The sequence below is a fragment of the Bacteroidota bacterium genome, from assembly GCA_016706255.1.
In the GTDB taxonomy this organism is placed as follows: domain Bacteria; phylum Bacteroidota; class Bacteroidia; order Chitinophagales; family BACL12; genus UBA7236.
In genome coordinates this window covers 57672-115342 of sequence record JADJJZ010000030.1, presented here as the reverse complement: position 1 = coordinate 115342, position 57671 = coordinate 57672, and the positions used below count along the sequence as shown (strand labels likewise).

Annotated in this window: 45 protein-coding genes and 2 pseudogenes (2 of these 47 cut by a window edge); 23 read left to right on the top strand and 24 right to left on the bottom strand. The window is 36.3% G+C overall.

Translation table 11 applies throughout. The annotated features are described in order from the left end of the window. A protein-coding gene (locus IPI65_23060) for a family 16 glycosylhydrolase (protein MBK7444312.1) crosses the window boundary here: on the top strand, positions 1–1026 show its 3' portion. 711 nt of this gene lie to the left of the window's left edge; 1026 of the gene's 1737 nt are visible here — the last part of the coding sequence; the start codon falls outside the window, past its left edge; its stop codon occupies positions 1024–1026. A 30-nt stretch (positions 1027–1056) separates the two neighbouring features. On the opposite strand, the gene guaB is transcribed toward IPI65_23060, so the two are convergent. The 3 genes from guaB to IPI65_23045 all read right to left on the bottom strand — a co-directional run bounded on the left by guaB (position 1057) and on the right by IPI65_23045 (position 4946). Further along, positions 1057–2526: an IMP dehydrogenase gene (guaB, locus tag IPI65_23055; GenBank protein ID MBK7444311.1), complete on the bottom strand. Its 1470-nt coding sequence runs from the start codon at positions 2524–2526 to the stop codon at positions 1057–1059. A gap of 603 nt (positions 2527–3129) precedes the next feature. After that, the gene (locus tag IPI65_23050) at positions 3130–4134 is read right to left on the bottom strand and encodes an NADP-dependent oxidoreductase (protein ID MBK7444310.1); all 1005 of its coding nucleotides are present in this window, start codon (positions 4132–4134) and stop codon (positions 3130–3132) included. Between the two features lie 11 nt (positions 4135–4145). After that, positions 4146–4946, bottom strand: a complete 801-nt coding sequence (locus IPI65_23045) for an SDR family NAD(P)-dependent oxidoreductase (GenBank protein MBK7444309.1) — start codon at positions 4944–4946, stop codon at positions 4146–4148. 111 nt (positions 4947–5057) lie between these two features. Between IPI65_23045 and IPI65_23040 the strand changes: the two genes are divergently transcribed. After that, positions 5058–5468, top strand: coding sequence for a helix-turn-helix transcriptional regulator (locus IPI65_23040; GenBank protein ID MBK7444308.1), 411 nt, complete (start codon positions 5058–5060; stop codon positions 5466–5468). Between the two features lie 142 nt (positions 5469–5610). On the opposite strand, the gene IPI65_23035 is transcribed toward IPI65_23040, so the two are convergent. Continuing rightward, the gene (locus IPI65_23035) at positions 5611–7023 is read right to left on the bottom strand and encodes an IS1182 family transposase (protein MBK7444307.1); all 1413 of its coding nucleotides are present in this window, start codon (positions 7021–7023) and stop codon (positions 5611–5613) included. A 528-nt stretch (positions 7024–7551) separates the two neighbouring features. Here IPI65_23035 and IPI65_23030 point away from each other — a divergent pair. From IPI65_23030 to IPI65_23020, 3 genes are read left to right on the top strand one after another with little or no spacing between them, the layout of a single operon-like run. Then, complete coding sequence (locus tag IPI65_23030) at positions 7552–7896, top strand: winged helix-turn-helix transcriptional regulator (protein ID MBK7444306.1); 345 nt, start codon at positions 7552–7554, stop codon at positions 7894–7896. Continuing rightward, on the top strand, positions 7893–8360 hold the full coding sequence (locus IPI65_23025) for an SRPBCC domain-containing protein (protein MBK7444305.1): 468 nt from the start codon (positions 7893–7895) through the stop codon (positions 8358–8360). Before IPI65_23030 ends, IPI65_23025 begins: the two co-directional genes overlap by 4 nt. A gap of 4 nt (positions 8361–8364) precedes the next feature. Further along, positions 8365–8685, top strand: coding sequence for a DUF1761 domain-containing protein (locus IPI65_23020; GenBank protein MBK7444304.1), 321 nt, complete (start codon positions 8365–8367; stop codon positions 8683–8685). Between the two features lie 256 nt (positions 8686–8941). Here the strand turns inward: IPI65_23020 and IPI65_23015 are convergent, their stop codons facing one another. From IPI65_23015 to IPI65_23005, 3 genes are all read right to left on the bottom strand, one after another. Further along, positions 8942–9178, bottom strand: a complete 237-nt coding sequence (locus tag IPI65_23015; GenBank protein ID MBK7444303.1) for a hypothetical protein — start codon at positions 9176–9178, stop codon at positions 8942–8944. A 5-nt stretch (positions 9179–9183) separates the two neighbouring features. After that, positions 9184–9720, bottom strand: a complete 537-nt coding sequence (locus IPI65_23010) for a hypothetical protein (protein ID MBK7444302.1) — start codon at positions 9718–9720, stop codon at positions 9184–9186. Positions 9721–9935: 215 nt separating this feature from the next. Continuing rightward, positions 9936–10544, bottom strand: coding sequence for a transposase (locus tag IPI65_23005; protein MBK7444301.1), 609 nt, complete (start codon positions 10542–10544; stop codon positions 9936–9938). A 758-nt stretch (positions 10545–11302) separates the two neighbouring features. On the opposite strand from IPI65_23005, the pseudogene IPI65_23000 reads away from it, so the two are divergent. The 6 genes and pseudogenes from IPI65_23000 to ilvA all read left to right on the top strand — a co-directional run bounded on the left by IPI65_23000 (position 11303) and on the right by ilvA (position 18419). After that, a pseudogene (locus IPI65_23000) lies at positions 11303–12188 on the top strand (branched-chain amino acid transaminase). Beyond that, a pseudogene (gene ilvD, locus IPI65_22995) lies at positions 12188–13858 on the top strand (dihydroxy-acid dehydratase). Before IPI65_23000 ends, ilvD begins: the two co-directional pseudogenes overlap by 1 nt. Before the next feature lie 7 nt (positions 13859–13865). Continuing rightward, positions 13866–15566, top strand: a complete 1701-nt coding sequence (gene ilvB, locus IPI65_22990) for a biosynthetic-type acetolactate synthase large subunit (protein MBK7444300.1) — start codon at positions 13866–13868, stop codon at positions 15564–15566. A gap of 13 nt (positions 15567–15579) precedes the next feature. Next, positions 15580–16128 carry an acetolactate synthase small subunit gene (gene ilvN / locus IPI65_22985; protein MBK7444299.1) on the top strand — a complete coding sequence of 183 codons (549 nt, stop codon included), beginning with the start codon at positions 15580–15582 and terminating at the stop codon, positions 16126–16128. Positions 16129–16131: 3 nt separating this feature from the next. Continuing rightward, positions 16132–17178: a ketol-acid reductoisomerase gene (ilvC, locus tag IPI65_22980; protein MBK7444298.1), complete on the top strand. Its 1047-nt coding sequence runs from the start codon at positions 16132–16134 to the stop codon at positions 17176–17178. Continuing rightward, on the top strand, positions 17175–18419 hold the full coding sequence (gene ilvA, locus IPI65_22975; GenBank protein MBK7444297.1) for a threonine ammonia-lyase IlvA: 1245 nt from the start codon (positions 17175–17177) through the stop codon (positions 18417–18419). Before ilvC ends, ilvA begins: the two co-directional genes overlap by 4 nt. Positions 18420–18909: 490 nt before the next feature. Here ilvA and IPI65_22970 read toward each other — a convergent pair whose 3' ends face one another. Next, positions 18910–19833 carry a T9SS type A sorting domain-containing protein gene (locus IPI65_22970; protein MBK7444296.1) on the bottom strand — a complete coding sequence of 308 codons (924 nt, stop codon included), beginning with the start codon at positions 19831–19833 and terminating at the stop codon, positions 18910–18912. A 587-nt stretch (positions 19834–20420) separates the two neighbouring features. Between IPI65_22970 and IPI65_22965 the strand changes: the two genes are divergently transcribed. Beyond that, positions 20421–20993, top strand: coding sequence for a hypothetical protein (locus IPI65_22965; GenBank protein MBK7444295.1), 573 nt, complete (start codon positions 20421–20423; stop codon positions 20991–20993). A gap of 306 nt (positions 20994–21299) precedes the next feature. After that, positions 21300–21812 (top strand): hypothetical protein, encoded by a 513-nt coding sequence (locus IPI65_22960; protein MBK7444294.1) that lies wholly within the window; start codon positions 21300–21302, stop codon positions 21810–21812. Between the two features lie 25 nt (positions 21813–21837). Here the strand turns inward: IPI65_22960 and IPI65_22955 are convergent, their stop codons facing one another. Both IPI65_22955 and IPI65_22950 read right to left on the bottom strand, forming a co-directional pair. Continuing rightward, a complete protein-coding gene (locus tag IPI65_22955; protein ID MBK7444293.1) occupies positions 21838–22341 on the bottom strand; it encodes a hypothetical protein in 504 nt (167 codons plus the stop codon). A 220-nt stretch (positions 22342–22561) separates the two neighbouring features. Continuing rightward, positions 22562–23959, bottom strand: a complete 1398-nt coding sequence (locus tag IPI65_22950; GenBank protein ID MBK7444292.1) for an RtcB family protein — start codon at positions 23957–23959, stop codon at positions 22562–22564. A 355-nt stretch (positions 23960–24314) separates the two neighbouring features. On the opposite strand from IPI65_22950, the gene IPI65_22945 reads away from it, so the two are divergent. Together IPI65_22945 and IPI65_22940 are read left to right on the top strand one after the other, a co-directional pair. Continuing rightward, positions 24315–25787, top strand: coding sequence for a T9SS type A sorting domain-containing protein (locus IPI65_22945; protein ID MBK7444291.1), 1473 nt, complete (start codon positions 24315–24317; stop codon positions 25785–25787). Positions 25788–25836: 49 nt separating this feature from the next. Next, positions 25837–26751: a DUF1295 domain-containing protein gene (locus IPI65_22940; protein ID MBK7444290.1), complete on the top strand. Its 915-nt coding sequence runs from the start codon at positions 25837–25839 to the stop codon at positions 26749–26751. Here IPI65_22940 and IPI65_22935 read toward each other — a convergent pair. From IPI65_22935 to IPI65_22925, 3 genes are all read right to left on the bottom strand, one after another. Then, entirely contained in the window at positions 26743–27282 is a 540-nt protein-coding gene (locus IPI65_22935; protein ID MBK7444289.1) for a hypothetical protein, read from the bottom strand. The genes IPI65_22940 and IPI65_22935 overlap by 9 nt on opposite strands. 6 nt (positions 27283–27288) lie before the next feature. After that, positions 27289–27858: a hypothetical protein gene (locus IPI65_22930; GenBank protein MBK7444288.1), complete on the bottom strand. Its 570-nt coding sequence runs from the start codon at positions 27856–27858 to the stop codon at positions 27289–27291. A 925-nt stretch (positions 27859–28783) separates the two neighbouring features. Then, positions 28784–30559, bottom strand: coding sequence for a gliding motility-associated C-terminal domain-containing protein (locus IPI65_22925; GenBank protein ID MBK7444287.1), 1776 nt, complete (start codon positions 30557–30559; stop codon positions 28784–28786). A gap of 162 nt (positions 30560–30721) precedes the next feature. Here IPI65_22925 and IPI65_22920 point away from each other — a divergent pair, with 162 nt between their 5' ends. Together IPI65_22920 and IPI65_22915 are read left to right on the top strand one after the other, a co-directional pair. Beyond that, on the top strand, positions 30722–31957 hold the full coding sequence (locus IPI65_22920; GenBank protein ID MBK7444286.1) for an insulinase family protein: 1236 nt from the start codon (positions 30722–30724) through the stop codon (positions 31955–31957). Positions 31958–31963: 6 nt separating this feature from the next. Next, positions 31964–33241, top strand: coding sequence for an insulinase family protein (locus tag IPI65_22915; GenBank protein ID MBK7444285.1), 1278 nt, complete (start codon positions 31964–31966; stop codon positions 33239–33241). 9 nt (positions 33242–33250) lie between these two features. On the opposite strand, the gene IPI65_22910 is transcribed toward IPI65_22915, so the two are convergent. Beyond that, entirely contained in the window at positions 33251–33850 is a 600-nt protein-coding gene (locus tag IPI65_22910) for a ribonuclease HII (protein MBK7444284.1), read from the bottom strand. A 172-nt stretch (positions 33851–34022) separates the two neighbouring features. Between IPI65_22910 and IPI65_22905 the strand changes: the two genes are divergently transcribed. Together IPI65_22905 and IPI65_22900 are read left to right on the top strand one after the other, a co-directional pair. Next, positions 34023–34913, top strand: a complete 891-nt coding sequence (locus IPI65_22905; GenBank protein ID MBK7444283.1) for an ABC transporter ATP-binding protein — start codon at positions 34023–34025, stop codon at positions 34911–34913. Between the two features lie 7 nt (positions 34914–34920). Next, a complete protein-coding gene (locus IPI65_22900; GenBank protein ID MBK7444282.1) occupies positions 34921–35706 on the top strand; it encodes a hypothetical protein in 786 nt (261 codons plus the stop codon). A gap of 4 nt (positions 35707–35710) precedes the next feature. Here IPI65_22900 and IPI65_22895 read toward each other — a convergent pair whose 3' ends face one another. After that, the gene (locus IPI65_22895; protein MBK7444281.1) at positions 35711–37153 is read right to left on the bottom strand and encodes a hypothetical protein; all 1443 of its coding nucleotides are present in this window, start codon (positions 37151–37153) and stop codon (positions 35711–35713) included. A 170-nt stretch (positions 37154–37323) separates the two neighbouring features. On the opposite strand from IPI65_22895, the gene IPI65_22890 reads away from it, so the two are divergent. The 3 genes from IPI65_22890 to IPI65_22880 all read left to right on the top strand — a co-directional run bounded on the left by IPI65_22890 (position 37324) and on the right by IPI65_22880 (position 42734). After that, entirely contained in the window at positions 37324–39510 is a 2187-nt protein-coding gene (locus IPI65_22890; GenBank protein MBK7444280.1) for a T9SS type A sorting domain-containing protein, read from the top strand. A 182-nt stretch (positions 39511–39692) separates the two neighbouring features. After that, positions 39693–41876: a T9SS type A sorting domain-containing protein gene (locus IPI65_22885; GenBank protein MBK7444279.1), complete on the top strand. Its 2184-nt coding sequence runs from the start codon at positions 39693–39695 to the stop codon at positions 41874–41876. Positions 41877–42359: 483 nt separating this feature from the next. Beyond that, positions 42360–42734 carry a hypothetical protein gene (locus tag IPI65_22880; protein ID MBK7444278.1) on the top strand — a complete coding sequence of 125 codons (375 nt, stop codon included), beginning with the start codon at positions 42360–42362 and terminating at the stop codon, positions 42732–42734. Positions 42735–43102: 368 nt separating this feature from the next. On the opposite strand, the gene IPI65_22875 is transcribed toward IPI65_22880, so the two are convergent. The 9 genes from IPI65_22875 to IPI65_22835 form a co-directional block, all read right to left on the bottom strand. Beyond that, positions 43103–44350, bottom strand: a complete 1248-nt coding sequence (locus tag IPI65_22875) for a cystathionine gamma-synthase family protein (GenBank protein MBK7444277.1) — start codon at positions 44348–44350, stop codon at positions 43103–43105. A 153-nt stretch (positions 44351–44503) separates the two neighbouring features. After that, positions 44504–45145: a response regulator transcription factor gene (locus tag IPI65_22870; GenBank protein MBK7444276.1), complete on the bottom strand. Its 642-nt coding sequence runs from the start codon at positions 45143–45145 to the stop codon at positions 44504–44506. Between the two features lie 53 nt (positions 45146–45198). Further along, positions 45199–47022, bottom strand: a complete 1824-nt coding sequence (locus IPI65_22865; protein ID MBK7444275.1) for a tetratricopeptide repeat protein — start codon at positions 47020–47022, stop codon at positions 45199–45201. 35 nt (positions 47023–47057) lie between these two features. Next, positions 47058–47729, bottom strand: coding sequence for a hypothetical protein (locus IPI65_22860; protein MBK7444274.1), 672 nt, complete (start codon positions 47727–47729; stop codon positions 47058–47060). A gap of 9 nt (positions 47730–47738) precedes the next feature. Further along, on the bottom strand, positions 47739–48836 hold the full coding sequence (locus IPI65_22855) for a S8 family serine peptidase (protein MBK7444273.1): 1098 nt from the start codon (positions 48834–48836) through the stop codon (positions 47739–47741). 69 nt (positions 48837–48905) lie between these two features. Continuing rightward, positions 48906–49778, bottom strand: a complete 873-nt coding sequence (locus tag IPI65_22850; GenBank protein MBK7444272.1) for a hypothetical protein — start codon at positions 49776–49778, stop codon at positions 48906–48908. 5 nt (positions 49779–49783) lie between these two features. Then, the gene (locus IPI65_22845; GenBank protein MBK7444271.1) at positions 49784–50482 is read right to left on the bottom strand and encodes a DUF3108 domain-containing protein; all 699 of its coding nucleotides are present in this window, start codon (positions 50480–50482) and stop codon (positions 49784–49786) included. 21 nt (positions 50483–50503) lie between these two features. After that, positions 50504–53926, bottom strand: a complete 3423-nt coding sequence (mfd, locus tag IPI65_22840; GenBank protein MBK7444270.1) for a transcription-repair coupling factor — start codon at positions 53924–53926, stop codon at positions 50504–50506. Between the two features lie 36 nt (positions 53927–53962). Further along, the gene (locus IPI65_22835) at positions 53963–55411 is read right to left on the bottom strand and encodes a hypothetical protein (GenBank protein ID MBK7444269.1); all 1449 of its coding nucleotides are present in this window, start codon (positions 55409–55411) and stop codon (positions 53963–53965) included. Positions 55412–55518: 107 nt separating this feature from the next. On the opposite strand from IPI65_22835, the gene IPI65_22830 reads away from it, so the two are divergent. Continuing rightward, positions 55519–57671 carry the 5' portion of a tail fiber domain-containing protein gene (locus tag IPI65_22830; protein ID MBK7444268.1) on the top strand. Its footprint extends 517 nt past the window's final position, so the window shows 2153 of its 2670 coding nt (coding positions 1–2153); its start codon is at positions 55519–55521; its stop codon lies beyond the right edge, outside the window.

The window sequence follows — 57671 nt, the reverse complement described above, 5'->3', positions numbered from 1 at the left end:
TTAATTAGAACAATTGAGGTTTCAGGCTTAAATAGTGAAGATATGCCATTTGATCCGGTTGACAAACCTATGCATATTCGATTAAGTATGCAATCGCCATTAACATGCGATATTAATGAGGATTATGTAGATGATTCGGCATTACCCAAAAATATGTATGTTGATTATATTCGGGTATATAAACAATCGGGTACTGAAGCGGTTCCATTTATTCAAACACCTTCTGAGTTTTGTATTAATTCAACAGGTGAAAATATTTCATGCGCATATTATCCGGATGTTAATTATACTTGGACATCCACAGCATTTGATTTTGGGCCTAATGATGATAATCTGCCTTCTGCAAGATGGATTACATTAAAACCGTTTGTTACCCCCAATAATTATTATGATATAACGGTTGCTGCTAATTTTGAAAATGGATACGTTGAGACACATACTTACTCAATTTACATCGCAGGTAATCCAATATTACCAACAGGTGTTATATCAACTGTTCAAAGTGCGCCTTCCTCATGTTATTTTTTTGCCAGAATTCCACAAACAACAAGATCGGAATCTATTTATTGGAGTGAAAACGCTGGCTTAACGTGGACAACAGGTGATACATATTTGTCAGATGGTATTTATTATAGCAAGTATGGAGATTTTTTAAAAAATCACACCTTCGGCGTAAAGTTGAAAACTATAAATGCTTGCGGGAGTTCAATAATATCATCAACAAAATATTTTACGACACCCAATGTTATTACGTGCTGGCTTAAAACAGATAGCACTAGTGAAAATTTAAATTTGCACGATCCGTATTTATCAAATAATATTTTAATTTATAATAACGAAGTTGAACTATATTACGGCAAAATATTTATTGATGTACTTGATTTAACCGGTAGAGTTCTGTCGCATGAATTATTAAGCAACAACTATTCTATAAATTTGAATCACCTTGCTGCTGGTTTATACATATCAATAGCAACGAACGAATATGGTCAAATTTTAAATACTTATAAATTTTATAAAAATTAATAAGCGTAGGACAAAATAATTATTTCAATCCTACCTACTATAATTCGGCGCTTCCTTCGTAATCACAACATCATGTGGATGCGATTCGCGGATACCACTTGCTGTTATTTTTACAAATTGAGCGTTATGTAATGATGCAACATCTTTCGCGCCCGCATATCCCATTCCGGCTCTTAAACCACCAATGTATTGAACCATCACTTCCTCTAATGTGCCTTTAAACGGCACGCGACCAACAATACCTTCAGGAACCAGTTTTTTAATATCATCTTCCACATCCTGAAAATACCTGTCTTTTGAACCCATTTCCATGGCTTCCACACTGCCCATTCCGCGATATGATTTAAATTTTCGGCCTTCGTAAATTATGGTTTCACCCGGACTTTCTTCCGTTCCCGCTAATAAACTACCGGCCATAATGGTATCGGCACCGGCAACAATTGCTTTCACTATATCACCTGTATATCGAATTCCACCATCGCCAATTACAGGAACTCCTGTGCCTTTTAATGCATTGGCCGCATCGTTAATTGCGCTGATTTGTGCAACACCAACACCCGCAACAACGCGCGTGGTGCAAATACTTCCGGGACCAACTCCAACCTTAACACCGTCAACACCGGCATCAGCAAGCGCTTTTGCACCGGCTCCTGTAGCAACGTTGCCCGCAACCACCTCCAAATCCGGAAATTTCGATTTTACGGTTTTCACCATATCAATCACCCCTTTCGAGTGACCATGAGCAGTATCAATAATAACCAGGTCGGTGCCCACAGCTCTTAATGCCTCAATGCGCTGAATAGTATCATGTGTAACACCAACTGCAGCGCCAACCAGCAAGCGACCATATTTATCTTTACATGCGCGTGGGTGACTCGCCAGTTTCAATATGTCTTTATACGTAATTAATCCCTTCAAAATGCCATCTCCATCAACAACCGGCAGCTTTTCGATACGATAGTTTTTGAGGATATTTTCAGCCTGCTGCAGCGTAGTGCCTTCAGGCGCTGTAATCAAATTTGTGGTCGTCATCACCTCAGCAATCGGGCGTTGCATATTCGTTTCAAAACGCAAATCGCGATTGGTTAAAATCCCAACCAGCTTCTTATTTTCATCAATCACCGGAATGCCTCCAATTTTGAACTCTTTCATCATAGCAAGCGCATCACGAATTATCGCATTTTGTGACAGGGTAACAGGGTCGATAATCAGTCCGCTATCACTCCTTTTCACCCGTCTTACCTGGTCTGCTTGCTTCTCAATGCTCATGTTTTTGTGAATGATTCCAATACCACCCTCTCTGGCCATGGCAACTGCCATCTTATACTCAGTCACAGTATCCATTGCAGCGGAAATAATAGGCACATTAATACGCAAATTGCGTGTGAGCCGCGTCGATATGTCAACTTCGCGTGGTAATACTTCAGAATAAGCTGGAACTACAAGGAGATCATCGAAGGTGAGACTTTCACCTAAAAACTTGGTTGAGAGATTTTCCATGTGCAAAGATAGAACGGGAAATGGAATTTGCAAAAAGCGCTTTTTTGGGCGTTGGCCGGGCTATCCGTTCCAAGTCCTCGTCATTCGTGCCTCATTCCTGCGGGCTTTCCACTGCTATCCCTAACGCGATTCTGAGCATGAAATGTGATTTTTCTTCTAATTGAAAATATGAAAAATAAATATGAATCTTGGCTCGTCCGCCGCAGTGCAGCTCCGAATTCGAAAATGTTGAATGTAGGGGCGGATGCAATTCGCCCCTACACATTCAACATTTTCTTACGTTATAGGTCGATTAAAAATTAACCATCCGAGCGCGATGAACGAAAGAATTAAAATGTAGGGGCGAATTGTATCCGCCCATCCATGAATATCCGGAATATCATTAAAATCGTTAGCACCTTGCTCAACAAATTAAAAAGCAACTCAACGCAACCAAAAAAAAGGCTTAGCGCAACTTGCAAATTGAAGTATATCCAAAAATGCGCAAGTTTTGGTATTGATAAGCAATGCGTTAGAAGTTTTTAGTTAATTGATGGAAGTTGGTTATATTCGTAAATATATTGTTATCGGCTATTTTACCGAAACCCTACACAGACAGACAAACTACTTGAGTTTGATAACGACTTTCCCTTTTGACCGACCTGTTTCTACGTAGGACAAAGCATCATTAGTTTGTTCAAACGGAAAGACTTTATCTATCACAGGTTTTATAACACCAGCCTCAATAAGTTTTGTAATTTGACTTAGTTGTTTGCCTTCTGCTCTCATAAACAGAAAAGTAAATTTTGCATTTAATTTTTTTGCTTTCTTTTTTATACCTAAACTTAAAAGCTTTGTCACAAATTTCAAATGCCAAGCTAAACCAATTTGTTCTGCAAATTCAGGTGTTGGTGGACCCGTTAGCGAAATAACTTGACCACCTGATTTCAGAATTCGTAATGACTTTTCCAAAACTTTTGTATCCTTATTGCTATGCAAAACCAAATCATAATCTTTCAATATAGTTTCAAAGTCTTGTGTCTTGTAATCAATTACAATATCTGCACCTAAACTTTTTACCAAATCAAAATTGCGTGAACTTGTTGTAGTAGCAACAGTTGCTCCTAAATGTTTTGCTAATTGAATGGCAAATGTACCAACACCACCAGAACCAGCTTGAACGAAAACTTTTTGCCCTTTTTGAACATTTGCAATTTCTACCAATGCTTGCCAAGAAGTTAATCCAACTAATGGAATTGAGCTTGCTTCTTCCATTGTGAGATTTTTGGGTTTTAATGCAACTTCATTTTCATCAATGGAAATATATTGAGCATACGTTCCTAGTTTGTGATTTCCTGAACTAGAGTATACTTCATCGCCCACTTTGAACTTACTAACTTTTGAACCCACTTTTGTCACAACACCTGCCACATCACGACCTAATTGAAAAGGTGGTTTCATTGGTAAGAAAAGTTTAAAATCACCATTTCGTATAAGTAAATCAATTACATTGACACCTGCAGAATTTACTTCAACTAATACATCATTTGAGTTTATTGCAGGTTCTGCAATTTCAGTTAGATGCAATTTTTCTTTTTTGCCGTAGCTTTTTGCTATGAATGCTTTCATTTTATTTATTTTTAAGCGTTGTTTAATTGTTTAAGTACTGTTTTTTCTAAAAAGCCATAGGCAAAATGTTGTAACGTGATTAAAACGGATAACCCTTTACCTACCAAATTTCTAAATTTAGGTTTATCTGTTTCAACTACTTTCAGCACTTTTGATGCAACCATTACAGGATTTTCACCTTGTTCAACTATTAAATCAGCATATTTTTCGCTTTTAGCCCTTAGTCTATTGTAATCTTCTATTCGATTTAATGTTGTGGATGAATTTTCCATAATATTTGTCTTGAAAGAGCCAGGTTCAATCATTGCCACACGAATATTAAATTCAGCTAATTCATAGCGCAATGCTTTAAAGTATCCTTCCAAGGCGTGTTTGGAGGAGGCATAGTAAGATGTATTCGGAAATGCAACAAGCCCAGTAATTGAACCAACTGTTATTATTTTACCAAATTTTTGCTTTCTAAAAGAGGGCAAAATTGCATTTGTAACTTTGATAGTTCCCCAAAAATTAGTTTCAAATTGTTTTCTACCTAATTCTATAGGAATTTCTTCTGCTATACCTGTAACTAAGAAGCCTGCATTGTTGATTAGAACATCCAACTTATCGATTTCTTTAAAAAGTCTATCAGGCAAAGTGGTTATTGAGTTGTCTGAATCTAGGTCTAATGAAATCATTTTGAAAGGGACTGTTGACTTTATTTTTTCAGGATTTCGACTTGTACCGATTACATTGAAACCCTTTGTGTGAAGCTCGTTTGCGATAAGTAATCCAAAGCCCGAACTTGCACCTGTAACTAAAATATTCTTGCTCATTTTTATTTGTTTTAAATTTAAAATTGTATTTTTGCTTGCAAATTGCAAGTGCAAATATACAAACAACTTTCAAAATGCAAGTTATTTTTAAAAATATTTTAGAATTATTTTATGGAAACAGGTAAAAAAAGGTCAGACTGTCCTTTGAGTCAATCGCTTGACGTATTTGGCGACAAGTGGTCGTTACTCATTATTAGAGACCTAATGTTCGGTAATAAGTGTACCTATAACGACTTTTTAAAATCAGCTGAAGGAATTGCAACAAATATTTTAGCAACAAGACTGAAAGGACTTGAAGAAAATGGTATAATTGAAAAATCTGCACACCCCGACAGTAAAGCAAAAATTTTATACAAACTGACAACAAAAGGAATTGACTTATTACCTATCATTATGGAAGTTTACATTTGGTCTGACAAATATTTACCTATGCCAGCAGACATCAAAGCCACAATTAAAGAAGCCAAAAAGGACAAAGACAAATTTATAAAACAGGTAACGAAAGAACTCAAAGCAAAATAACGAGAAAAAAACAGCCGATAACAGCGGTTACTGTTGCACAACTTCTTAATTCTAGCATTTTTTGATTAAATTCTTTCTAACCTATTGATTCTAGGGCATTTTAACGAACTTTGATTATTTCAATCCTATTAATTTGCAAAATTTATATGCCGCTAACAGGCTTTAAATAGATGTAAAAACCACGATTTAAATAATTTGGTAGTTGTTCCCCTAATACTAATTTGTAATTTTTATTTACAACCGGATTTAAACGAATAAACTTTAAATATTTTTTCAGATTGTAACATAGGGATGCCATTAACACATGCTTATTTGCTTTATTTATGCCTCGCGTGTTCACTCTACGCATACCCATAAAATTGAGTAATGTTCCTAGCACAGGTTCTACTGTTTTGCTCCTTATACGCACCATCGTTTTTGCATACTCGGTTTGCATACGTTCATGCATCCGGTCGTAATATGGTTTATCGACTGTGTCATCAAGTTTTTTAAACTTTGTTTTTTCTCCGGCACAACTTTTTCTTAGCGGACAATTTTTGCAATCCGTTTCACTACTGCGATACGTTTTTTTATCATAACCTTTGCTGTCGGTTCTTATTCCTTTAAATGGTAATATCGCTTTATTTCCACGTTGACATTCATATTGATCCTGTTCCTTATTGTAAATAAATCCTTCTCTAGTGTTTCGGTATTGTCCAAAATTCGGAATGTATGCCGTAATATTATTTTGTTCCACATGAGCAAGAGCCGGGCCACTGCTATAAGCGGAGTCTGCACCTATTTCTGCTATGGTAATATCATTTTGTGCTAAATTATTTATTGCTTGATCTAATATTGCTGGTAAACATTGGCTGTCGCGTTTATCTGCAAAATTGGCCATGGCGCCGGTTATAACATGGTGTGCATCATCCACTGCCAACTGTCCAAAATAGTTAAGCTGACGTGCCTTTCCGGGCTTTACCGATATACGTGCATCAGGGTCTGTTGGACTGTAATGGGTATGATTAGATAAAAACTTCGAGCGGATGATATTACCGTGTTCATCGCGATTATCAATTTTATTTGTTTGTCCGGTCGTGTTTATATTACCCGGTTGGTCTTTATATTCCTTTTCTTTCCAGGCATGATGTTTATCTACCCATTTTTTTGTTGATGCTTTTACCTTTTGATTTTTATTATCCGATTTTTCGTCAGTTTCATTTTTTTGTTTGTAATCAAATTCAGTCTCTAATGATTCAATGTAATCTGCTGCATCATCAACAATTTCTTTTTCTAACAATGAATCTAAACTTGCATTTGCTTTTATAAATGCAGAATCAATTGCTTGGCGCTTACCCCTAACCATGCCTTGCTGCACACAAAGTGACAATACTTTTTGAAATAATTGTAAAAATATGTCCTCTCCATACAATTGCCGTGTTCTGCTTAAAGTGCTATGCCATGGCAACTGTTCATCGATATCGTAACCAATAAAATACAAAATATCCAATCGCATGGAGGCAGTTGTAATTATTCTTCTGTCACTGGAAAGGTTTTCAAAATAACCGACCATCATTAATTTAAAAATACAACTGGATCTATACTTTGCTGTCCTTCATCGCCATAAAAAGAGGCTGTTGCTTGATATAAAAAATTTTAAATCTAATGCATTATCCAACTGCCGATAAAATTATCTTCCGAACTCGGTCGTTTAATTGAAAATGGACAAATAATTTTTCGGAGTAGCGTTTTTTTCCTTGCATAAGCTAAGTTAAACAGCCTTTTTGACGCCTAAAAATCCATTTTAAACATGAAAATGTGTACATTTGGGTGGTTGTGCAACGAGCACAGCGGTTTTGCAAAAGTGGGGCTTCAGTGCAAATTTGAACATTAGGAATTCTATTTAACCTTTGTACTAATTTGAGCATTTGTACTTCGATTTCCCCACCTTCGCAAAGCCGCAAAACGTTAGCGGTCATTGCAGTGCGACACCCAAACAGACAATTTCACCAGGACATTTTTACGCAGACAAAAAATAATTGACAAAATATTTGCGTAATCAAATACTTACATATACTTTTGCGTAAGCGAACACTTACATAATATGGCGACTGATTTAAGACGAGACATTTTTCAAGCAATTGCCGACCCTAACAGGCGACAAATCATAGACCTTCTTTCCAAAGAACCTATGACACTAAATGCTATTGCCGAAAAATTTCAAATAAGCCGACCGGCAGTTTCACAACATATAAAACATTTGACGGAATGTGGTGTGGTGGAAATAGAACAAAAAGGTAGAGAACGCTATTGCACTATTCAACCGCAAAGTTTGATACCAGCATTTATGTGGTTGGAGCAATATCAAAAACAATGGGAACAACGAATTGACAACTTTGAACAATACATTAATAAATTACAAACAAAAAATAAAAAAACAAAAAAATGAGTATTACAGACAACGCAAAAAATCGCACCTTGACGATTAAAAAAACTTTCGATGCACCAGTAAAATTAGTTTGGGACGCTTGGACAGAAGCTGACCAAATCATACAATGGTGGGCACCTCAAGGAATGAAAATAAATGTAGTCGAACATAATTTTAAAGTTGGTGGAAAATGGAAGTTTTCCATGCCAATGCCAAACGGTGGCGACTTTGTTTCAGAAGGAACTTATTTAGAAATTGTAGAACACCAAAAAATTGTAACAAGTGCTGACTTTAAACCAATGACTGAAAATGTGGAACTGCACGTTACATTTTCAGCAGATGGCGACAAAACAAATTTTGAATTTAGTGTAATTCACGAAACTGAAGACTATGCAAAAGCACAAGAAAAAATGGGCTTTTACAATGGCTGGGGTTCTGCATTAAACAGAATGGAAGAAGTAATAAACAAGCAACTTAACAAATAAAACTATGCCTTTAAAAATTAATATAATAGCCATATTGGTTGCTGTGCTTGTCTGTTTTGTAATACAAATGATTTGGTACATTGCAATTTTTTCAAAACCTTGGATGAAAGAAATGGGTTACGACCCAAATATGCGACCAGACAAAAAATCAATGATGAAAGGAATGTTACTTACATTCATAGGGACATTTCTATTTGCTTGGGTTCTTGCATTTTATTTAGCAGGTTGGAAGTTTATACCAGGAGCAACAGAAATGACACCATTTGTAACAGGAATAAATTCTGCAATTTCAGTTTGGGTTGGTTTTTTGTTCCAGTTCACTTGAGCTGAATAGTTTGGGAAAACATTCGTGGAAGTTATTTTTTATAAATAGTGGTTATCATTTGGTTGCGACAATGGTGGTTTCATTAGTACTTTTCATATTGGACATAGGCAGACAGAAAAAGCAACGAACCGCTAACACGGGTTACTGTTGCACAACTTCTTAATTCTAGCATTTTTTGATTAAATTCTTTCTAACCTATTGATTCTAGGGCATTTTAACGAACTTTGATTATTTCAATCCTATTAATTTGCAAAATTTATATGCCGCTAACAGGCTTTAAATAGATGTAAAAACCACGATTTAAATAATTTGGTAGTTGTTCCCCTAATACTAATTTGTAATTTTTATTTACAACCGGATTTAAACGAATAAACTTTAAATATTTTTTCAGATTGTAACATAGGGATGCCATTAACACATGCTTATTTGCTTTATTTATGCCTCGCGTGTTCACTCTACGCATACCCATAAAATTGAGTAATGTTCCTAGCACAGGTTCTACTGTTTTTTGCTCCTTATACGCACCATCGTTTTTGCATACTCGGTTTGCATACGTTCATGCATCCGGTCGTAATATGGTTTATCGACTGTGTCATCAAGTTTTTTAAACTTTGTTTTTTCTCCGGCACAACTTTTTCTTAGCGGACAATTTTTGCAATCCGTTTCACTACTGCGATACGTTTTTTTATCATAACCTTTGCTGTCGGTTCTTATTCCTTTAAATGGTAATATCGCTTTATTTCCACGTTGACATTCATATTGATCCTGTTCCTTATTGTAAATAAATCCTTCTCTAGTGTTTCGGTATTGTCCAAAATTCGGAATGTATGCCGTAATATTATTTTGTTCCACATGAGCAAGAGCCGGGCCACTGCTATAAGCGGAGTCTGCACCTATTTCTGCTATGGTAATATCATTTTGTGCTAAATTATTTATTGCTTGATCTAATATTGCTGGTAAACATTGGCTGTCGCGTTTATCTGCAAAATTGGCCATGGCGCCGGTTATAACATGGTGTGCATCATCCACTGCCAACTGTCCAAAATAGTTAAGCTGACGTGCCTTTCCGGGCTTTACCGATATACGTGCATCAGGGTCTGTTGGACTGTAATGGGTATGATTAGATAAAAACTTCGAGCGGATGATATTACCGTGTTCATCGCGATTATCAATTTTATTTGTTTGTCCGGGTCGTGTTTATATTACCCGTTGGTCTTTATATTCCTTTTCTTTCCAGGCATGATGTTTATCTACCCATTTTTTGTTGATGCTTTTACCTTTTGATTTTTATTATCCGATTTTTCGTCAGTTTCATTTTTTTGTTTGTAATCAAATTCAGTCTCTAATGATTCAATGTAATCTGCTGCATCATCAACAATTTCTTTTTCTAACAATGAATCTAAACTTGCATTTGCTTTTATAAATGCAGAATCAATTGCTTGGCGCTTACCCCTAACCATGCCTTGCTGCACACAAAGTGACAATACTTTTTGAAATAATTGTAAAAATATGTCCTCTCCATACAATTGCCGTGTTCTGCTTAAAGTGCTATGCCATGGCAACTGTTCATCGATATCGTAACCAATAAAATACAAAATATCCAATCGCATGGAGGCAGTTGTAATTATTCTTCTGTCACTGGAAAGGTTTTCAAAATAACCGACCATCATTAATTTAAAAAATACAACTGGATCTATACTTTGCTGTCCTTCATCGCCATAAAAAGAGGCTGTTGCTTGATATAAAAATTTTAAATCTAATGCATTATCCAACTGCCGATAAAAATTATCTTCCGGAACTCGGTCGCTTAATTGAAAATGGACAAATAATTTTTCGGAGTAGCGTTTTTTTCCTTGCATAAGCTAAGTTAAACAGCCTTTTTGACGCCTAAAAATCCATTTTAAACATGAAAATGTGTACATTTGGGTGGTTGTGCAACGAGCACACGGGTTTTGCGTCAGGCGGGGTGACGTGCAAACTTGGAGCTTTGTGCTTCTATTTAAGTTCAGTGCTGGTTGACAGTTTTGTACTCCGATAACCCGCCCGAACGCAAAGCCCGAAAACGTTAGGTGCAACCCTAAAAGAAGACACAACCGACAACAAACCGACAGACAAAATGCCAACGCTTCGCAAAATTAAAAGAGGTGTTTCCCCAACCATAAGCCTACACAAAACAGCACATTTTATTTTGCCCAACCTCACCCACACCTATATCTGACTTCAGAATTTTAACGACTTTCAAAAAAGGTATAAAAAATTTGCAAATCAAAAAAAAACACTTAAATTTGCACCTGAAAACAGAAAAAAATGTACAATTCAATTATTATTTCTTCTATTATTATTGCGGATGTGATTTCACATATTGGGGAGGAATAATTTTGATATAATCTAAAAGATATATTTGAAAGCCTCCCGAGAAATCAGGAGGCTTTTTTTATTGACATTAAACTAAAAAGAACAAAATGAAATCATATAACAACACTATTATTATCAGCATTATTATTAGCTCGCCACCGTGAGAGATGCTGCTTTATGCCAAATTGTAAGCCTTTCTCATTTCGGGAAAGGCTTTTTTTATTCCCAAAAATCAATTATCAACTCAATAAAAAATATAAATATGTATTCAAACAGCGAAACAGTCCTTTTTTTGGACGGAAAATTTGTAAGGCTAACGAATCTACAACCGATTTATGCAGTCAAACGCTTCATTATGGCTACGGTGCATTTGAAGGTATTCGTTCTTATGAAACCAAAATGGAACTAAAGTATTTAAAGCCGAAGAACATTATGAACGCTTGAAAAAATCCTGCGAATTGGTAAAAATCCCTTTCGATTACACTGTTCAAGAATTAGTCCTAGCTACTTACGAGTTACTGGAAAAAAACAATTTAAAAAATGCTTACATCCGACCATTGGTGTATTGTGGACAAAATATGAGTTTGTCAAAACCTACCAGCGTTTCGGTGATGATTGCCGCTTGGGACTGGGGAGCGTATTTGGGAGAAAAATTACTACGATTAACGGTTTCCTCCTATTGCCGTCCACATCCAAAATCCATCCACATTGAAGCGAAAGTCTGCGGTCATTATGTCAATTCGATTTTGGCAACCAACGAAGCAAAAGACAATGGATTCGACGAAGCCTTTCTTTTGGATAGCGATGGATTTTTAGCCGAAGGTCCGGGTGCGAATTTGTTCTTTGAAAAAGACGGAAAATTATTCACGCCTCAATTAGGAAACATCCTTCCGGGCATCACCAGAGCCACTGTTTTGGAGTTAGCCGAGCAATTAGGTCTGGAACTGCATCAAGGAAAATTTACCAGAAAAGATCTTTTTCAAGCTGATAGTGCCTTTTACTGCGGAACGGCTGCCGAGGTAGTGGGTATATTATCGGTGGACACTTATCAATTTCCAAAAAAATGGAATGATTCCTTAGGTAAAAAACTTCAAGATGCTTATTCACTTTTGGGTAGAGAACCTTTAAAACAGCTCAATTTAAACTAATGAAAACACTCAACAAATACAGTAGAACCATCACACAAGATGAAACCCAACCTGCAGCACAAGCCATGCTTTATGGAATAGGTTTAACCGAAGACGATTTGCAAAAAGCACAAGTGGGAATTGTGAGTATGGGCTACGAAGGAAATCCCTGCAACATGCACCTCAACGATTTGGCTAAAGAAGTAAAAGCTGGTGTGCAACAAGAGGATTTAGTAGGATTGATATTTAACACCATTGGTGTGAGTGACGGTATATCAAACGGAACTGACGGTATGCGTTTTTCTTTGGTTTCCAGAGATGTGATTGCCGATTCCATAGAAACGGTGGTGAGTGCCCAATGGTACGATGCAGTATTGGCGGTAGTAGGTTGCGATAAAAATATGCCTGGTTCTATCATCGCCATGGGAAGATTAAATCGTCCTGCAATCATGGTTTATGGCGGAACGATCCATTCCGGAAAATGGAAAGGAGAATCGCTCAATATCGTTTCAGCTTTGAAGCTTTAGGTAAAATTCAGCAACACCATTTCCGATGAAGATTACAAAGGTATAATCAAAAACGCTTGTCCTGGCGCGGGTGCTTGTGGCGGTATGCAACAGCAAATACGATGGCTTCGGCTATTGAAGCTTTGGGAATGAGTTTACCTTACAGTTCATCCAATCCTGCGTTGAGCAGCAATAAAAAAATGGAATGTTTTGATACAGGAAAAGCCATCAAAGTGTTGTTGAAAAGATATTAAACCCAAAGACATCATGACCCGAAAAGCCTTTGAAAATGCCATGACCATGGTAACGGTTCTGGGCGGCTCTACCAATGCCGTAATGCACCTGATAGCTATGGCACATTCGGTGGATTTGGAATTGACTTTGGATGATTTCCAAAAGGTAAGTAACCGTGTTCCAGTGTTAGCAGATTTAAAACCGAGTGGAAAATACCTCATGGAAGATTTGCACGAAGCAGGTGGTGTTCCAGCAGTAATGAAATATTTATTGAAACACAACTTATTACATAGAGATTGTTTAACTGTTACAGGAAAAACAATTGTTGAAAATTTGGAAACTGTGGAAGATTTAACCGAAGGTCAGGAAGTATTTCTTCCATTGGAAAATCCAGTGAAAGCAAATGGACATCTGCAAATGCTCTACGGAAATTTAGCTACCGAGGGAAGTGTAGCTAAAATAAGTGGCAAAGAGGGCGATTATTTTGAAGGAACAGCCAAAGTATTTGACGATGAATATGCAGTGATTGATGGTGTGAGAAACGGAGAAGTAAAACCCGGTAATGTAGTAGTAATCCGTTATTGTGGACCAAAAGGCGGACCGGGAATGCCCGAAATGCTAAAACCTACTTCCGCCATTATGGGTGCAGGATTGGGAAATTCAGTGGCTTTAATTACCGACGGTAGATTTTCGGGTGGAACGCATGGTTTTGTGGTAGGACACATCACTCCGGAAGCTTTTGTAGGTGGAACAATTGCCTTGGTAAATGATGGAGATTTAATTGCGATTGACACAAAAAATAATACGATCAATTTAAAAGTATCTGAACAGCAATTGGAAAAACGAAAAGCAGAATGGAAACAACCTCCATTGAAAGCAAGTAAAGGGGTTTTGTACAAATATGCACAATGCGTTTCGAGTGCTTCATTGGGGTGTGTAACCGATAAATAATTAAAAAATGAAAACAACGGAATTAAAAATAACAGGTGCAGAAGCGGTGATACAAAGCCTGAAAGCTGAAGGAGTAAAAACGATATTTGGTTATCCAGGCGGTGCTATCATGCCAATTTATGATGCCTTATTTCATCATCTTGAAGAAGTAAATCACATCTTGACACGACACGAGCAAGGTGCTGTACACGCAGCTCAAGGCTATGCCAGAACCTCAGGGAAAACAGGGGTTGTATTTGCTGTGTCGGGTTCTGGAGCTACCAATTTAATTACAGGTTTAGCCGATGCTTTAATCGATTCTACACCACTGGTTTGCATCACCGGACAAGTGGCTTCTCACCTCTTGGGAACGGATGCTTTTCAGGAAACCGATGTCATGGGTATTTCGATGCCAGTAACCAAATGGAATTTTCAGGTAACTAAAGCAGAAGACATAGCAACAACATTGGCGAAAGCATTTTACATTGCCTCATCCGGTCGTCCTGGTCCAGTACTCGTGGACATCACCAAAGATGCTCAGTTTGAAGCGATTGAGTTTTCTTATCAGAAATGTAACTCTGTCAGAAGTTATCAGCCAAGGCCAAAATTGAATGAAGAACAAGTGCAAGTTGCTGCAAATTTACTGAACGAGGCAAAAAAACCTTTGATGATTGTCGGACAAGGAATTATGCTTTCCAATGCGGAAGAAGAACTATTGGCTTTTGTTGAAAAAACGGGTATTCCGGTGGCTTCTACGCTTTTGGGATTAGGAGCTTTTCCAAGTCATCACCCTTTATTTGTTGGAATGGTAGGTATGCATGGCAATTATGCACCCAATGTAAAAACCAATGAGTGCGATGTGTTACTTGCTATGGGAATGCGTTTTGACGACCGCGTTACAGGTGATGTTTCCCGGTATGCAACACAAGCAAAGGTGGTTCATGTCGATATAGACACCGCCGAAATCAATAAAATCATAAAAGCCGATGCTCCTGTTGTAGCCGATGCCAAAGAAGCACTAACCGTTTTAACGGATTTGGTAGAAAAACAAAATCATCAACAATGGTTGGATGAATTTCATCAGGCTAAGCAAAATGAATTGAAGGTACTTTCAGAAAATAGAGAAAAAGAATTTTCAGATGAACTTAGAATGGATTTGGTGATCGATTTACTTTCTCAAAAAACCAAGGGCAATGCAATCGTTGTAACCGATGTGGGGCAACACCAAATGATGGCGGCACAGTTCTATCGGTATAACCAAACCAAAAGCAATGTTACTTCAGGTGGATTGGGAACGATGGGCTTTGCGCTACCGGCAGCAATTGGAGCGAAAATGGCTAATCCCGAAAAACAAGTGGTGGCCATTATTGGCGATGGTGGTTTCCAAATGACTTTGCAGGAATTGGGAACGATGATGCAAAATAACATTGGCGTTAAAATCATTATTTTGAACAATGGCTACTTGGGAATGGTGCGGCAATGGCAACAAATGTTCTTTGAAAAAAGATATTCGTTTACCGACATACAAAGTCCTGATTTCGTTGCATTAGCAGCCTCTTACAATATCAAAGGTCAAAAAGTTGAAAGACAGGAGGAGTTGAACAACGCATTAGACCAACTTTTAAACACAGAAAATGCGTACCTGTTGGAAGTGAAAGTGGCTAGAGAAGACAATGTATTCCCAATGATTCCCACAGGAGCTTCGGTAGCTGAAATACGATTGCAATAATTAAAAATAAAAAATGAAAACAATTGACACAACATTTACCGTATCCATATTTACGGAAAATACAATCGGAATGCTCAACCGCATCACCATCATATTTACAAGACGACATTTGAATATTGACAGCATCACAGCTTCTGAAACAGAGGTTAAAAATGTGCATCGTTACACTATCGTTTTGAGAACAAACAGAGAACAAATAAATAAAGTTGTTGGGCAAATCGATAAATTAATTGATGTTCTGAAAGCCTTTGTACATGAAGATAATGAAGTAGTACATCAGGAAATTGCGCTATATAAAATCAAAACAACAGAACTTAAATCTAACAATGTAGAGCAAGTGGTTAGAGAAAATAGTGCCAAAGTTCTCACCGTAGATCCCGACTTTATCGTCATTGAAAAAACAGGGCACAAAGAAGAAATACAAGTTTTGTTTGAAAAACTGAAAACATTTGGCATTCTGGAATTTGCTCGTTCAGGTCGAGTGGCAGTTACCAAACCTATGAAAGACTTAACTTCTTATTTAAAAGAATTTGAAAAAAATAATAAACAAATAGTACAATAAAAAATGGCACAATTAAATTTTGGCGGCGTAATGGAAAATGTCGTAACACGAGAAGAGTTTTCATTAGAGAAAGCAAGAGAAATATTAAAAAACGAAACTGTTGCAGTCATTGGATACGGCGTGCAAGGTCCGGGACAAGCCTTAAATTTGAAAGATAATGGCGTAAAAGTAATTGTAGGACAACGAAAAGGGACAAAGAGTTGGAACAAAGCACTTGCTGATGGTTGGGTAGAAAATGAAACTCTTTTCGAAGTGGAAACCGCTTGCGAAAAAGGCACTTTACTCATGAATTTATTATCAGATGCAGGGCAAATACAAGCATGGGAAACGATGAAAAAAAATTTGACAACAGGAAAAGCCCTGTATTTTTCACATGGTTTTGGCGTTACTTTTCATGAAAAAACAGGTATCGTGCCACCTAAAGATGTAGATGTGTTTTTGGTGGCTCCCAAAGGTTCGGGAACTTCGTTAAGAACCTTATTTTTAAAAGGGCAGGGTTTAAATTCCAGTTATGCCGTTTTTCAAAATGCAACCGGAAAAGCTGAAGAAAAAGCATTGGCATTAGGCATCGCTATCGGTTCTGGCTATTTGTTTGAAACCACATTTCAAAAAGAAGTGTACAGCGATTTGACTGGCGAACGAGGCGTTTTGATGGGAGCTATCGCAGGTATTTTTGAAGCACAATACAATGTGCTTCGTCAGCGAGGACATTCGCCAAGTGAAGCGTTTAACGAAACCGTAGAAGAATTGACCCAAAGTTTAATGCCTTTGGTAGCTGAAAACGGAATGGATTGGATGTTTGCCAATTGCAGTACCACTGCACAACGAGGAGCATTGGATTGGAAAGGTAAATTTAGAGAAGCTACCACGCCTGTTTTTAATGAACTGTATGATGACGTGCTTTCAGGTAAAGAAGCAGCCATCGTTATCGAAGCCAACAGCAAGCCTGATTACAGAGAAAAACTCAACGCAGAACTTAAAGAAATACAACAAAGTGAGTTGTGGCAAACTGGAATGCAAGTACGAAAATTAAGACCTCAAACCAAATGATACATTTAGCACAAATACAAAAGGCAGCCGAAAATCTGAAAGGTGTGGCGGTGCATACGCCTCTTGTAAAAAACGAAAACCTGAGCGAGCGATTTGCTGCTCAGGTTTATTTGAAACGGGAAGATTTACAACCTGTACGATCCTATAAATTGCGTGGTGCGTATCATAAAATCAGTTCGCTTTCCGAAAATGATATAAAACTAGGCGTGGTATGTGCAAGTGCCGGAAATCACGCTCAGGGAGTGGCTTTTGCGTGTAGAAAACTGAACATAAAAGCCGTTATTTATATGCCTATTACTACGCCTGCACAAAAAATAAAGCAGGTAAAACTCTTTGGAAAAGAAAATGTAGAGGTTGTGTTGAAAGGTGATACTTTTGACGATGCCTTCAATGAAGCCCTTCTTTTCAGCCAGAAGAATAAGGCGGTTTTCGTTCATCCGTTTGATGATGAATTGGTTATTTCCGGACAAGGAACTGTAGGATTGGAAATTGTGGAAGACAGCAAATGTAAGATTGATTTTTTATTCTTTCCAATTGGTGGTGGCGGTTTGGCTGCAGGAGTCGTTTCGGTTTTTAAACAATTGAGTCCCGAAACTAAACTTATCGGCGTAGAACCACAAGGAGCAGCCTCTATGAAAATATCGTTGGAAAACGGTAAAAATACTGCATTGACGGACATTGATAAATTTGTAGATGGAGCAGCAGTAAAACGAGTGGGCGACAAAACATTTGAAATCTGTAAAAACTCTTTAGATGATATCGTTTTAGCCCCCGAAGGGAAAGTTTGCACCACAATTTTGCAATTGTACAACGAAGAAGCCATTGTTGTAGAACCAGCCGGTGCATTGAGTATTGCAGCGTTGGATTCGTATAAAGACCAAATCAAAGGTAAAAATGTGGTGTGCATTGTTAGCGGAAGCAACAATGACATCACAAGAATGGAAGAAATAAAAGAGCGATCCTTGATGTTTGAAGGATTGAAGCATTATTTCATCATTAACTTTCCACAACGACCAGGAGCATTAAAAGAATTTGTAAATGATGTTTTAGGAGAAAATGATGATATTACCTATTTCCAGTTTACCAAAAAAAATAATAGAGAAGAAGGCCCAGCGGTTGTTGGAGTAGAATTAAAACACAGCTCAGATTTAGATAGTATGGAACAAAAAATGAAAACTAAAAAAATAAATTATCAGCATCTGAACGAGCAGAAAGAATTGTTTACGCATTTGATATTTTAAACTATCTTGTACAATATGAGTTGTAAAAATCAAACAATAGTTCATTAATTTTAGCCAACGCATTTGGTGGCACATTTGCAAAACCGCACACCCCCCCACTAAAGCCAAGTTTTGCAAAAGAGCCACCAAGCCAACGCACCAAGACAGGAGTAAAATAGGCAGACAACAACACGACAGAAAAGAAGGGCAGCACCTAACAGCACCTACCCAAAAGTGGCGGTTCAGTGGTTAAATCAAGCTTTGTGCATCTATCAAAGTTTGTGCTTGGCTGACAGTGAAGTGCTTCGTAATCGCCACCTTCGGGTAGCTTCAAACCGTAAGCACTTTCGGAAAGAAAAATGCATCATTTCCTATAAATGAAAATTTGAAAAATAAACTCGACTCTTGGCTCGTCGGCCGTAGTGCAACGAAGGAGGCTTGTCCGCCATAACGCAGTGAGGTGGGATTCCTAACGCGGATTTAGAATCAGAATCGCAGTTATTCCAATAAATTACAATTTTATTATTTTGTAATGATATTGAATGTGATTATCCAAAACATGTAAAAAGTAAACACCGGGAATTATACTATTGGCCGGAATTACAACTGTTGAATTACCTGACGTAGTTTGATATATTACAGATCCATTTAAACTATATATCGTAATTATACTATATGAAAAATTATCCGGCAACTTAATTTTTAATTCAGTTGAAAATGGATTTGGTGAAATTTCTATTGATGTAAATGCTGTAATTTCATTTGATGATAAAACAAAATCACATGTGGTTGTTGAATCTATTTGAACATAACCAATTTCATTGTCATAATAACACCTTAAATTTCCACCTTCATAAAAATCTATCAGACAACTATTTGGATGTGCAAATAAATAACTGAGAGCACCAATTCGTTCAATAACAGGTAATGTGCCGAAATTCCAATAGTCATCATCAACACTGCCGGTAAACAATTGTGTTAATTCAACCCCGCCAATTAAAACCGTGTTAACATTATCTACTTGAATAAAGCCGGTTGAGTCACAATCGCCAAAATTTGAAACACCACCAACCTCCCATATATCGCCAACTTCAGCATTAAAATCATATAATGTATAAAATGAACCTAAACGAAAATTATATACTACACCTAAATCAGAATATACATATTCGTTGTCCAGGTAAAACGTATCAATAACTGCATCCGGATTGGATAAATCTTTTTGCACCAGTGTTTTGGCAATTTTTCTGCAATTTACGCCACTTATTACCGTGTCGCCAACAGACTGCAGTTGCAAATACCCACTTCCCGAGAAATATTCGTAATTATACCACCATGTTGCACCAACGGGCGCAAATTCGTTGGTTTGTCCATAAATTCGAAGCGAGATACAACAAACCAACAATATAATTAACCTGGGAAATTGTATTTTCATATTTAGGGTTTTTTGTGATACCGAAATTACTATAATATATTTGTAATAACAAATTCAGTGGCACTTTGTGACTCTTGTCTCCTCCCCCGAAATACACCTGAGCAGTGTGTTTAACGCGAGTTAAGAAGTGAATTCGTATTCGATTAATTAACCAATACAATAAGCACACAACAAACGAAAATGTAACTTGTGTAGGGGCGGATTCAATTCGCCCCTACACAAGTTACATTTTCTAACTTTTCAGCTCAACTAAAATCAACAGAATAATTGCGCTAAATGAATAGTTAATAATGATTCAATTCGCTCTGCAAATATGAAATTTTCTAACATTTCAGTCAAAATGAAAATCAAAACACTGAATGCGCTAAACGAATAGTTAAAAATGTAGGGGCGAATTGCATCCGCCCTTACATTTTTAACTATTCGTGGTCGATAAATTTGTTATTTCTTTATCCCCAAAAACATCATTTTACAGGTGTTACAATATTCCGGTTTAAAAAAAGTATAACTTTTACTTAAAATATTTTTAAAGCTAAAGAGAATAGTTATTTTTGTTTTTGGCCAGAAAATAATTTAAAAAAATTATTATGGCTTTAGTCTATCAGGAATTTAGCAGTAGAAAATCCGGGCATTTAAAAAATTGGAATTATGCAGCGGCTGCCACATACTTTATTACTATTTGCACCAAAAAAAGAATTCCATTTTTAGGTGAGGTAATTTCCAATTCAAATAAAAATTCATTTAAAGCGAGCGCAATTGGTGAGATAATATCAAGTCAATGGAGGCAAATTCCTTTAATTAGACCTGATATGAATATTCAGCTTGGTGCATTTCAATTAATGCCTGATCATCTTCATGGAATTATTAAAATTGGCATTAATGTATTCAATCAGCATTTATATCCCAACAATAAAGTTCTTGAAAACCCATTATCACATTCATTAAATTATATTGATTCCAAAGGAAAAAATCTTCCTAATAAACATAATTTACATTCCATTATTAGGGGATTTAAAGCAGCGGTAACAAAGTCTGCAATAACATACAATTTGGATTTTGAGTGGCAACGTGGTTATTATGAACATATAATAAGGTCCAATGCAGAGCTTGACAAAATAAAATATTATATTTTAACTAACCCGAATCGTTGGCAGGTCTGAACTAGCCGAAAATTTCTTATGTGTAAGGGCGGATGCAATTCGCCCCTACACATGTAAAATTTTCTTACTCCTCCATAAAAAATGAAATTCAAACCGCATAATTTTATTGACGAATGAATTAAAATGTAGGGGCGAATTGCATCCGCCCTTACATTTTAATTCATTCGTTTTCGATAAATGACCAATTTAAATAAAAACCAAAAAAAAGAATTCATTAATTGAAAATGCTTTTACCCGAATAAGTTTTTTTATCTAATTTAGCATATTCACATAAATGTATCGTCATATCAAACTAAACCCGATATCATGCAAACACTCGATAACATCGAAATCACCAGATTTAATACCGATAAAGGCGGTGTTATTCCCGCACAACCGGGTTTTACATTAGTTGTTATAGGTATTATTGCAATTGTGTTTAATGGTTTAAAGTTTTTTGCATTGGGTATTCTTGCTTTGGGTATTTTGTTATTGTTGGTAAAACATGGAATTGAAGTAAATTTAAATAACAATCAATTTCGTGATTATTATTCCATATTTAAAATGAGATGGGGAAAATGGAAAACAATAGCAGCTCCCGATTATTTGTTAATTTCTAAATCACCAAAATATTATGGAGCGCCGGTTTTAAAAACAATGTCTACAAAAAATGTTATTATATATTACGACCTCGATTTAATTACCAAAGGCGATCGCGATGTTTTATTACAACGTATTGCCGATTATCAGGAATTGTTACAATTAGCAAAATTGGTTGCAGACGACCAAAAATTGAAAATTTGTGAAAAGGTAAACAACGAATACATCTGGTTAAATTAAAAGGCAATCCCGTATTGCCTTTTAATTATTTTCTGTTTTTGTTTACAAATTTTTCTTTAACACGCGTTAAACTGTTTTTTATGAAAATGATATCATGTTCATGTATGGCATACAATTTTGCCTGCTTATAGTATTTAATCGCAGGTTTAAATAACAATGTCGTTTCACAGCTCATGGCGAGGTGTTTATAGACAAAGAATTTATTTACGCCTTCTATTTGCAAACACGATTCTGCATATTTTATTAATGTTTCGTGTTTGTCTAACTGATATAGCAATTGTACGGTTACATGATATACGGGAATAAATCCCGGTTTAAAACGTTTACATAAATCGAAATGATAAAGGGCCGTGTCGTATTCCGCTAATTCATGGTAATATAACATCCCCATTTCAAAATGAGCCGCACCACAATCAGGTTCTTCTTCAAGAATATCTTCCAATAATCGTTTAGCTTTTATGCATTTGTTTTCATATAAATATTTATTAACGCGTATCATTTTTTCTTCTATATTAAATAAAATGTTCATGTTAAAAATTTAATTAATCAATAAATTAATTGGTAGCCTATTAAACAGCATAACCATGTGGCACTCAAATCAATAACCCGAACCACCAATTATTGGAGTCTGCCCCATTGCAGACTCCCGCATCTGGTAATTACAAGTAATTTTTTTGTTCTTAAAATATCCCTGAAGTGACTTTTATTTACTGTAGTCTACTTCAGGGCGTTGAACAAAACATATTTTATTATGCCATTCTAACCACTTTTGGTTTAAACATGCCAATAATGTTTACCAATTCGTTTTGATATTGCATTACTTCATTGATGTCTTTATATGACATCGGTGATTCATCAATATCGCCACCAATTAAATGCACGCCTGCTTCATATAATTTTTCATCCATCATTTTTTGGTTGAAATTATTTTTAGCAGCAGTCCGCGACATTTTTCTTCCGGCACCATGTGATGCAGACTGGAGTGAATGTGCAATTCCGTTTCCTTCAACAATAAATCCCGGAGCAGTCATGGAGCCGGGAATAATTCCCAAAACACCTTTTCCTGCAGGAGTTGCACCTTTTCTGTGTACAATTACTTCCATACCATTGTGGTTTTCTTTCCACGCAAAATTGTGGTGATTTTCAACCATACCTAAAACCTGCGCGCCAACACTTCTTGCAATTTTTTTATGAATATGGTGGTGACATGCTGAAGCATAATCGCCACTTAAATTCATGGCAGTCCAATACTCCTGCCCCGCTTCAATATTTAAATCCAAATAAGCAAGGTGTCTCGCTACATCAGGCAATTTGCAAAGTTCTTTTGCCAGTCTGGTATAATAATTCGCAACTGCAGCACCCAATCCTCTAGAACCGGAATGTGATAATAATGCCAGATAATTTCCCGGAGCAATTTTTAATTTTTCAGCCGGTTGTTTAATCTCTACCACACCAAATTCCACAAAATGATTCCCCGAACCCGAAGTGCCAATTTGTTTAAATGCTTTATCGTGAAGCGATTTCAGTAATTTATTTTCACTGAATTCTTTTCTTTCCAAAACAGCATCATCCATTGGATTTTTTAAAGTACCACCTGCTCCAAAAACAGTATTTCTGGTTAAAAATCCTTTTAATTTTTCAACGTTGTCGTTAATAAAATCTCCGGGTATATCAAACACACTCAAACACATTCTACAACCAATGTCTACACCAACACCATAAGGAATTACAGCATTGTTAGTTGCAAGCACACCACCAATTGGCAAACCATATCCCTGATGCGCATCCGGCATTAAAGCCCCTGCAACAGTTACAGGTAATTTCATGGCAACTTCCATTTGGTTAATAGCGCCCATTTCAATGTTTTCAAAACCGTAAATAGCATATTCCTTTCTTTTTTGCTCAAGTGGAATTACATCATTTTTTGGTCTGATTTCATCTAATAAAGCAGCCGCAATTTTTCCTAATGCAGCATCTTCTAAATACGCATCAGGCGCAGCTAATACATCTTTTAGTATATCGATTGCTTCTGCTTCAGCACTATGTTTATAATATTGATGCATTACTTGTATAGCAATGCCAATAACTTTACTTTCAGGATAACCGATTTTTCTAAGGTCTTTCCCGTTTAGAGATAACTTTCCCATATCACTTTTTTTGTGATGATTAAATAAAAATAAATAATAAAATTGGGGCAATAAAAAACCCCGACGCGGTGGTCGGGGCTCGATTTATGAATATTTTTAAATATTATTTTTCATAAAAATACATGCCCCGACACGTCAAACGATCTTGCTGACCCTTTGGTGTTTGTTCTGTTATTTGATAAAAATTACGCATGTTGTATTAATTTGAATGCAAATATAATTTAAATTTTTAATTTGCAAATAATTCTGAAAAATAATTCCTGAATTTATAATTTAATTTTTTTTTCGCCATTCGGCTAAATTGTGCTCAATGGTCAATACCAACTTATTTACTATATTTACAAAAACAAATACTATGAGAAAATCATTACTTTTCCTTCTCATTTTAACCACACAACTATTATCTGCACAAATTATTACCGACCTGGGTATTTACCCGCCACCGGCTCCATTGGCCCTTCCTGCTGCCGGGGGTTCATTTACCGATCCAACATTTGGAACCGACATCCTTAGGGTAACCGATGAGGCTGATGGTACTGAAAATGAACATGGTTATTCTTATTGGCAATGTTTTAACGCCGATAATTCAATTGTTTATGTTTATAGCGTAAATGGAATAAAAACATTGTATGATTTGGATACAGCAGCACTCACAATTTCAAATAAACGCAGCGCATTCCCAACTTTGATAGATGGCGAATCACCTTTAGGTGAAGATCAGATTTGGGATGCTGAAAATAAAAATATTATTTACTGCCATACCTATAAAAACATTGTTGCTTATAATGTATCTGATAATACTTTTTCAATAATTAAAAACCTGGATGGATTTATTCCTAATAATGAATACATCTATCAAATGAGTATGAGTGATGATGCAACAAAATTTGCATTTTCAAGAAAACGTTTAACAGATTACAACGTATCAGGTTATTTAGTTTACGATGTCACAACCGATTCAGTTTATTCTGTAACTGAAACACATATCGACGAAGTGCAATTAAATAAAGCAGGCACTTATTTATGGGTTAAAACTGATAAACAAGGCGAAGGTGTAATTCAATCACAAATAATAAACCTTACAACATGGGAAAAAGAAGAATTAACTGATAACGGACCGGATTTTGCTCCAGGCCATGGAGATGTTGGTTTGGATTTTATAATAGGTGCTGATAATTGGGAAAACAGATTGTTATATCGCAAATTCGACAATCCACATACTTTTTATTCGGTATGGAATTTTGAAGGTGATTGGGGCCAAGATGTACATGTAAGCCAGTTAGCCACCAACGAGCAGTGGATTTTAATCAGCTGTTATATGGCCTCAACCGGATATCCATTTTCCGGTTTAATCGAAAATGAAATATTACAAGTAAGTACAGATGGATTAATGTCAGTACGAAGATTATGCCACCACCAATCAGATTATATAGGCAGTGGTAGTAATTATTGGGCTTCACCACGCGCAAGCATAAGCCGGGATGGACGTTTTGTTATTTTCGACAGCAATTGGGGTAATCCGGACAGGACAGATGTTTTTATAATGAAAATTCCGGCTGCTCCGGGTGAAGTTGACCCGGTTTCTATTTCTGACCCTGCTAGTAGTGACGTTAAAATCTTCCCTAATCCGGGAACCGATCATATTCAGATTCAAACCACAGCAAAAAATTCGATACATATATTAAATACCTATAATTATTTAGGAGCCAACATTGATCTTGAGTTTAATAACAATAATGCCCAAATTACAGATTTGCCATCCGGAATTTATTTTACCCAAATTATTTATCAAGGAATGGTATCAACATTGTGTTGGGAGAAAAAATAACGATTAAATTCTATTTTATACTATTTAATTATAATACCGATATTCACATATGCTACGAACAATTCTACTTTTAATAATTGCATTAATTATCGTTCCGCTTGTTGCGTTTTATGTTGACGATCCATTAACACCTTTGCAACAAAAAATGTTACACACATCTGCATTTATGATGCTTGGCGTAGCACTATATTGTTTTATAGTAAGCGAACTTGTACGCAATTATAGTCAGGTAGATAAGTTGTGGAGTATAGTTCCGTTGTTATATGGCTGGTATTTTGCTTCAGCAGCTAATTGGGAACCGCGCATTGTGTTAATGGCAATATTAATAAGCATTTGGGGAGCCCGATTAACCTATAATTTTAGCCGCCGGGGAGCATACCAATGGAAATTTTGGGATGGGGAAGAAGATTATCGATGGGCAATTTTGCGTCAGCAGCCACATTTAAATACAAGATTAAAATGGGGATTATTTAATTTATTTTTTATTTCGCTGTATCAAAATGCACTGATTCTCATGTTTACCTTACCTGCGGTTATGGCAGCAGGCTCCGGTCGTGGAATTACCATTGCTGATGTGTTACTCGCAGTGTTATCAGTTGGTTTTGTTGTGATGGAATTTATTGCCGATCAGCAACAATGGAATTTTCAAAAAGAAAAATATCGCAGAATAAATAATAATGAACCGCTAACAGAACCCTTTTCCGATGGTTTTGTGTCATCGGGTTTATGGAAATATTTCCGTCACCCAAATTACACTGCCGAGCAGGCAATATGGGTGGTATTTTATTTGTTTAGTGTAAGCGCAACAGGAAAATGGCTCAACTGGAGTATTGCAGGATGTGTTTTATTGATGTTATTATTTCAGGGCAGTGCCGATTTCAGCGAAAAAATTTCTGCAGATAAATATCCTAAATACAAAGATTACCAAAGGCGTGTTGGCCGATTTTTTCCGAAATTATTTTGATGCAGTATGCACCCAGTATGCTACTCGCTCATTTTCTTTTAGTGGCTCATGCGCGACTCTGTTGTAATGAAAAACAAGGCCCATTTTTATGGAAATACCTTTTGCAATGATATAATATTGCTCATCGCTAAACGAACCAATATTAAATGCAAAAACATGAATAGATGAATCATCTTCAATACTGTTTGTGAGTAATACATTTTTGCGATTATTTCCGCTTAATAAACAAAGTTGGTCTTTATCCCAATGGTCAGACCAAATATGTTCTGCGTCGAGCGTATGTGCAATGGTGTCAAAAAAAACAATTTCTGCCTGGTGGTAATAACTGAAATCGAAACTACCTAAAACAATTATTGCATTTCCGGGAATTTCATTCAAAGGATAAGCAATTCCACCATCATCATCGGGTACATCCAATTTAAAATAAAAACCGGCGCTGTGTACTGTTTCATTAAATTCCGAAAGCTTCTGCGTAATTTCATTCATATCGGAAATACAAGCATGTAATTGTTGAAATGTGTTTGCCAACATGGTTGATTATTTTATAAAACGTAATGTTTTTGTGTCGTCAAAAATGTGTAGTTTGCCTTCCAGACTTTCACCATCTGCAGTAAATAAAGTTCCGTCAAAATGCACTAGTGGTAAAGCTTGATTAGCAGTTAATTCAAAATAATTATTTTTTGTATCTGCAGGAATCAGTGTTGCAGGGTTGTCAAAATAAAACAAACAGGTTACAACAAATTTATCTGCTTTTTCATTTTTAAAAATAAATGCACCCGAACTATTTGCAACTTGTTCTTCTTCAACACCGTTATTATAAAGTTTAATGGTGGTTTCGTTTAATAATATTTTATTGTAGTTGGGAAATAGAATTTTTATTCCATCCTCTTCTTCATGTGTTTCTTTAATAATGGCAAATGGAATTTGGTTTTTATAATCTGAATTTAATTTAACACAATTATTTTCATCTAAACTCCATGTCCCATAACCATGCCTGTCGAGCGCTCCGTAACTAAAAAAGAATTCAAAGGTGTTGTCTTCATTTAATTTAATACCACAACCCATTTCATGGACTCCGGTAATATAATATTCGCCTGGTATTGTCATTGGTTTTGTTTGTGAGTGAAAGGTAATAATTTTTTTATATTGTCATTTTTTCATACCATTCTTTCGCTCTTACAGAGCTTACGGAATCTTTTTAGGGCATTTTTGCTACCATTCTTTCGCTCCGCTGGAGCTGGGTTTGGAGGCGGTATTGAAGGTTGGTTTTGTTACCAATCCTTCGCTCCTACAGAGCTGGTTTTTACGTATTTTATTTTTCTGTTTTTTCTACCAATCTTTCGCTCCGCTGGAGCTTGATTTTTGCGTGCTTATAATTGTTAGTTGTAGTTGCATTGCTATCAATCATGCTGAGCAAAATTCAATAAATGTTCAATAAAAAGATTAACCCCATCCCAACAAAAAAATTCTCTGCATTTCCTCTGTGGGCTGTTTCTCTGTGCCCTCCGCGGTTTCGGCTGTTTAATTGGTACGTTATCAGGTATAGCACATAGGCTGACACTTGGGTTAGCCACTACTGGACTTCGAAGGAAAATTTTCGTAATAATTTGTTGTTCTATTGGTACTTCGTCATGGGCTAATATTGATTAGCCACTACAGGACCTTCGAATGAAAATCAAACTCAAATTCGGCTGTTCATTGGCTGTTTAATTGGTACATCGGTATCCGCCGCGGCGGACATTGGTAAATCCTCCCAGCCGCAACGTTAGCTCCGAATGAAAATCATACTCAAAATCGGCTGTTCCATTGGTACATTGGTACATCGGTACATTGGTACATTCTCCCAGCCACAACGGCAGCTCCGAATGAAAATCATACTCAAATTCGGCTGTTCCATTGGTACATTGGTACATCGGTACATCGGTACATTCTCCTAGCCGCAACGGCAGCTCCGAATGAAAATCAAACTCAAATTCGGCTGTTTAATTAGCACATCAGCACATCAGCACATTAGCACATTAGCACATTTGTATTACCTTACTACCGTAACATTTCCTTTCTTAGTAATCACCTGTCCGTTAGAAGCAATAAAAGTAATCAGGTAAGCATAGGCGCCCATTTCAACGGTTTTATTATTGTAGGTTCCGTCCCAGCCTTCATTTACATCGTCGGTTTCGAAAATTACTTCACCGTAGCGATTAAATATTTTCATATTATAACCCTCTTCGGTTCCATAAATTAATACGGGTTTAAAAATGGTATTAACACCATCAGGCACTATTGCATTTGGAACATAAATACGTGGGCCCTGTTCCAGACAAAGAATATTTGAATAAGATAATAATTGTTCATCCACACCATTTTCCGGAGAGTTTAAACGGAATAAACATTCAATGCGATAACAAAACTGATCAACAACATTTACAAAAGCAGAAACATCATCAGTGTATGTTAATGTTAACGCACTAACCGTATTAATTAAATTTAATCCCGCACCGTCATCTCTGTAAATTCTGTATTCCAAAACAGTTCCATCTGTAATTTCAAATTGATTCCAGTTAATCGTATTTGTAAAATTTGCATTATCTATTCCTTTTAATACAATACTTCTTGCATAACCTGATGTATCAGGAATATCACAACTGTCGATGGTAATGATGCGATAATAAAAACTAATAGCATTGGTTGCAATCGAATTATCATTATAACTATCAATTACCGGAATTGGAGCACCAATTGGTGCTGTAGTTAAATTTACATAAGTAACATTATTATCGCTTCTTTGAACGGAAACTTTTTCTAAATCTGCTGCATTATCCGGATACCATTCAACACCAATTTGTGTTGCACTATTTACAGTTACATTTCTAATCACAGTATATGCTGCAGGATTTACAATACTCACTGTCATACACACTTCATTCGATACTGAAACCGCAGTTCCATCAGCTCTTTTTGCCTGTACGGTAATACAAACATTATCGCCATCATTAATTCCGATTAAATCATATGTATTTGTAATATTCGAAACATCATCCACCGGAACCGAACCGGTAAAATTCCGGTCAACCCAAATTTCATATTCAAAAACACCGGCCGTCCAGTTATCATATAAGTTCCACGATAATTGTAAAACACTACTGCAATTCACCTGACTTACACTTAAAAACACGGTATGCTGTGCTGCATTATTAAAAGGACCAATATTTCCGCATGAATCTCTCGCGGCAATGGTATAGTTTTCTGACTGCGTAGTCGGAGAGCCCGATATATCGGTATAAGTGGTGGTAAAACGCCCATAAACAGTAGCTATCGGCGTAAAACCAATGCCTTCACGATAAATTACGTAGGAGTTCGTTTCCGGAGAAACTGAGGGAATCCAGTTAATCACCGACTGCCCCGCAGTAACTGTAACGTAATCCAATTCAGGCGCTATAGGATCCAGATTGTCTAGGGTGTCGCTCGTGGTCATTGTAAAACCGGGACAGTTGTAAACCGCTACAACGTAGTAATACCAAGTGGTTACGGCGCCATTTGCCCCAATATGCGTGTAAGTATTTGACCCAAATCCGGGAAGTGATGAGAGTAGCACATAAGGTCCTGCAAAATTGGTGGATGCATACACCTGATACTCAACAAAAAGGCCGCAAGCCTCTGCAGATGCACTCCATATAACGGTTACATCACCATTAATTTCAGTTTGAACACACAATAAATTTGCCGGAATGGTGCTTTGACCTTTCACTTTTACTTGGAGTAAAAAAAAGCTAAAAACGAGGAGGAGTCCGTATTTTATCGAAAATTTCAAAATCGCAGCGTTCAGTTTATCTAACGCAAATTTCGTAAAACTTATTGTCAATACAGTTGCCGGGCAGCATTACCGTTAAAACAAAATTAAATCTTGCCCCAATTAATTTACTCAAAATAAACCTGTACAAAAAAATCGCTGCTGATATACTTACTTTGCAGCATGATTTCATTTCAAAAGTTTCAGCTTGACAATGGGTTAACGGTTATTGTGAACGAAGACAATACCACCCAACTGTGTGCCGTAAACGTATTGTATAAAGTTGGTGCCCGCGATGAGGTGATTACCAAAACCGGTTTCGCGCACTTGTTTGAACATTTAATGTTCGGCGGTTCTGATAATATTCCAGATTTTGATACTGAATTACAATTAGCCGGCGGTACTAATAATGCATATACCTCGAACGACCTGACTAATTATTACGATATTTTACCGGTTACCAATATTGAAACGGCACTTTGGTTAGAAAGTGACCGTATGTTGAAATTGGATTTTTCGGAAAAATCGCTAAGCGTTCAACGCAACGTGGTATGCGAAGAATTTAAGGAACATTATATCAATCGGCCTTATGGCGATGTGTGGCATATTTTACGCAAATTGGTATATGAAAAACATCCATACCAGTGGCCCACAATCGGTTTGGAATTACAACATGTAAAAGATGCAACGTTAACCGACGTTGAAAATTTCTTTTATAAATATTACAGACCAAACAATGCCATTTTGTCTATTTCAGGTGGCATTAGTGCAGAAAAAGCATTAGCACTTGCAAAAAAATGGTTTGGAGATATTCCTGCAGGAGAAAACTTTGAACGTAATATTCCGGATGAACCAGTTCAAACAGCTGCAAAATTTCAGCATGTAAAAAAAGATGTTCCGGTTAATGTAATTTACAAAGCATGGAAAATGCCTGCTCGCACAGATAAAGATTATTACGCAACAAATTTATTAAGCGATGTTTTAGGATTAGGTGAATCATCGCGTTTGCAACATGCATTAAAAAAAGAAACAAAATTATTTACTGATGTTGCTGCATATATTACCGGAAGTATTGATACCGGTATGTTTATTATTACCGGTAAACTTGCTGAAGATGTTACTTATGAGCAGGCAGAAAAAGGTATTCAGCAGGAATTGGATAAAATTCGCACCACAGTAATTTCTGATACAGAATTAACAAGAGTAAAAAACACTGTAGAAATGGATATTGCCAGTAATAATACCGGTGTTATGAATAAAGCGGAAATGCTGGCAACAGCCGAGATGCTTGAGTCAGCAGACTTGGTTAACACTGAAATTCATCGTTATTTAAATGTTGATGCAGCAAGCGTACACGCAATGGCTCAATTACTATTGACAGATGAAAAATGTAGCACTTTATATTACGGAAAAGACTAAAAAATTATGATGAAAAGAACGCAGGCGCCGGAATTAAATTTAATTGACCGTTTAGATATTAATAATTTTAAAAAAACATCATTAAGTAATGGTGTTGAAGTATATTATGTAAATAGTGCTGAAGAAGATTTAATTCGTATTGAATTACGTTTTCGTGCAGGACGATGGTATGAACCGAAACACGCCATCAGCCGCGCAGTATGCAATTTAATGCGCAAAGGCACTTCAACAAAAACCGCAAAACAAATTGCCGATATTATCGAATTTTATGGCGCACATTTAGATGTTCAATCCGGACAGGATTATACTTCTATGATGTTATTTTGTTTGAGTAAACATCTCGATAAAATAATGCCCGTTGCGGAAGAAATTTTATTAGATGCCGCTTTTCCTCAGGATGAAATGGATTTGTTTGTGCAGAAACAAAAACAAAAATTACGCATCAATGCACAAAACACTGATTTTCATGCAAACAGAAAATTTAATGTGGTGTTGTTTGGAGCAAATCATCCTTACGGTTATCATGTAGATGAATCAACGTATGATGCAATCAGCAATGATCAATTAATGGTGTTCCATAAAAAACATTATTCTCCCGGTGATGCTACAATTTTTATGGCAGGAAATATTACCGCTGAAACATTACAGTTAATCGAAAAACATTTCGGCACACATCATCCAAACGGAAAAATAATTGCCGCAACCGATAAATCTATTTATACCGATTCAACACATAAACACTTTATTGATAAAGATGATTCCGTGCAGTCGAGTGTGCGTATCGGAACCATTTCCATCCCAAAAACTCATCCCGATTTTGCTGAATTAAATGTGCTGAACACAGCATTTGGCGGATATTTCGGCTCGCGCTTGATGACGAATATTCGCGAAGACAAAGGTTATACTTATGGAATATATTCATCTATAACCCATTATGTGCACAGCAGTTATTTTTCGGTAGAAACAGAAGTTGGTAATGAAGTTTGTGCATCAGCCATTACTGAAATTTATAAGGAAATGGATGCTTTAAAATCTACACCAATAGACGAAGAAGAATTAACCATAATAAAAAATTACATGATGGGCGGGTTATTGCGCGCAACCGATGGCCCATACAATAGAATTAATGTAGTTAAAAACATGGTAATGAGTAATTTAACTACAAGTTATTTCGATGGTTTGGTGCATGCAGTAAAAACTGTAAGCGCGGAACGATTAATGGAACTCGCCAATCAGTATTTTGATTATGAAACAATGCAGGAAGTAGTTTGCGGAAAAAAATAAATTACCAAATTAAAAAAGTTCAACAGCGGTATCCGGTAATAAACGGAAAGTTTTTCGGTGATAATCAGTAGCGCCGAATTCCGTAATTGCTCTTCGGTGATCTTTTGTGGGATAGCCTTTGTTTTGACACCAGTTATATTGAGGAAATTCGCCATGTAAGTGTTGCATCATTTCATCGCGATGCGTTTTGGCTAAAACAGAAGCTGCGGCAATACTCATAAATTTAGCATCTCCTTTTACAATACAAACATGTGGTATACGCGGATATTTATAAAAACGATTGCCATCAATTAATAACAGTTGCGGTTTTTTTTGCATTTGATCCACCGCTTTGTGCATGGCTTTAAAACTTGCTTTCAAAATATTAATATTGTCAATTTCATGATTATCACAAATGCCTATCTTCCATGAAATAGCTACTTCCTTAATAATCGGTGCAAGTAAATCACGTTCTTTTTCTGTTAATTGTTTTGAATCATTTAACAGCGGATGAAAAAAATCTTTTGGTAGAATAACGGCTGCTGCTACAACCGGGCCGGCCAAGCACCCGCGACCGGCTTCATCGCAACCGGCTTCAATTAACTCGTTCTGGTAACAAGATTGCAGCATGTAGGCAAATATAAAACTTAATTCAGGGCAAAAAAAAATTTTAAATCCACATTTCAGTTAATAGAAAACAACTGTAACATATTGAATGCATTATTCGTTTAGTAGTCAGAAAATTGGCATATTGATTGCCGATAGCAATGAATTGTTTACTTTTACTTCAAACTTAAATATTTTGGAAACCGTTTTATCAACTACATCATTAAAAAAGCAATACGGTCCTATTAAGGCTGTTAACGGCCTCGACCTTCGGGTAGAAAAGGGAGCAGTGTATGGCATTCTTGGCCCAAATGGCAGTGGAAAAACCACTACGCTCGGTATGCTTTTAGGTATTATTCAGCCTACTTCCGGTGCTTATTCGTGGTTTAACAACGGTACGCTGGATATTAACCGCAAGCGAATAGGTGCTTTATTGGAACAACCCAATTTTTATCCCTATTTAAGTGGTGAACAAAACCTCAAGGTAGTTGCAAAAATTAAAGGTGTCGATGAAAAAACAATCGATGGCATTCTTGCATCCGTTAATTTACTTGAACGCAAAAAAAGTCAGGCCCGCACATATTCATTAGGTATGCGTCAGCGACTGGCTCTGGCATCTGCACTGCTTGGTAATCCGGATGTGTTGTTGTTGGATGAACCTACCAATGGCCTCGACCCTCAGGGGATTGCAGAAGTGCGTGAATTTATTACACAACAATCAGCCGGCGGCAGAACCATTATTCTTGCCAGCCATATTCTTGATGAAGTAGAAAAAGTTTGTACTCATGTAAGCGTAATTAAAAAAGGAACTTTACTTGCTGAAGGCAGTGTGGCCGATTTAATTAAAGGTGAAACACAAATTGAAATTGCTGCAGAAAATAATGAACAATTATTGCAGACATTACAATCGTTTACCGGTATTAAAAAAGCGATGGCTGAAAATAATATCGTGATATTAAATGTTGACGAAACATTTAATGCTGCACAATTAAATAAATATCTCAGCGAAAAAAATATTTACCTGAAACATCTCAACGCAAGAAAAAAACGCCTTGAAGAACAATTTTTAGAATTAACTGCCGAATAACCCAATTATGATACGTCTGCTTAAAATAGAATTACTTAAACTTGTTCCATACAGAACATTTAAAATATTATTTGCTATTTATTTATTGCTTATGATATTAGCACTGCTTATCGGTAAAAACCTTGCCGGTGGCGGAGAAGAGGGCATTACCTCTGCCAATGTTCTGGGCTTTCCAAACATCTGGAATTATTATACATTATATGCCTGTTATTTTAATATCATTATTTCGATTCTGGTAATTTTTGTTACGGGCAATGAATATACTTACCGCACATTACGTCAAAATATCATTGATGGTCTAACCCGGCAGGAAGCTGCTTTGGGTAAGATAACATTAATCGTTTTATTGAGCACTATCACTACCATTATATTAGTAGTAAGCGGATTAATTGCGGGAAATATTTATTCGCTTCCCGAAGCAAGAAGTGAAATGTTTGACCACTCCGGATTTATTTTCGCATACTTTATTCAGTCGTTAGGAATGATGTCCATGGGTTATTTCTTTGGCACTCTGTTCAAAAGAACCGGTTTAGCAGTAATTATTTTTCTGCTGTTTTTATTTCCAATTGATGTGATTTTACGCGAAGGAATTTTCCCGGATGGTGTTGGTGATTATATGCCGGTAGCTACCTATTTCCTTAAAATGGTACCTGTTCCGGTTGATCATATTATGAGTGGTGGTTTAGAAGCTCCGCCTTCTGCGCCAACAGCACTTTCGCTGGCCGTAGGTTTTGGCTATGCAGTCTTATTTTGTGTGCTGGGATGGGTGATTACCAAAAATCGCGATTTGTAAGCTATCAGGAATCACTTACGGTCTCAAGCTCTTTCATTAGCCATTGTTTGTTTGCTACAAGGCTTGAGCTATGTACATCTTGCTTTAATAATTTAAGCCGGGCGCTCCATTTTTCTTTATTGGTAACACCTTTGTCGATACGCAATTTGTAAAGTTTAATGGTATTGTTGAATAAACTTTTGTAAAGCGACTTCTGACTCTTGCTCAATAATTTATCGCGCAACAAATATATTTTTACCGTATCGCGTAATGAAATAATGGCATCGTATTCATGATGGTCATAATAAATTTTTAATAAAATACTTTTTGCGTCGAGATAATAATTCGGGTCGGTAAAATGTACTTTATTTAATAATTGCATGGCGCGATTAAAATCGTGTTTTTCATAATATAATACTGCGAGGTTATATTGATAAGCGTTATCTCTGCCATCTGGCGCGAGTTGCGTATAATATTCGTGAATAAACTGCTCTGTCCACACAAATTCTTTTAAACGCACACCGGCGGTAACAATATTTTTATAGGTCCATTCTGAAATATGCTGACCTTCTTTTAATAAATTAAGGGGTAACATAAACCGGGAAATTTCCAGCCATTCTTTTAGAAATTCATTGCGGCCTTCGTTAATTCTTTTAACACAATAATTTTGCACATAGGCAACAATGTCTTTTGCTTCCTGCTCCGGAAACTCTCCAATATGGCGGAATAGTTTTTCTCTGAAACCATCATACCATGCGTCATTCTTCTGGTCTTTCAGCCATAATAAAATAGGATAGTATATACTAATGGTAGGCTGATTGCCATATTCATTTAAATTGGTTTCCAGAAAATCGATAAACCGATGAAATTTATATGCGTCGTATTTTAACGCTAAAATGTTGGAGCGACTTAACAGCTCGCACCAAATTCGCAACTGATTACTTAAATAATAGATATCGAGTGTTTCCTGGCCTTTTAATAAATATGCGTTGTTACCTTTTCGGGAGCGTTGAAAATAATATTGATCGGCTAATTGCTGCAATTTAAATCCTGCAATAGCATCTTTATTTTTTAATAAGGTTTTTTGTTTGATAATTTTCCCGGCATTATCGAGTGCTGATGTTTCCATTAAATTTTCAATCACCATCACATCTTGCTGCTCACCTTTTTCTTCAAATTTTTCCCAGGCTAAAAATTTTTCCAGCAACTGATATAAATCGCTTAAAAGATTATTTAGCTGCAACTCATTAAACTTCTTCTCCCCAAAAACACTTTGATGCGCTGCTTTTTTATCCCATACAATTTCGGCTTCATCTTGTTGATGTAAATATTGCGACTCTATATAAGTATGCAAAACCACGATTTTTTGACGAGTATTATGAAAGGGGCTGCGCACAAACAACCCGAACCGCTCCTGTTCTTTTGGTGGCAATGTGTTGTAAATACTAATAATTTTGGGTAATGCCATGCTATAAAATTAGAATATTATACCATTTAAACATTTGAAAATCAATCATTTAGGATAAACCACAGCCTACTTTTACCGCTATAAAATTAGCATTTTTGTAATATTTATCACAATATTTTTAGCAGACATTTGTGCTATTGAGAACCAAACAGAATAACTTTATGAGAGCGATGAAATCTATACTCTTTAGTGCACTGCTGGCTATTGCCACAGTAGCAATGGCCCAGGACCCATGGGTTTATGCGAAAGAAGCTGCTGCCGTTTGGCCTGGAGCCGATGCGAAAGCTGCGCTGGTATTAGGCGATGGTATATTAACCGTTGGCGAAGCCGGGTTAATTGATATAATGGAAGGTGAAGTCTTGATGGCTAAAACCGACTTTGCCGGAAATGTACTTTGGGAACAATCACATGATAAACCCGGTTCTATAGAAATTGTTAACCGGATCGCCGAAGTGCCTTCTGATGGTGGATTTATGATTTCTACACTCATTGGACCAAGTTACCGTCCGTGGTTCCTCAAAACAGATGCTTCAGGCAATATGGTTTGGGAGAGTTCATCATGGTCTGACTTGCTGGGTGAAAATACTGCCGCACAAACGTATGCTTATCAATTACCATCAGGTGATATTGCCTGTGTTGTTGCAAACGATGTATTTCGTCAGCTTGATATATATACCGTTGATAATACAACAGGTAATTTAATTTCAACAACTACACATATATATGCAGATTTAATTGGCTTAACGGTAATTACTGCATTAACAGGTGATATTATAAATACAGCAGATGGCGGATTTTTATTTGCTACGCGCTTTGGTGTTTTGGATACATTTTATTGTGACTTAATAAAAATTGATGCGGGATTAAATCTCGAAGAAAGAAATACAATCGGTTATGCAACTGATAATTTTTTCCCAACACAAATTAATTTAAATTCAGATGGTAGTGTCATAATTTCAGGAGCACGAAATACCGGTTTTTTTGCCGATAATTATCAGGCAACAATTGCACGTTGTAATACAGCTTACAATTTTATAAACTTTCAAAATGTTTCCGGCGGATTATTACATTCAACAAGTGGTGATATATCACAAACGGCTTCAGGAAATTATAAATTAATCAGATATAATTTTTCTGGTGATTCATGGGATATGGCAGTAGGTGATTATGTAGAAATTGTCCATTTAAATTCCGCTCTCGTTGAAACGGGAACTACAGTATTAGATTATGCGCCTTATAATGCATTTGAATTTGTTGAAACTTTTGCCACTGATCAATATGTAACTGGTGGTATTGCATGGACAATTGCTGAGCCTTCTTATTATTTAGTTATTGCTTCAGGCGCAGGTGATGTAATGCCTGATTGTATTTTTAATTGCGTATGGCCCGGCGATGCTGATAACAGCGGTTTAGCCGACATGGATGATTTGCTTGCCATTGGCCTGGGATACGGCGCTACCGGTGATCCTCGTGTTGATATGAGTATTGGATGGTACGGACATAGTGCAAACGAATGGACAACCACTTTACCATCAGGTGAAAATCATAAATATGTTGATTGTAATGGTGATGGTATTATTAATGATGATGATACTACTGCAGTAAGCACAAATTTTTCTCTTGCACATGCTGTATATGCATTAAAAACAACAGAAGGTGAAGTGCCATTAATTTTTGCTCCCGATGGTCCTTTACATATTGGTTTAAACAGTATTCCGATTTTATTAGGTAATGCATCGGAATCGGTAGATGCAATTTATGGAATTCGTTTTACTGCAATTGTTGAAGGAGATGATATTGATGCAACTTCAGTAAAAATTAATTTTACCAATTCATTTATGGGTAATGTTGATGACGTATTACATTTATCAAAAACAAGTATTGATGTTGCCGCCGCTGCAGGTGCACTTGCAAAAACGGATCAAACAAATGCATCGGGTTACGGACAAATAGGAACATTAAATTTTGTTGTGATCGATAATATTGCAGGAAAAACAGAAGGTACTCCCGTTAGTTTGCGTTTCGAAAATGTAAAAGCAATTGATGTGAATGATGAAGAATTAAGTATTGTTGCAAATGATGTAACAGTTGAATCGCCAAATGCAATTGTTGATGAAAATATAAAAGCAATTATTATATATCCTAATCCGGTAACAGGTAATGAATTAAATATAGCTGATATTAATCAGGTAAAAACAATTCAGTTATTTAATATGTATGGACAAATGGTGTTTTCGACAAATACCATTACATCTACAACCATAATATTACCTGAGCTTGCCAACGGTCAATATGTGCTTGAAATACAAACCGCTACCGGCAAACAGGCGCAAATACTGGATATTTTAAAAGATTAATCGCCAAAAAATCTATAAATCAGACAATTTTGTCACGCTAATTTGTTGATAATCAGCAAATTAGCGTGATTTTGCGTTTATTTTCGTGCTATAAGCTAATTTTTCTGTTCTTTAACTTAGCTTTGGGGTAGTAGATATTTGTATCTGTAAAATTGTCTCAGATACCTTTAAATAGCGCGAATATGAAAAAACTATTTACTCCTATTGCCATGCTCCTCTTGGCATTTTCTTTCTCAAACGTTGCAAACGCCCAGAGCTGGGGTTTCGCACAATCAGGAAATTGGGCTAGCGATGTAGCTCAAGGCCCGGATGGTAATTACTGGGCTTGTGGTTTAGGCGGAGATGACCCGGCTTTAATAACAGGCGGTTATGTAGTTAAATTAGATGCAAATGGCGAACAATTATGGAGCTATACGCCAGTGGGTTTAGGATGGACATACGGAAATGCGAATAGCGTTTTACCAAATGATGATGGTGGTGTATCAATTTTTTATAATTCTGATATCGGCTTACCTGAAATTGTAACTCTTGATACTGATGGCGCATTAGAATGGACTACAGATGCCTGGGCCGGTAATTATTATATATATGGTGGACAAGCAGTGCGTTTAACTGACGGACGAATTATTATTGGTGGTTTAGCAGATTTTGAGCATACTTTTTATGAAGTGGGCACAGATGGTAGTTTATTGTCAAGCTGGACCGTTGCGCCTGATACAGGAGCTGCCTGGTTATGGAGTTATTTTGAGTATAAAGAAGTAGGTATTACCGCAACCGCTGATGGTGGATTTGCATATGCAACAGGAAACTACGGAAATAAAATCGTGTATAAATTCGATAGTGATTTAGATCTTGAATATTCAACATATATTCCATGGGGAATTGAATGGGAATATGGTTATTGGAATGGCTTAAAAACCACCGCTGATGGCGGATTACTTTTAAGTGGTTCAGGAGCTGATGGGCTCGGTAATTATAATGGAACAGTAAGAAAATTAAATGCAGAAGGTTCTGTTGAATGGGCTACATTTTTGAATCACGGTTCTCCTTATGAAGAAGGTGCTTGGGCTGTTGAATTAGCCGGTGGCAATGTAATAAGCTGGAGTCAGGATGGTGGCGAATTAAGCACAGCAGGCTGGGTACTGGATGGCGAAACAGGTGCTGAATTAGGTAATATAGCAATTCCAATAATGGCAGCACCGGGCGGATTCGGAGAAACCGGAATGGAAGTTTGGGATGTAGAAAATACTGCCGATGGTGGATATTTAATTGCTGGTCGTCAATGGTTAGAAAATTTTGATCAGCGTTTTACAGTAATTAAATCAAATGCTGATGGTTCATTCGACGATTGTATTTTCAATTGCGTTTGGCCGGGTGATGCTAATAATGATGGTTATGCCGATGGTAGCGATTTATTTGAAATCGGTATTAACTACGGTGCAACAGGAACTCCACGTGAAGATATGACTATCGATTGGTCTGGTAAATTAGCTGCTGCGTGGATGGAACCGGATTCTGTTTATTGGTATATTTTAAATGATTTAAAATGGACCGACTGTGATGGTAACGGAACAATTAATGATGATGATACAACTGCAGTAATTAATAACTTAGGTTTAGATCATCCATTAAATAATACAAGATTAGAAGGTGGAGAAGCTCCATTATATTTTGCGCCTGCAACTGATGTTTTACAAATTGGTTTAAATGAAATTCCAATTATGTTGGGCGATGATTTAACCAGCATTGATGAAATTTATGGTATCACATTTACAATTAATGTTGATGCAGATGTAATTGATGCAGCTAGTTTAAAAATAAACTGGGATGATTCATGGATGGGTAATGTTGGTGAAACATTACGTTTGAGCAAAACATTTGGTGATACTAAACAAGTTACTGGAACTATCGTGCGTAAAGATCGCGCAAACACTTCAGGTGACGGCCAGATTGGTACTTTAAGTATTGTTGTTGTAGATAATATTTCAGGCAAAACTGATGCTGAAGAAGTTGAATTAAGTTTTGTTGGTGTAAGTGCAATTAAAATTGACCGTGAAGTAATTCCGGTAGCACCACAACAAAAAACAATGACTGCAGAAGAAAATGCAGGTGTAGAGAATCCACTTGCTGAAGGATTAACCATTTATCCTAACCCAGCAAATGATGTTGTTTATATCGATAATACTTCTGCTGATGCAATTGTAGGAATTAAAATTACTGACCTTACAGGAAAAGTAGTTTATGAAAATAACAGCACAAACGGAACATCTAACTCAATTGATATCAGTGCATTATCTGCAGGTAATTATCTGATTGAAATTAATAGAGGAAGTTCCCTGTCAACACAGGCTTTGTCAATTCAATAGTAGGTTTATACTACCAATTCAAAAAATCGCGTCACTCCTCGGCGCGATTTTTTTTATTTATATAACTTGATGTAAAGATTAAACTTGCTTCAGAATGGTAATTTTTAACCCTTAAAGTTGAAAAGCAGATATGAATTTGGATGAATTATGACTTTTTACAGTTTTTTTTGGGTGATAAATGCCTATAATTTCCGCTAAATGACCCTTTTAAAAACATATAACCTGTTGATAATCAAGTAGTTAATGTGCAAACCGATAAAAAACTGCTCCAATAAATCGAAATTTTTGTCTTAGGTATAAAGCCGAGATAGATAGAATTTTATAACTGTAAGTAAAGGGTACTTACTAGGTTAATTAATTCTTCTTAGTTCTCATATTAGAGTCGCTAAACCGCATCAGCTCCTCGATTTTTTGGCTTTTGATTTTGACGGGATACAAAACACACGGTTTTAAATTACTTAATCAATTTGTTTTTATTGTCTTTTGCAGGATACAACACCACAATGGTCAATACCGTTGTACTTTGAAGATGCAAATGGACATTTAGACACCATTTATATTGGATACGACCCTACTGCGGATGAATTAAATGCATTTGATTCAGAATTTGAAGAATATCTTTGGATAGATACCACAAAATTCAATGTTGTAATGAACAGGTTTGGGACATACTCACCTGAAACAGGTCAATATAATGGCGATTCTGCCAAGATCATTGAAATCTCCAGTTCGATTACTTTTGGTGCATTTATAAATTTTGTTAAGGGAGAAATGCCAATTAAAATGACTTGGGATATGGACTTGTTTTATAACACGGGCGGGTATCAAGAGCCTTTTGATGGATCGGAACCCATATGAACCAGAGTGATACACTGTTGAAATAACAAATGGCATTAATATCGTAGTTCCCCTGCAAATTTTTATACATTCGCAAATGGTATTTTTTTAATGCTGTAGGAAATTTGATTTATGGAATGATCATATAATACTCTGCAAACTCTTCAGTTTTATATACTTATAGGGTAAAGCCATTTATTCCTTTTATAAAAATTGAAACCCTATATTAAAGCAACCACTTACATCTTCTTTACTGCGAGGATTATTTGTATACAAATTCATTCAGTTAATTTTCGCTGATGTTAATTAATTATTTATAGGGAAACGTAATCAGGAAACTGTTGTTTTTAATAACAACAACTTCCTGATCAACGAAATTATTTAATTCCTTAAATTAAACTTAACGCTTGGTCAATATCAAAAATTAAATCTTCATAATATTCAACGCCAATACTAATACGCACGAGTTTTTCGCTGATGCCCAATTTATCTTTTTCAGTTTGTGATACATCAGCATGAGTCATCGTAGCAGGGTGTTCAGCTAACGATTCGGTGCTGCCCAATGATACTGCGAGTTTGATTAGTTTTAGATTGTTTAAAAATGTAAACGCTTCTTTTTCTCCACCCACAACATCAAAACTTAACATTGCGCCTGCAGATAAATATTGATTGCGATAAATGGCATATTGTTCGGTACCTTCTTCTAAAAAACCGAGGTAATACACTTTTTCAACTTTAGGATGTTCGCGCAAAAATTCGGCAACTTTTACAGCATTTTGCGCTTGTAATTCCATTCTGGGTTTTAATGTTTCCAAACTCCGCAACAATAACCAGCCGGTCCACGGACTCATCATATTTCCCATAAATGTGCGCATTGTTTTAATGCGTGTCATTAATGCATGATTTCCCAAAACGGCACCTGCAATCACATCACTATGTCCGCCAATATATTTTGTAGCAGAATAGATTACTAAATCTGCTCCGTGTTTTAACGGGTGACTCCACAGCGGGCCCATATAAGTATTGTCAACTGCAAGCACCACTTGTTTTTCATCATTCGAAAATTTATTTGCAATACGTTTGCACATTTGCAAATCAATTAATGCGTTTGTCGGATTGGCAGGGGTTTCCACATAAATTAAGCGCAAATGTTTTCCGCCTTTTGAAAGAATGATATTTTCGATATCTTCTTCAGTACTATTTGCATCAAATCCGGCACTTTCTATGCCCCATTGCGGCAATACGTGATTGATAAAATGGTCGGTACCACCATACAGCGGCGCGCTGTACAACACAAATGAACCCGGCTTCAGGAACTCTAACAAAACAGTAGAAATTGCACTCATGCCGCTTGAAAAAACGGCGCAGGCATCGGCGCCATCCCAAAGGGTAAGGCGGTTTTCCAATACTTCGAGGTCGGGGTTATTAAGTCGCGAATAAATTAAACCCTGCTCTTCACCGGGTTTTTGTTCGCTTAATCCGTAAGCAACTTCAAAAAAACGTTTTCCTGCTTCTGCATTTTTAAAAACAAAAGTGGATGTTTGAAATATCGGACATTTTATTGCGCCTTCACTAAGTTCAGGCTTGTAGCCATAACTCATCATGAGGCTCTCAGGACGAAATTGATGATTTTCCATAGATGGGTGGTTTATACGAAAATAATTCTCGTTGAAGCAAAAATAGAATTATTTATTTGTCATTCCGATGATTTTTATTTCTAATCGCAAAAAGAAAACCCCGCAACACAAAAATGTTAACGGGGATTTACTAAAAATGAAATAATATAAAAATCAGGTTAATTTATTTTTTAATGCTTTTGCAACCGCTTCAGTCATTGAGTTGACATGCAATTTTTTGTAAATCTTTTTTATATGGGTATGCACGGTATCATATCCGATTTGTAGTTCATCGGCAATCATTTTGTAGCTTGAACCGCGCACTAAATGTGATAAAACATCTTTTTCCCTTGGACTTAAATTAAAATCATCTGCAGTTTCCAGTTTATTTTGTTTTTGAAACAGTTCCAATACACGTTTGGCAATGGAGGGCGTCATTGGAGCACCCCCTAACGACACTTCACGAACAGCATCGATTAATTGATCCAGCGATTTATTTTTAAGCATATAGCCGGAAGCACCAGCACAAATGGCATCAAATATTTTCTGGTCATCATCAAAAACGGTGAGCATTAAAATGGGTATTTCAGCATCTACTTTTCTGATTTTACGAACAGCTTCTATTCCATTGATACCGGGCAAATCGATATCCATCAATACAACATTCGGCTTGTGTAATTCTACCAACTCTACAACCTGCATATTATCCGGATAAGCCCCACAAAATTCAAATCCACGCGTGCTGTTAAATAAAATCGACAGCGACTCCCTGATTCGGATATTATCATCAAACAACAAAACCTTAATGTTATTCATTTGTGCAAATTTCTTTATTTATAAATATATTTTATATCACCAATTATGGTTACTCAAACAGGCAACTTAAGCATAATTTTTGTTCCGTTGCCAGGCGCACTGTCCACAATTAATTCTGCATGAATTTCTTTTGCTCTGCGCATCAAATTGGGTAATCCATTACCATTAACACTTTTTGTTTTTCCAGGCTCAAAACCTTTGCCATTGTCTATTAAAGTGATACAAAGTTCGTTCGCAACATAGGTAGCGGTAAATAATATTTCAGATGATTCGGAATATTTAAATGCATTGTAAATACTCTCCTTAAAAATGAGATAAATATTTTTGCGTTGCTCCATATTTAAACTGATATGGTTTGCAGCTTCATCTATTTTAGACTGATATTGAATATTAGAAGCCTGTTGAAACTCTGTCGCATAATTTTGAATCCGTAAAAACATTTTTTCCGAATTATCATTATCCGGCTTAATGGCCCAAACAATATCACTCATGTTTTCTACGGCTTCACCACTTACCTCTTCAATTTTACCAAGAAGATCCTGTACTTTTTCTGCATCATTTTCTTTCTGAAGTTTGGTTACCAGCTGACTAAAGTACGAAATGCTGCCAAGCGTAGAGCCAATATCATCGTGTAAGTCAGAACTAATGCGGGTTCTATCGGAAACCAATTGCTGCTCGAACTCAAGTTTCTTTTTCAGTTGACGGCGATTAAACAACAATAATAAAATTGCAAGCAGTAATATCGAACCAATTATAATAGCTGAATTTACAATTTTTTGTCTTTTAATAATTTGCTCTTTCTTTTCTGTTTCATAAACGGTTTGTATCTCACTTATTTTAGCCTGTTTCTCCTGGTTAAAAACAGAATCACGATAAATAATATGCAATTGCATCATTTGCTCTGCCGAATCAAATAACCCCTGATTGCTATAAACACCAGATAAGTATAAATAATTATCTTCAACAACTTCTAAGCGGTTTGCTTTTAACAGTAATGTGTTGCTGTTTTTGAGATATTGTTTTGCTTTTTCTGCATTGCCGGCTTTAAAATATAGTATTCCCATGTTGCTTAGGCAAACACCAAGTTCGGGTAGCTCTTCTGCTTCAAAAATTTCTTTTGCGGCTTCAAAATAATACAAAGCACTGTCTTCAATATTCAAATTATTATATGCAGTGTTTAGATTGTTGTAAATATTTCCCAAGTCATCCGCTGCAGGCAAGTCCGGATTGTTTTTTACAACATTTAGCAAATAACTGATTGCTTTGCGGGGATTATTAATATCAATATAAAGCGAACTTAAATTTATTGAAGGTAGCAGTAAGTCAATTGGGTCATCCGATTTCAATGCATAATCATAACTTATCGTATAATATTTTAAAGCTTCTTCTGTGCTTTCATTTTTTTGATAGGCTACTGCCAAACAACCATAATATTTAATAATTAATTTGGTGTTATTGAGCGCCTCAGCAATTTTAATTGATTCGAGATGATAGTAGATAGCAGAATCAAATTGGGCGGCATTATGGTAAGCGTTTCCAATATTTGAATAAGTGCCGGCAAGTTGCTCAGGTTTATTTAATTGTTTTCTATAGGATAAACTTTTTTTATAATACGTGATTGCTCCGGTATAACTGCCTTTATTTTTTTCCAATAAACCAAGCCGCGTATAACCATCACCAAGTCCGCGTGTATACTTTATTTTTTCAGATAGCCGTATTGCCTCTTCTGCAAGCAACTTACATGAGTCGGGGTTGCTTTCACGTAAATCAAAACTAAGCTGGTTTATAGTATTAATATAGGTGGTATCAACTTTTTGAGTAAATGCCATTGAGCAGGCAAACACAAAAAAAGAAGCCAACGTAATGATCTTATTCAATTGCATTGGCTTCAAATATAAGTGGTTATATGGAATTAATTATCATCTGATGAGTCGGCATCCGATTGTGATGTGGTGCCGGAGCCTTTTTTCTTACGGGTGCTGTTGCTGTCTTCCTCTGTGATGCGCACTTCAATTAAATTGTAAGTAGCAGGGTCGTAATCTGCTAAATTATAAGAACGCTCAGAAAAAAGATTGTTTGGATTGGCCGCTAAAGGAGGAACGATATAATTTAATACTATTTTATTTTTTGCAGGTAATAACACAATTTCAGATGGTTGTGCCGGCAAAACAGTATTAGGAACAAATGTTTTAAAAAACACTTTTGTTGCAGGCACGGGTAATGATTTTATCCAACAATAAGGCATTACATTGGTGCCATCGTGTGTAAAGTGTTCTTCATTTTTAACATTAACAGTTACCGAACCTGCTGCTGAACCGTTTGGAAACAATACGCGTACTGAAATTTTATTATAATTTCCAGAGGATGAGGGTAACGATAAACTTATCGGTTGATTATTAACCGTTGCACTTGATGTTGCAAGTGTAAACTCGTAAACCCTAACGCCATTTTGATATGGATCATCGAATTCGTTTATTGATGAGTTAATGGTATAATTCCCATTGTTGCTATTCGTGTTTATTAAAAATGTAAACGAAGCATTTGTGTGATCGATAAATATATGTGGTTTGAAAGATTGTAACATAGAATAAATTTAGAGGTTTGCGATTTTGAAATGTTTAGTATGTGCTGTGCGACTGGCATCAAGCATATTTTGATTTTGAATGGTGGCATGTTGGTTTAATTCATAAAATATTCTGCTTGGGTGTAAACTATCAGACCCTGTGCTTAAGCGAATTAATTTTTGAATATATAATCCTGCTAACACCGCCGCTGCCTGACTGCTGCCACTTAATACGCTGGCAGCATCTACGGCTCCAATTCCGGTGGAGATAGTGTCGGCGCCAATTGCGCTAAATACGTTATTACCGAAATTATGGTCCTCATCACAGTTTCGTTGTGTAAATGAGGCTAACTTATTATTACTATCGTTTGCCATTGCAACCAATGTATTTTTAAAATAAGCAGGATAAGCTAATCCTGAAGCAATACTTGTAGTAAATGCAGGTTGATAATAGTCATATGCATTACCAGCTGAAACAACAACAGGTATTCCCATTTTATATAACTCCTGAATGAGTTTATTAATACGATGATTACAAACAGGATAATCTGAGTTTACATTATCGAATGCATTATAAGCCAGCACAACAATTTTAATTTTGTCATCTGCTTTCATTCCCGGCTTTAAATTATAATTAAACACTTGCTCCAAACCTTCGGCAATAGCATACCATGAAGTATTACCACTGTTGTCAGAAGTAACCCGAATACTTACTAACCGAGCATCGGGTATCATACCGCCAATTTTTTCTGTTTTTGTAATACCATCAACCTTATAACTAATTGTAATGTGCTCAGCTACCAAAATACCGGCCAGATGTGTGCCATGGCCATGCTCGTCAGTCAACTTACCGTTAGGCCCCTTAGTTGAACCATTATACATCATGGATGCAATTACTTTTTCATTTAATGCTTTGTGTTCTGCATAAACGCCGGTATCTAATAAAGCAATTACCGTATTTCTACCTCCTTTTGTAATTTTATAATATTCAGAAGGGTTAATAAATTCACTTACATATTGCTTGTCCAGGCTATCCAGTGCATCTACAACTAAAGGTCTAGGATGAACGGTGAAGGCGGTTTGTTGTTTTCTGAAATCTTCAATTTCTTTAAATAAGATACTTCCCATAAATGTGTTTTTGTTGACACAAATGTAGAAGTATAAAACAAAACTGCAGTACCCAAATATGGTGATAGCTTACTCCCCGGGAGAATTATCATCGCCGGTAACATTTCCATGCACTGAAATCATACGCCAGCCTTCAGGAAGCGGACATTGTTTTTTGCTTTTTGTGCCGGCAATACGCAGTTGCAGCTTTTCGTTTTCGAGATTTACGGTGCCGTCGGTATGGCCTCCGTCGGCTACAGCAAGTGCTTTTGTTATATGCCAGTTACCGGTAACCGATGTGAAGGTTTTTATAATTTTATTGCAAGGATCATCTGCTTCACCCATTTTGGTGAATAAATCTGTGTATTTTTTTTCCCATGAAGGCAAATAGGGCACACCGTAATATTTATTTTTTTTGTCGGGACAAGGTTCTGTTCCGCAGCAGGGTTCATTACATATTGCTCCGTAGGCGTCGTTTACATGAATCCATATTTTTTCATCGCTGCGCAATGGATATGAAAATGCTGAATGAAAGGCATCAATAAATTCATTATTAATATGATCATTATGATAATGCGGAACAATAAATTGTAATAAAACTCTATCGCGTTGTAAGCCAAAAATGTTTGTGATGATGCTATCAACCGCTTTTACATCTGCAGTTGCAGGACCCGTGCCATGAAATTTTTTACCTAAGTAATAATTATTGTCGTTGCAATCGTTACACACATCAACAAAATTGCCATAACCGGAACCATACACCCAAACGGTGTCGCCGGTGCCTTTTATTACGTAAATATTAGATGTAGTCCAGGGATCATGCTCAACATAAATCATACTATGAACAACATATACAGCGCCGGCTTCAACGGTTTCCGTGCCATCATTTAGTTGTGGAAGTTCACGTTTGTTGCAACTGATAAAGACAATTATTCCAATAAATAAAATGGAAAATACCTTCACAAATATTATTTACCAAATGATGTAAGTAATTGTTTTGATTGTAATTTACCTTTATCATCATAACTCTCCATTTTCACCATACCAACATTTTTTGCCATATACATGGTCGATTTTGATTTCGATTTAAACATGGTAGATGATACTTCAGTATCGGATGAATATTTTACACAATTATAAGTGCCTGCAGGTGTTGTAATGGTTTCGGTACCTTCAACCTTGCGATTGGTGGTTTTCATTTTCATGCTCATAATGGTCATACCGTTCATGGTAACAGTCATTGTACTTTCATCATCCGGTAAGGTTTGTCCGGCAACAGGATTAGATGGGAATTCCATGTATTGATCAGAAATTTCTATACTTACATCATTCATTCCATTAAACTGATCTTTCGGAAACATATTACTCATGTCCATTAAAAATTTATCCTGAGTACATTTCATTATTACATCACCTTTATTTAATGACTTATTTTTTTCATCAAATATTTCAATATTAATTGTGGCTTCCATGCCATCGGCAACATTATTTATTGCAGTGAGCTGACTTAAACTTTTAGAAGTTACTTTGTCTTTAGCATCATAATTTGTAAGCTCCCATTTTGTGCCAACTTCATTTGGAAAAAAAGATTCGCAATTATTATCACTTTTAAATGCGGTTGCCATCAGCAATACCAATGAACATACCAATATGGTTGTTAGTTTCATAGTAGTTGTTTTGTAACAAAGTTACTGTTTTGAAACAGCACTAAAAAGAACCTGATGCAGGTTTTGTAGTAAAGTTCGCGCATGGCTCATACTTTGAACCTGCTCAAAAATGAGGATGAGGTGTTTGTCGGTTTGTTTTATGGTTCCCGTGGTTTGTTTTTGGCCAATCACCTGCATGATCTGTTTAAACAACTGGCTATCATAAAAAACCGACTCCGGATTTTCTACAAAATAGCAGCGCAGTTTACGGCCTTTAAATATGATGCGTTCTAAGCCCATATCTTTTGCAAGCCATCTCAATCTAATGCCGTTAAACAGCTCTTCCACCTGTCGCGGAACTTTGCCAAAACGGTCGGTAAGTTCAGTTTTAAACTGCGTAATCTGCTCTTCGTTTGCAACATTGTCCAAACGGGTATAAATGCTCATCCGCTCATTAATATTTGTGATATAAGCATCCGGAATCAGCATTTCCAGGTCGGTATCAATTTGAACATCCCGCACATATTCCTGTTTTTCAGCAACCTGATCGGCAAATAATTCTTTAAACTGCGTTTGTTTTAATTCACGAATGGCTTCGTCCAGTATTTTATGATACATATCGAAACCAATTTCAGAAATAAATCCGCTTTGTTCGGCACCTAATAAATTTCCTGCACCACGAATATCCAAATCGCGCATCGAAATCTGAAATCCGCTGCCTAAATCGGCAAATTGTTCTATCGTGCGTAATCGTTTTCTCGAATCATCAGGCAACCCGAATAAAGGAGGTGAAATTAAATAACAATAAGCCTTTTTATTACTTCTACCCACACGTCCCCGCAACTGATGTAAATCGCTTAGGCCAAACCAATGTGCATTATTTATAATAATGGTATTGGCATTCGGAATATCTAATCCGCTTTCAACAATATTGGTGCAAACCAGCACATCGTATGTTTTATCAATAAACTTTAACATGTGGTCTTCCAGCTCCTCACCTTCAAGCTGACCGTGAGCAACACCAATATTTAAATCGGGGCAAACTTTTTTTATTAAGGCAGCAGTTTCCTGAATATCGCGAACGCGGTTGTGAATAAAATAAACCTGACCACCGCGATAAATTTCCTGATAAATGGCATCGCGGATAAATTCGGCATCAAATGTTTTTAATTCAGTTTGAATCGGCTGCCTGTTTGGTGGTGGTGTATTTATAATTGACAGGTCACGAGCACCCATCATACTAAATTGTAAGGTTCTTGGAATTGGTGTAGCCGTTAATGTTAAGGTATCAATATTTGCTCTGAAAGCACGTAACTTTTCTTTTACAGTTACTCCAAATTTTTGTTCTTCATCAATTATTAATAACCCTAAATCTTTGAATTTTATTTTTTTTCCGATAATGGCATGTGTTCCGACTAATATATCAACTTTTCCTTCAGCTAATTTTTCTAATGTTGCTTTTTTATCCTTATCTGATTTAAATCGATTGATATAATCTACAGTAACCGGAAATTCTTTTAATCGCTCCGAAAATGTTTTGAAATGTTGAGATGCCAAAATAGTTGTCGGCACCAACACAGCAACCTGCTTTCCATCAACAACAGCTTTGAATGCGGCGCGAATGGCAATTTCTGTTTTGCCAAAACCAACATCTCCACAAACCAACCGGTCCATTGGATGAGGTTTTTCCATATCGCGTTTTACATCTACCGTTGCCCTGAATTGATCAGGTGTATCTTCATAAATAAAACTTGCTTCGAGTTCGTTTTGCAAATAGCCATCGGGTGAAAAAGAGAAACCTTTACTTGCTTTGCGTTGCGCGTATAATGCAATTAAATCTTTCGCAATATCTTTTACTTTCGCCTTTGTTTTGCGTTTTAGTTGCTCCCAGGCATCGCTGCCAATTTTATTTAATTTTGGCGCCGTTCCATCTTTTCCTGAATATTTCGAAATTTTATGCAGCGAATTAATATTCACATACAATAAATCATTATCGCGATAAATTAAACGAACCGCTTCCTGAATTTGACCGTTTATTTCAATTTTTTCTAATCCCGAATATACACCTACACCGTGGTCGATATGTGTTACAAAATCGCCGGGACGCAACTCCATCAAGGTTTTTATCGTAATCGCATCACTTTTGGCAAATCCACTTTTTATGGTGTATTTATGATGGCGCTCAAATATTTGGTGGTCGGTGAAACAAACAATTTTTTTATCGTGGTCAATAAACCCCGCAGCAATTGTAGTTGATGCTGAACCGTCTTCACGAATCACAGGAATTATTGGTAAATATTTTAATTGCGCATTTAAATCGGTAAATATTTCATGAAAACGTTCCGCTTGTCGCGCATTGCTCATGAAAATAAATAAATGATATCGTTGCGTTTGAAATTCTTTTAATTTTTGAATCAGGGTATCAAAGTTCCTGTTAAATAAAGGTTGTGGTGCTGCATTAAAAACGATTTCTGCAGCATCATCAAAACTTTTATGCAAACCAAATTCCACACAACTAAACAGTGGAACTTCCTGTAATAAAGAAGGCCCTGAAAGTAATAATTCCTCCGGCGGATATTTATTAAACGGATGATCACGATCCAGCAATTTTTCTTTTTTTGCTATCTCATACCAGTCCTGCGCCTTTTCATATACTTTATTGATTACCTCAAATGTATATTTTGCATCCTTAAACCAGACAATCGTATTTTTAGGTAAGGAGTGAAACAACGATGATTTTTGCTCGGCACCAAATTGAGTCTGAATATTCGGAATTATGGTAACCTGCGCAATCGATTTTTCTGAAATTTGAGTAGTAGGGTCAAATACACGAATACTTTCTACCTCATCATCATATAATTCAACGCGGTAAGGTTGCTCGTTGCCAAATGAAAAAATATCGATAATACCACCACGCACCGAAAATTGTCCGGGTTCATACACAAAATCTGTTCTTTCAAAACCGTTTTCCGCTAATAAATCAATTATAAAATGGTCGTCGAGTTTTTCACCTTTTTTTAGCAGAATGATATTTTCCTTTAATACTTCTGCAACAACAAATTTTTCTACGAGCGCTTCGGGATAAGTAACAATTATTTCACCTCTGGTAGCAGAATTTGTGATTTTATTTATTGCCTCAGTGCGTAATAATACATTATTGGTGTTTACCTCCTCAAATGATGTTTCCTTTTTAAATGAATCGGGAATGTATAAAATATCCTTTTTGTCAAGTAAAGTTTCAAGGTCATTTAAAAAGTAACCGGCTTCCTCTTTGTCATTTAAAACAAAAAGATGGTTGTGGTGAAGATTCTTATAAATTCCGGAAACAACAAAGGAAAGTAATGAGCCTGCAATGCCCTTCAGATGGAGGTTTATCGGCTTTTGGGCACCCTCTATCTGTCCGGTAAAATTTTTAATTCTTTCGTCCTGCTCTCGGTATACCGTAAGCAATTCCTGCAAGTCCATTTCTTGTTGCAAAGGTACAATTTTGAATACAAAACCTTATCTATTCCATAAAATCAACAACATATTTAAAAATTCCGGGAATTCCTGAGGTGCCTGAATGTTTCTTTGGTGTATTTCCTTAGTAAACGCTAAACCTAATTCACGTTTATGTTTTGCAGTTGGGTTTTTAAGCAGCTGCTTGTAAAACTGGTGAACAATTTCCATAAGCGGAAATTGCTTAGTGCTCCGTTTTATACTACGCAATATGTTTGCAACGATATCATATTGATTTTCTTCAGCTTGTAGAATCAATTGCATAATTTTTATATGTTCAAGAATGTCTTCTCTGATTCCGGACTTAGGTATTGCCAGAAGAATATTGACGGCTTTTGCAGCTTCTTTATATTTTTTACCCGTAATTAGTACGATTGCAATCATGGTATATTGAACAATAATGCTGTCCTTTTTCAATTTATTAACATTGTTAATTCTGTCAAATTCCTTTAATGCTTCTGAAATGGCTTTTTCCATTTCATTATTGCTAATATACCACCACATTTTATGGTGCGAGAGGTAAATATTTTTACCATCAGCTTCCCTTTCATTTCTTGGCACAACACTTTCAAGAATCTTTAAATAAGGTGCAGCTTTTAAAACATTTCCTTTTGATCGATAAGCTTCCAGAACATTATTTAATACTGTCATATAACTGAGCGGACGCGTTGATGCAAATTGAATGTTTTCTTCAAAAAGTTTTAAATGTAATAAGCTGTTTTGTAAATCTTTTTCCGGTTCAGCTTCAAATACATGTTTAAAATGTAAGGCACTCCAATACCAATGTTTAGCGCGTAGTGATGTTGCTGTATCTGGAGATTGCAACATTGTATGTTTGAAAATATTGTCAAATTCTTTTAATAACTTTTTGTCGCCATTTGTTTTACGCGTAGAAGTAATAATTAATTTTGCCTTGCAATATAAATGGTAAATGGTATTTACATGTTCTATTTTTTGAAGAACTATAAATTCTTCCTTTACGATGCTATCCAGTGTAATATTTTCTTTAGCCTCAAATTTAAATTCAGTTAGAAGATGCCGTTGCATGGAGAAGATATTTAGTAATACTAAAAAATTTTCCTGCTCTTCTGCGATTTTTTTTGCACGTTTTAAAACCTTTTTTAATTGTTGTAAACATTTTTTACTTAACAAAAACCGTATGTCGAGCATCATAAGTTGCAAACTTATCTCATCTGATTCTTTTTCAGCAGATATCCGGAATGTTCGAAGTATTACTTCATTTAAATAATTTTTAGCAACTGATAACTGTTTAACAAATGCTTCATTTTTAAAATAAATTTTTGCAGCCTCATCTGTGTAAGTTTTCTGTTGGTCAATATAATTAAATAATTTAAAATAATTAGCATTTTCATTTTGTAGCGCTGCATACTGCCTGAAATATTTTTTATCTGCTTCAGATAAGGAACTTATTAAAATCTTAAGATCGTCCATATACTTATTTGAATAATTTGCCTGGGAATACAAACATAACAAATCTAAGTTTGAAAAAAATTTGGTTGTTTATCCTTACTTATAAATGGGAGTTTTGTAAAAAAAACATGCGCAAATACCATTTATTCATTATAACCATTTTACTACTCAGTAGTTTTGTGGTTTCAGCTCAAACCAATACTTTCCCAAATACCGGTTCAGCCGGTATAGGCACAACTGATCCAGCCCCTTCTGCGCTGTTGGATTTGGTTAGTACCAGTAAGGGTATTTTAGTTCCCCGCATGACAAAAGTTCAACGGGATGCCATTATTTCTCCAACAACGGGATTGTTAATTTTTCAAACCAATTTGACACCTGGATTTTATTATTTTGATGGAACATCCTGGGTTGCTGTTAGTTCAAAGGATGCTGCCCGAACGTTAAATAATCTTACTACTACAGCAGTTAATGCCACATTACAACCCGGAACAGATAATACAATTGATTTAGGTGCTACTGCTTTATCTTGGAAAAATCTTTATGTTGATGGAGTAGGTTATTTGGGATCTATAAAAATTGGCAACTATGCAGGAACCCCATCGGCAGGATTTATTCGTTGGACCGGAACTGATTTTGAAGGATATAACGGTTCGGCTTGGGTTTCGTTAACTGCAACCGGACCCGGTGTTGGTGGTGCCGCAGAAACTGACCTGTCAAATTTGTCGGCTACCAGCATAAATACCGATTTAAACCCAGATGAGGATAAAACTCGAAGTTTGGGAACTAGCGTTAATAATTGGAATAATTTTTATATGAAAGGGTCTATCTATACAGGTAATTTTCATGCCTTTACTGCAAATTTAAATGGCACTTTGTTTTTAGGAAATAATAGCCGGCTGGAAAAAAGTACTTTATCATATGGAAATATATTAGTAGGATCAAATGTTGCGGAAATCATAGATAATACATCGGTTGGAAATATAGGTATTGGTGACGGTGTAATGAATAACTCAACTGCAGCGGTTTTTCACAATGTTGCAATAGGTTTTGATGCCGCTCAAAATATTACCGGAAGTGATAATGTGTTTATTGGATATCTGTCAGGAGCATTTGCTACTACAGGTGATGGGAATGTGGCTATTGGCCCCAATTCAGGAAAAACAAATTCCGGTATAGGTAATGATATGATCGGAAATGCAGCCGGATCTAATAATACAGGTAATTATAATATATTTTTTGGTGATGGTTCAGGCGGATTTAACTCAGGTTCAAATAATATTTTTTTAGGAAGTTACGCAGGAGCAGATAATCAGGCAAATAGTAATATTTTTCTGGGCAATTATTCAGGCGCTGAAAATACTTCAGGTTACGATAATATATTTTTAGGAAATTACTCAGGATTTAATAATACAACAGGAAATTTCAATTGTTACATTGGAACAAATGAAGCAACAGCACCCGGAATGGGTGATTACAATACAGCAATGGGATATAACGTTGCTTCACCAATGGGCAGTGGAAATACCGTTTATGGAGCATTAGCAGGTAATACAATAACCGGCACTAATAATACCATTTCCGGTTATTATGCTGCAGATGCTTTAGCGGCTGGATCTTATAATGTGGTAATGGGAGCTAATGCCGCTCATAATTTATTTAGCGGAAATACAAATGTTGCTATTGGGAATAATGCAGGTTACGCCTTATTTAGCGGCAGTCAAAACGTTTATATTGGTGGCGATGCCGGTAGAAACACACAACTTGGAAATTATAATGTGGCAATTGGAAATTATGCCGGAAATGATATCGTAAATACATCAAATAATACATTTGTGGGAAACAGCGCTGGCTACAATGTGGATGCCAATTATAATACTGCCGTTGGTGCCGGCGCTGCAAGTGCATTTTCAATGACCGATGGTACTTTTTTAGGTTATAATGCCGATGTATCTACATCCGGTTTAATGAATATTATTGCTATTGGAAAAGATGCAACGGTGTCGTCATCTAATACAATTCGTATAGGAAATACATCCGTAAATAAAATAGGAATTGGTAAAGCACCGGGGGCATCAAGTATTTTAGATTTTCAGGTTACCACAGCGCGATTATCTACAGGCGGCACTTGGGTAAATGCATCTGATGAACGTATTAAAGATCAAAAACAACAACTGGATGAACAGGAAATGTTGAATAAAATTCTTTTACTAAATATTGAGCGCTGGCATTATATTGCAGATGAAGATGATGTGTTTCATATAGGACCCTACGCCCAACAATT

What these genes read in the sequence shown, in the direction of transcription:
- guaB (MBK7444311.1), bottom strand. Translation starts at nt 2,526, where the DNA reads ATGGAAAATCTCTCAACCAAGTTTTTAGGTGAAAGTCTCACCTTCGAT.
- IPI65_23050 (MBK7444310.1), bottom strand. Translation starts at nt 4,134, where the DNA reads ATGAAAGCATTCATAGCAAAAAGCTACGGCAAAAAAGAAAAATTGCAT.
- IPI65_23045 (MBK7444309.1), bottom strand. Translation starts at nt 4,946, where the DNA reads ATGAGCAAGAATATTTTAGTTACAGGTGCAAGTTCGGGCTTTGGATTA.
- IPI65_23040 (MBK7444308.1), top strand. Translation starts at nt 5,058, where the DNA reads ATGGAAACAGGTAAAAAAAGGTCAGACTGTCCTTTGAGTCAATCGCTT.
- IPI65_23035 (MBK7444307.1), bottom strand. Translation starts at nt 7,023, where the DNA reads ATGATGGTCGGTTATTTTGAAAACCTTTCCAGTGACAGAAGAATAATT.
- IPI65_23030 (MBK7444306.1), top strand. Translation starts at nt 7,552, where the DNA reads ATGGCGACTGATTTAAGACGAGACATTTTTCAAGCAATTGCCGACCCT.
- IPI65_23025 (MBK7444305.1), top strand. Translation starts at nt 7,893, where the DNA reads ATGAGTATTACAGACAACGCAAAAAATCGCACCTTGACGATTAAAAAA.
- IPI65_23020 (MBK7444304.1), top strand. Translation starts at nt 8,365, where the DNA reads ATGCCTTTAAAAATTAATATAATAGCCATATTGGTTGCTGTGCTTGTC.
- IPI65_23005 (MBK7444301.1), bottom strand. Translation starts at nt 10,544, where the DNA reads ATGCAAGGAAAAAAACGCTACTCCGAAAAATTATTTGTCCATTTTCAA.
- ilvB (MBK7444300.1), top strand. Translation starts at nt 13,866, where the DNA reads ATGAAAACAACGGAATTAAAAATAACAGGTGCAGAAGCGGTGATACAA.
- ilvN (MBK7444299.1), top strand. Translation starts at nt 15,580, where the DNA reads ATGAAAACAATTGACACAACATTTACCGTATCCATATTTACGGAAAAT.
- ilvC (MBK7444298.1), top strand. Translation starts at nt 16,132, where the DNA reads ATGGCACAATTAAATTTTGGCGGCGTAATGGAAAATGTCGTAACACGA.
- ilvA (MBK7444297.1), top strand. Translation starts at nt 17,175, where the DNA reads ATGATACATTTAGCACAAATACAAAAGGCAGCCGAAAATCTGAAAGGT.
- IPI65_22970 (MBK7444296.1), bottom strand. Translation starts at nt 19,833, where the DNA reads ATGAAAATACAATTTCCCAGGTTAATTATATTGTTGGTTTGTTGTATC.
- IPI65_22965 (MBK7444295.1), top strand. Translation starts at nt 20,421, where the DNA reads ATGGCTTTAGTCTATCAGGAATTTAGCAGTAGAAAATCCGGGCATTTA.
- IPI65_22960 (MBK7444294.1), top strand. Translation starts at nt 21,300, where the DNA reads ATGCAAACACTCGATAACATCGAAATCACCAGATTTAATACCGATAAA.
- IPI65_22955 (MBK7444293.1), bottom strand. Translation starts at nt 22,341, where the DNA reads ATGAACATTTTATTTAATATAGAAGAAAAAATGATACGCGTTAATAAA.
- IPI65_22950 (MBK7444292.1), bottom strand. Translation starts at nt 23,959, where the DNA reads ATGGGAAAGTTATCTCTAAACGGGAAAGACCTTAGAAAAATCGGTTAT.
- IPI65_22945 (MBK7444291.1), top strand. Translation starts at nt 24,315, where the DNA reads ATGAGAAAATCATTACTTTTCCTTCTCATTTTAACCACACAACTATTA.
- IPI65_22940 (MBK7444290.1), top strand. Translation starts at nt 25,837, where the DNA reads ATGCTACGAACAATTCTACTTTTAATAATTGCATTAATTATCGTTCCG.
- IPI65_22935 (MBK7444289.1), bottom strand. Translation starts at nt 27,282, where the DNA reads ATGTTGGCAAACACATTTCAACAATTACATGCTTGTATTTCCGATATG.
- IPI65_22930 (MBK7444288.1), bottom strand. Translation starts at nt 27,858, where the DNA reads ATGACAATACCAGGCGAATATTATATTACCGGAGTCCATGAAATGGGT.
- IPI65_22920 (MBK7444286.1), top strand. Translation starts at nt 30,722, where the DNA reads ATGATTTCATTTCAAAAGTTTCAGCTTGACAATGGGTTAACGGTTATT.
- IPI65_22915 (MBK7444285.1), top strand. Translation starts at nt 31,964, where the DNA reads ATGATGAAAAGAACGCAGGCGCCGGAATTAAATTTAATTGACCGTTTA.
- IPI65_22910 (MBK7444284.1), bottom strand. Translation starts at nt 33,850, where the DNA reads ATGCTGCAATCTTGTTACCAGAACGAGTTAATTGAAGCCGGTTGCGAT.
- IPI65_22900 (MBK7444282.1), top strand. Translation starts at nt 34,921, where the DNA reads ATGATACGTCTGCTTAAAATAGAATTACTTAAACTTGTTCCATACAGA.
- IPI65_22895 (MBK7444281.1), bottom strand. Translation starts at nt 37,153, where the DNA reads ATGGCATTACCCAAAATTATTAGTATTTACAACACATTGCCACCAAAA.
- IPI65_22890 (MBK7444280.1), top strand. Translation starts at nt 37,324, where the DNA reads ATGAAATCTATACTCTTTAGTGCACTGCTGGCTATTGCCACAGTAGCA.
- IPI65_22885 (MBK7444279.1), top strand. Translation starts at nt 39,693, where the DNA reads ATGAAAAAACTATTTACTCCTATTGCCATGCTCCTCTTGGCATTTTCT.
- IPI65_22875 (MBK7444277.1), bottom strand. Translation starts at nt 44,350, where the DNA reads ATGGAAAATCATCAATTTCGTCCTGAGAGCCTCATGATGAGTTATGGC.
- IPI65_22870 (MBK7444276.1), bottom strand. Translation starts at nt 45,145, where the DNA reads ATGAATAACATTAAGGTTTTGTTGTTTGATGATAATATCCGAATCAGG.
- IPI65_22860 (MBK7444274.1), bottom strand. Translation starts at nt 47,729, where the DNA reads ATGTTACAATCTTTCAAACCACATATATTTATCGATCACACAAATGCT.
- IPI65_22855 (MBK7444273.1), bottom strand. Translation starts at nt 48,836, where the DNA reads ATGGGAAGTATCTTATTTAAAGAAATTGAAGATTTCAGAAAACAACAA.
- IPI65_22845 (MBK7444271.1), bottom strand. Translation starts at nt 50,482, where the DNA reads ATGAAACTAACAACCATATTGGTATGTTCATTGGTATTGCTGATGGCA.
- mfd (MBK7444270.1), bottom strand. Translation starts at nt 53,926, where the DNA reads ATGGACTTGCAGGAATTGCTTACGGTATACCGAGAGCAGGACGAAAGA.
- IPI65_22835 (MBK7444269.1), bottom strand. Translation starts at nt 55,411, where the DNA reads ATGGACGATCTTAAGATTTTAATAAGTTCCTTATCTGAAGCAGATAAA.